Genomic DNA, 57,671 nt, shown 5'->3' with positions numbered 1-57,671 from the left:
TTTTGGATTATTAATGCACGTATGCCGCAATGGTTGCCAAAACGGAAAGAAACAAAATACGTTCAAACGTGGCATGGGACTCCACTGAAAAAATTAGCATTAGACATGGATACTTTTGGTATGCCTGGGTCGAGTTTAGAAAATTACAAAAAGAATTTCTTAGCCGAAACTCAAAAATGGGATTATCTGGTGGCACCAAATCAATATTCTAAAGAAATCTTTAAATCTTGTTTCGCTTTTGAAAAAACGTTTATTGAAAGTGGATACCCTCGAAATGATGTTTTATACCAAAAGAATAACCCCGAAGATATTAGAGCCATCAAAGAGCGTTTAGGATTACCATTAGATAAAAAAGTTATTCTTTATGCACCAACTTGGCGCGATGATTACTATATTTCTAAAGGTAAGTATAAATTTCATGTTCCATTTGATATGAACCAGTTGATTGATGTGCTCGGCGATGATGCTGTTTTCATATTTAGAGCGCACTATCTAGTGGCTGAAAGCTTAGATGAGCTTTCGACTCATCCTAACGTATTTAATTTTTCAACGAATGTAGACATCAGTGATTTATATTTAGTTTCAGACTTACTGGTTACTGATTATTCATCGGTATTTTTTGATTACGCTAATCTTAAGAGACCGATGTTGTTCTATGCTTATGATTATGAGCATTATCGTGATAATCTAAGAGGATTCTATTTTGATTTAGAACAAGATGCACCAGGACCGTTTGTTACAGAAGAAAAAAAGTTTCTTAAAAAAATATCCACCTATATTATAGAGGAGATTTTCATAGAGACATTAGAAAAACAAGAAAAATTTTATGAAAAATTTTGTGAATGGGAAAATGGACATGCTGCCAAAAAGATAATAGATACAATTAAATGAAAATATCTTAATAGATTTTATAATGAAGTAAACCATTATCAATCAAAATGTTAAAATCAAAATTGTAAGGTACATGACTATTCAAAGTTTTGTAGTTATGATGTGAACGAGTGGAGAACAGCCGAAATTAATTGATTCGTTTTTTATTTCCTAAAAGGCGAGTAAATGATTGCTATAAACAAAGCTCAAGGCCTAGGAACTTGATAATGGACTAATGATTATCCTAGAATAATCTTAAATAATCAAGCGCCACATGACTCTATTGTTATAGTCCTTTAAAAGAAGAGAGGCTGTGGTTGTTTGGTTCACATAACATTGACAATAGGACTGCATGTCATCAGTCAATAATTAAGTGATGAAGTGCAAAAATAAGTTAACTACAAGCAGCTAAATGGACTTGAAGGTTTCGAAAAATTATTTTTATAATACTCTTAAAAATAATTTAAGATTAAATACGAGTATAGGAGGATAATTTTGAATAGTACAAAAATAAAAAAAATATTAAAAAGAAAAGTTAATTTTGTAAGACAACCGATTCAAAATGTTATTACTAAACCTGCGTATAATAGAAATGACAAATACGCAAAAATGTACCAAAATCTTGAAATAGAAGACAATACGATTCTATATGAAAGTAGAGACGGCAAAAGCATGACAGATAATCCGTATGCTATTTTCAAGTATTTAATTGGTTCTCCAGAGTATAAGGAATACAAGCATATTTGGTCCATACAAAATTTTGAAGAGATGAATCCAGTTATCAATCAATATAAAGAGTACGATAATGTTTGTTTTGTAAAACGGAATAGTACGGATTATTTAAAAGCTTTATCTACATCAAAATATTTGATTAACAACTCAACTTTCCAATCATATGTTATTCCGAAAGAAGAACAAATCTACATTAATACATGGCATGGAACACCTTTGAAAAAAATGGGATATGAAATTCCAGGTAATCCAGCTGGCTCCAGAAATGTAGTGCGTAACTTTTTAAGCGCTAATTATTTGATAAGTCCGAATGCGCATACTACTAATATGTATAAAAGTAGTTTTAAGTTAGATGGAATATATTCTGGTAAAATAATTGAAGATGGGTACCCTAGAATCGATTTAACATTAAATAGCAAACCTGAAGTGATAAAACAAAAATTAATAAGTTATGGTATGAACATTGATAAAAGCAAAAAAATTATATTGTATGCTCCAACTTGGAAAGGTACTACAATAAGTCAAGCCCAAAATGATATGCAGCAAATAATAGCAGATATGAATCAATTACAAAAAGGTATAGGTGAAGACTACAAATTACTATTAAAAGTTCATCCTTTTCTTTACACTCAAGCCAAACAGTATCAAGAAATTAATAACATTTTAGTACCTGATATTGTAGATACAAATGAATTATTGAGTATAGTTGATGTTCTAATTACTGATTATTCCAGTATATTTTTTGATTATATAGTAACTGGAAGACCTATACTATTTTATATGTGGGATGCTGAAAGCTATTCTAAAGATAGAGGGAGTTATTTTGATTTTAGCGAATTACCAGGACCTATTTTATATAATATTTTTGAATTGAAAGAAGAAATTAACAAGATTAATGAAAGTCAAAATAAACATCGAGATAAGTATGAAAGATTTAAAAAACAATTTTTAAATTACGATGATGGAAATGTAACTGAAAGATTAATAAATCAACTATTTAACAAAAACAAAAATAGAAATAAAATTAAAATTATTGATGATCTTGATAAAAAAAAGAAAAAGATTTTAATGTATCCTGGAGGGTTAATGAATAACGGTATAACTTCTTCCTGCATTAACTTATTAGATAATATTGACTATGATAAGTATGAAGTGGTTTGCTTTATGGGAATACCTAAAAAAGCTGAAGTTATTAATAATATTAATAAAGTAGATAAAAGAGTGCATTTTTTATTTAGAGATGGAATTCCAGTTTTTACATTAAATGAAATTTACAATGATAAGATGATACACAATAGAGGCGCAAGTAGTCCTAGGTTGGAGAAAATATATCCAGCTACTGCTTATCAAAGAGAGTTTAGGAGACTATTTGGAAATACAAAATTTGATATTGCTATTGATTTTAGTGGCTATAGTCTATATTGGACCAAATATTTATTAGCTTCCAATGCTTCTAAAAAAATTTGCTATCTTCATAGTGACATGTTAGCTGATAGTGAAAGAACAGTTAATGGAAAAAGACCACATCGTGTTAATTTACGAGGTATTTTTTCAGTATATAAACGTTATGACAAGTTAGTTAGTGTATCTGAAGGGACAATGGAAGTTAATAAAGTGAAATTAAGCCAGTATGCCCCCGAAGAGAAATTTGATTTTGTAATGAACTCTCTAAACGTAAATAAAATTTTAGGCAATGAATCTATAGATACTAATAATTCATCGAGGGTTGAATTAGAAAAAAACTATGTGAACAATAGTTACATGCGACACGCTGTTATAAGTGCACCAGTAGACTTAAAAGTATGGAATAAGCCTATAAAAGATGACTTTTTAAAAGTAGTGGCAAATGCAGATGAATTTCTTAATAAAGAAGTCCAAATTTCCTGGGAATACGAAACAGAGGAAGGGTCCTTTTATAAATTTAGCATTGATCATACTATTGTTGGTTGGTTAGACAAAAGAGCTTTTACCTTACTTCCTGATAAAATTTTAGCAAAAGAAAAGGTAGAAAAGTTATCTATAATTACAAATCCTAAAGGAAAACCAATATGGAATAAGCCTTATAATGTATATAATACATCTCGGGTATCTTTTAGTAGTCAGTATAAAGGTATGAGTGTTTCAGTCGATAGTGAAGCTCGGACGTTAAGAGGCATATATAGTCATATATCTATAAATAATACTCCTCTCGGATGGATTCATAGTGGAGCACTGAGAACAATCGCAGATCGTAATGAAATCGGTTCGACCGAGTTTCAAAAGAAAAAAAATAAGTTAATCAAAAAAGATCTTAAAAAATATAAAACTATTATAGATTTGTTTGAAAAGCGACCTTTGCGTTATTCTTATGTAAGTAAAACAGGTAAAATTATTAACTTAAAAGATTACTCTATATTAAGTGGTCTGCCATCTAATCCTAAATCTGAAAAAATAGAAAACGAAATAAATTTTCTAAATAAAGAAGTAGAAATAACACAGAGAGTAATCACTAAAGAAAATATATACTTTTTCCTTTATTTAGATGGAGAAAAACTTGGTTGGATTAATCGTAATGCTGTTGAAGTAGATTCTATAGATAAAGTGATTTCTGAAAAAGAGATTAATTCAAAGGCAAAAGTGAAATTAAACAATAAGCATAAGATATGGTCTTCTCCTGTGGAAACAAATCTTTTAAATCCAATAAAAGGATATGAGGTCCTTGAAAATAAAATTGTAGAACTTGATCGCGAAATGAAAACTAGCAAAGGGAGATTTTATCATATTTCTGAAAAAAATAAAGTTACTGGATGGATTAGTCATAAAGCTTTGACTAACATTACTTCAACTTTAACAACTGAAGAAGCAGATATCTTTTCTTATATTTCCTCAGATAATATAAACTTTGTTACCATGGGCAGACTCTCACCAGAAAAAGGTCAGGATAACTTAATAAAGGCATTTGCCTTATTCAATCAAACACATCCTAATAGTCGATTGTTTTTAATTGGAGAAGGTGGATTGCGTAAAGATTTAGAAGATCTAATTGATCAACTCAACTTAAAAGAAGTCGTTTTTTTGTTGGGTCAACAAGATAGACCATTTGAATTTTTACGTAAATGTGATTGTTTCATATTATCATCTCATTATGAAGGACAGTCTATGGTATTGCTAGAAGCGATGACTTTAGACATGGATATTATTGCAACAAATATTGTTGCTAATCAAGTTGTTTTGGAAAATGGGAAATATGGTCAACTTGTAAATGATAGTGTGGAAGGATTATTAGAAGGCATGAATAATTATAATAGTAACAACAAAAATAGTATGATGAGAGAAAGATTTAATTATAAAGTCTATAATGACATGGCTATGAATACATTCTACAAAGCAATTGAAGAATAAATAGTAATTTTAAAAAAAGATTAGGGGCTTTATAAAGTCCTTAATCTATTTTGTTGAAAGTTAAACACAAGCTATATTAATCAAACTATACTTTCAAATTAAGGAATACTTATTTGTATAAGTAAGAGGTACGAAAATTAAAAAGTCAAAAACAGATTGGATATGATAAAGTTGACTAAAGATTTAATTTCAATTGTTATACCTTGCTATAACGAGGAGGAAGTACTAGAGCTGTTTTATAGGGAAGTTGAAGCTGTAAAAGACAATTTAGAAAGTGCTTGTGAATGCTAAACTAGAATCAACAATTATTGCTTGATTAGTTTCGGCACTTTTTATTCAGAAAAACACCCAGTTCGATTATACTAGAATGGTATAACTTGAATTGGAGGATGAAAGGTGAACAAAACAAAAATGAACTTATACTATGAGATACACCGATTGAATCGATTAGGATTCAATAAAAGCCAGATTGAAAGAAAGGTTGGGGTTCATAGAGATACTGTCAGGAAATACTTAACTATGGATTTTGAAGACATGGTCCAGTGGACCCACTCTCTTCAAAATAGGAAAAAAAAGTTGGACCACTATGAAACGACTATTGTGGATTGGTTAAAAGAACACCCCGACTTATCTGCAGCACAAGTGGAAGACTGGTTATTAGAAGAGTATCCCAAACTGAATATTGGATCCAGTACCGTACGGTCCTTCGTAACCGACTTGAGAGACCGGTACTCTTTACCGAAACAGAAACAAGTCCGTCAATATGAGGCTATTCCTGAAGTAGAGATGGGAGAGCAAATCCAAGTGGATTGGGGCGAGATATGGCAAGAAACAGTGACTAATGAAAAAGTAAAGTTATACTTTATCTGTTTTGTGTTGGGTCATAGCCGCTACAAATATGTAGAGTGGTTAGATCGTCCATTTAAAACAACCGATGCGATCCGTTGTCATGAACAAGCTTTTCGTTTTTTTGGCGGTATAACAAAAGAAATTATGTATGATCAAGACAACATCATTGCCGTCCATGAAAATGCTGGCGATCTGTTATTAACGCATGAATTTAAGTCATACCAACAAACCCGTGGGTTTGAAGTTTACTTATGCCGAGCAGCGGATCCTGAAACAAAAGGAAAAATTGAGCGTGTAGTCGGTTATGTAAAAACGAACTTCGCAAAAAATAGACGGTACAACGGACTGGATGATTGGAACGAGAAATGTCGGGCATGGTTAGACCGAACAGGAAATCACAAAGTGCATGGAACGACAAAAAAGAGACCCGATTCAGTGTTCCTTCTGGAAAAAGCACACTTGAAACCAGTCTCTCCTCTTAAAAGCAAAGAAATTTCTTTTGATGCCAGTATAACAGCAAAAATCGGGAAAGACAATACGATTCGCTTCAAAGGAAATCGTTATTCAGTTCCTCTAGGAACCTATCAAACCGTTGGTTCTAATGAAGTTATCTTGAGTGTTCATGACCAAGAATTAGTGATTTTAAATGACCTTAGTGGAGAAGAAATTACTAGACACTCGATTTCGTTGGAGAAAGGGAAATTGATTAAGAAAAGGAACCATGGAAGAGATCGTTCAAAGACCATCAAAAAGTATCGAGAAGCTATGATTCATTTATTTGAGGATGAGCAAAGAGCCGCTTTTTTTATTGACAAAGTCATTGCCAGTCATAAGAGATACGCTCGAGACCAGTTTCTTGTCTTGGAAAAAGCCATTCAAGACTTTCCTGAAGTACGAGAAACCACTTTAGAAAAATGTATTGTAGAAAAATTATGGAGTGCGAATGACTTCCGAGATGTCGCGGCATACATAGCTAGTCAAAAACCGCCTACTATTCGCCAAACGACACTAGAAGAGCCTCTGACTTCTCTGAATCCCTCTACTCCACCTATCACAGTTTCGACTCGCTCCATTAACGAGTACACAAAACTTTTAGGAGGTGAAACAAGATGAGCACAGGTCTCGAACCTCTTCAGCTAGCCTTTAAGCAACTTCGTTTAGCTGAAGTATCGCTAGAGCTTCCCACTCTTATGCGAGAAGCAGAACAACAGTCTTGGACGTACCATGAATTTTTAGATCATCTACTTACTTTTGAATTGACTAAACGCGAAGAGAAAAACAAAGTAAAGCGATTAAAATGGGCTAAATTCCCTTATCATAAAACACTTGAGGCTTATGAATTAAGTGAACAAACAAGCCTCACAGAGCGCCAAATGAAACAGCTAAAAGAAATGAATTGGCTTGAACAGCAATATAACCTTATCCTGCTTGGTCCCCCTGGTGTAGGAAAAACGCATTTGGCAATAGGAATGGGATTAGAAGCTATTGAAAAAGGATATCAAGTGATGTTTCTCCCAATGGGAGAACTGATGACAATACTGAAAACAAGCGAGTATACTCGAAAATCTCAATTGGCATTAGGTCGAATTAAGAAAGCTGATTTAATTATTATTGACGATTTGATGTATATGGCTATGGATCAACGAGAAGCGAACCAATTTTTTCACTTAATCAATCACTTATATGAACGAAGTTCAATTATTCTCACTTCCAACAAAAGTCCAGATCAGTGGGGAGAACTACTGGGAGATGAGGGGATTGCGACGGCTATACTAGACCGTCTCCTTCATCGCGTAGAGGTTGTTCAAATGAATGATGAGAGTTATCGAATGAAGAACCGTCAAAGCATGTTTACGTAACAAAAAAGTGCCGAAACTTATCAAGCAGAATGTGTGGAAAATTAATTAGCATAAATTGCCGATTTCTACTTGACGTCAACAGTGCTGATATTGAATATTTGTTTATTAATGATGGTTCAAAAGATAATACTTTAAATTTATTACGCAAGTTAGCAAGTATGAACGAACAAGTAAGATATACATCTTTTTCAAGAAATTTTGGGAAAGAAGCAGCTATTTTTGCAGGATTAGAAAAAGCCGCAGGAAATTATGTAGTTGTAATGGATGCCGATTTACAAGATCCACCAGATTTATTACCTAAAATGTATGACATTATTAAAACAGAAACTTATGATTGTGTAGGAACTAGAAGAGTAACTCGAAAAGGAGAACCAATTATTCGCTCATTCTTCGCAAAGCAGTTTTATAAAATTATAAATCGAATTTCTGATGTTGAAATCGTGGATGGAGCGAGAGATTATCGCTTGATGAGTAGACAAATGGTTGATGCAGTGTTAGAAATGAAAGAGTATAATCGATTTTCAAAAGGAATTTTTAGTTGGGTTGGATTCGATACAAAATATTTAGAATATGAAAATAAAAACAGAGCAGCGGGTGAAACTACATGGTCTTTTTGGGGACTAATGAAATATTCATTGGATGGAATTGTTGCTTTTTCTGATGCTCCCCTATCTCTTTCATCTCTAATTGGGTTATTTTCTTTTGTGGCATCAATTGTCATAGCGGTTGTTGTTGCTGTAAGAACTTTGATTTTTGATGATCCGACATCTGGTTGGACCTCATTGGTAGTTATAATATTAGGTTTAGGCGGATTACAACTATTTTGTTTAGGTATACTGGGCAAATATATAGGTAAAATGTTCCTTGAGTCTAAAAATAGACCAATCTACGTTATTAAGGAAACTGAACAAGATACAGTAAAGAAAATATAAGATAAGATTTTACTTAAAGGAGAGTCCTCAGTTGATTCGAGTAATAGAAAAAACGAAAAAAATTGTTCCTTATATTGTTATAGTCATATTAACGTTCATTATTTCTTTGACATTGGTGTCTAATCCTTTTTCTGAAGTATTAGCTAGACACGATTCAAGCATGTTTACGTATTTTGGTTACGCAATGAATAACGGAAAGATTATGTATACTGAAATATTTGATCATAAAGGTCCGATTATCTTTATATTAAATTATATAGGAGTTTTATTGTCAACTGCTAATTTTACTGGTGTATATATGATTGAGTTTCTGAGTTTGTTTTTATTTTTTGTATTCACTTATTGGTTAAGTAAACTTTGGTTGCAGAACTACGAGTCTCTAATACCTCTAATAGTTGAAGCAATAGTCCTTGTTTTTTTTCTAGAAGGTGGAAATTTAACAGAAGAGTATGCTTTGCCTTTTATTGCATATAGTCTATACGTGTTTATAAAATTTTACAAGTTTAATAAAAAGATTGTCTGGTACGAAATTCTTTTTTTAGGAATATCTTTTTCAATAGTATTTTTATTAAGAGCAAACATTGTTTCTTTGTGGGTAGTGTTCTGTTTAATAATATTAATTGATTTTGTACAAAATAAAGAATATAAGGATTTGTTAAAAGTAACGTTGCTATTTTTAAGTGGCGTATTAGCAGTAATAATACCTATTAGTCTATATTTATATAGTAAAGGAGCTTTAGAGGCCGGTGTTTTTCAATCATTAGTCTTTAATTTTATGTATCTAGATAGTTCTGCAGAAAAGAATGAAGCCATCCGTGTTTTGTATACAACAATATCTAGTCACCATATAATAGCGCTGTTTTCTGTACTTCTTGCTCTCACTGTATATAATTGGAAAAATTATACTAAAAATGAAAAGATATTTTCTATAGGAGCTATTCTATTTACGATGCTCTCTTTTTATACTAGTGTGATGTCTGGTAGAGACTATAAACATTATTTGATGGCGATGATACCAACGATGTCTTTACCAATTATTTTTATTCTGAAAGAATTGAAAAAGAATATGTCGCAATTAAAAATAATTTTTTTGTTTATAATTATTTTGCCTGTAATGTACGTTTATCAGTTAAATGATATTTATGAAATGATATACACTACCAATATAGCTACAGTTAATCATAAAGATGGTATAAATGAAAAAGAACAAAATATTTTAAACAATAAAAATAAAAATGAAGCATCTTTAGAGTTGGCAAAAGTAATAAAAGAAAATACAAAGAATGATGATAAAATTTATATTCATCGTAAAGGTGGTCAACTATACTTATTAAGCGACCGGTTATCATCAACTAAATATTTTAATCTTCCAGCTATAGATTTAAATAAAAATCAGTTAATAGGCCAAGATTTTATTGCAGAGATTACTAATGCGGATACTAAGTTAATAGTTTTAGATTCGAACTTTAATAATAAAGATAAAAAAGATGTAGAATTGAAGTTTTATAAGTATGTTATAAATAACTATAAATTAATATTTAGCAATGAGGATTATTTTATTTACAAAAAAAAATAAGTTTTTAGTTTTCCTTTAGTTATTTTTTTTACAAAGTTAGTATTTTGAACACTTTCTATGATTGCTTAATGCAACCCCATAGAAAGTGTATTTTTTTACTTTTTGTTTTATCTAATATTGAAAGGTAACAGGATATATCTTTATGCTTTAAAACTATAAAATAATAATTTTAAATATTTACATTCTTCTAGAACATTCTTATATATTTGGAAACAAATTCATCATTACTTGAAAAGTTAAATGGAAAAAGTTTGATTTTATAAACACCAAAGCTACCTAAATTTATTAAAAGTTACTATTGTATTTTGCAAGACTTTTCTACACAACAGGAGGTGCGGATGTTTTTTTGGACTTTTTCAAGCAATTAAACCTAGTTTCTTTCTGTAATCAATCGGACTGAGACCGCCTAGAGACAATTTTATTCTTTTGTTATTGTACCAATGCAGGTAATCATCAAGTAGTTCAATGAATGCGTCAATTGAAATATTGTCCCATTTAAAGCCATAGAAGAACTCATTTTTAAGTCTACCGAAAAACCCTTCGCAAGCCGAGTTATCCGGTGAACATCCTTTTTTAGACATGGACTGTGTCAAACCGTTGGTTTTAATCCTTTCAATCCAACCTGGCCATCTGTAGTGAGCTCCGCGATCAGAGTGTATGATTGGCTTTGAATTATCAGCGAGTGTATCAAGTGCCTGATCAAACATACTATTAACGAGCTCCGCATTTGGTTGTGTACTGATAGTCCAACTAACTAAGGCCCCGTCAAAACAATCGATAATGGGCGATAGATAGACTTTTCCGGCGGGAATACGAAATTCTGTAATGTCTGTCAACCACTTTTTGTCAGGTGCTTCAGCTTTGAAATTTCGTTGAATAAGGTTAGGTGTCGCGGGAGTAATTTCACCTGCATATGAACTATATTTCTTTTTAGTTACTGAATGAACAATGAGTTTTTCTTCCTTCATAAGCCGTCTAACAACTTTCTCGGAAACAACAATATTTTGCTTTTTTAGAACGTCATGCATACGACGATAGCCATACGTACGACGACTTTCAATAAAAATATCTTTAAGCATTACCCTTAGATCAGCATATTTATCCGGAAGCTTAGCCTGACTTCTGTGGTAATAATAACTACTCTTAACTAAATCCAAATTCTCTAGTAAAAGTGCCAATGGATAAAAGGTTTTTAATGCATCAATCACTCTTGTTTTTTCCTTGTTGGAGAAATGTTTTGGATTGATGCCCCATTCTTTTTTACAAGTTCGGCAGACTTTTCCAAGATATCTTTTTCCATTCGTAGTCGATAAACTTCTTGTTTTAAAACATCAACTTCATTTTTCAACCCTTCTAGTTGAGGGCTATCAGGCATATTCGTCATATTAGGTGGAAGCTCCTCTCCGATGAGCTCCTCTTTCCAATCATAGAGCGTTTTACGGGTGACCTGCAGGCGCTCAGCAATTTTGTGGACAGAGGTTTCTCGGCTCACAAGATGGATAACGGCCTCTTTTTTCTGCTCTTGAGAATAGTTTAACTTACTTCGCCTGATTTTACGAGCTTCAGGTGCAAGTTCTTTACACCAATCGCTAAGAATGTTTCTATCTGGATAACCCAACATGCGAACAGTTCTAGAATAATTGCGACCGTATTCGATATAGTGATTAACAGCAAACTGCTTTTCTTCTTGCGTAAATTCACGTTTTCTTTTTGAAGTCTTAGAAAGATCACCATTCTCTTCATATTCCTTAAACCATTTGTATAAAGCTTTTGAAGAAGGATAGCCTAATTCATGAATGACTGACGCCAAAGAGTGTTCGTATTTGATGTAAAGTTTTACAGCTTTCATTCTTTCTTCGTAAGAGTACATGGACATTCTCCTGACTTATAGTTGTCCAAGATTATGTCCGCACCTCCTCTTATGTATTTTTATCTTGCCATAAACAACTATAGCGTTGTATTTTATTTATTGCGTTTTTAAGACGGTTTTTATATAAATGACAAATTCTGTCTATAGAATTGCTTATATATTTAAGCTATACTAAAATAGTCCAAGAAAACTTAGGAGGAATAATTAATTGAAAGTGTCAAGAAAAATTGTTAAAAAGGTTGTAGCTGTAATAATGGTTTCAAGTTTATTGAATCCATTGGTTGGTTCACTTACTGTTGTTGCTTCTGAATACGAAGCTTTAAATATTGATAACAACATCGAAGAACATCAAAATAAGGAATTAAAGGATTCTGTTGAACCAGCTATTGAAGATGAACAAGAAGAATCAGTACATATCGATGAGGAAAATGACAGAGAAGACGCTCCTGCACAAATACAAACTGAGAATAAAGCAGGAGATTCTTCAGAAACAGAATTTGAAAATAATGAAGAGGTCTTTTCTGCTGAAGATGTAAGAGAAAAAGCAATTCAAATGATGGAAACTGAAAAAAATAATGCGACAACGTTTATTATAAGAGCTAGATCATTGTCAAAAACAGAAGCATTTATAAACGCAGTATCTTCATACGCTATTACTATAGCGAATGAATACAATTTATATCCATCTGTGATGATTGCTCAAGCCGCTTTAGAAAGTGCTTGGGGAACCAGCATACTCGCGTATACACCTAACCATAATTTGTTTGGTATAAAAGGACAATATAATGGACAATATTTTTCTAAATATACTAAAGAGTATGATCAAAAAAAGGTTGGATTACGATTAAAGCGGATTTTAAAAAGTATCCTAGTTATAAAGAAGCTTTTGTTGATAACGCTAAGAAATTACGCTATGGGACCGATTGGAACAAAACTTATTATAATGGTACTTGGAAAGAAAATACAAAATCTTATAAAGATTCAACAAATTGGTTGACTGGACGTTACGCGACAGACCCCACTTATGGACAGAAATTAAACCTAATAATTGACACATATGACTTAACTCAATTCGATGATAAGGAAGTTAATGGTAAAGATGATTTAGAAAAAATTAAAAATCTTTCATACGATGAAATTATTTCGACAACAAATATTAAAGACTATAACGCATATATTAATGGAGTTACTGATGGAATTTACACTGCACCTAAGGGAACAAAAAATTCTAGTGTAGTTGCATCATCTGCTGAATACTTTAATAAGGATGTTGTTGCTACTCAAGAAAGCAGAACAAAGAATGGTTCAACTTGGATAATGCTCTATTTAAATGGTGAGCAATTAGGTTGGATAGAAGAAAACGGGTTAAGCATTTATGATGAGATTAGTTCCTCGAAAGTAACTAATTATAAAGCTTTGATTAGTCGTTCTGGAGATACATTAAATACATCGCCATGGGGAACTAAAGGATACCAAACAGTAGATAGATCAGATAATTATATTGGGAAAGAAGTATCAGTATTAAAAGAGGCCGTTACAAGAAGAGCGACCTGGGCTTTAATAAGGTTACCAAATGGCAAACAATTGTGGATTGACAAAGCGGCTTTAGACGTAGAAAAAATTGAATCATCTAAAGCAATAAATTATAAAGCTTTAATTAGTCGATCTGGAGATACATTAAACACAGCACCATGGGGTACAGAAGGTTATCAAACAGTTGGTAAGTCTGATAAGTATGTTGGAAAAGAAGTAACAATTGTTAAAGAGGCCGTTACAAGAAGAGCAACTTGGGCTTTAGTGGATTTACCAGACGGTAAACAGTTATGGATTGATAAAAAAGGATTAAATATAGAAAAGATAGTATCCACAAAAGATGTCAAGTACAAGGGTATATTAAATAGAGCGGGTGATACCATAAATACAGTACCATGGGGTACAGAAGGTTATCAAACGGTCGCTAAATCCGATGATTACTTGGGACAAGAGGTTAATGTATTAAAAGAGGCAACAACAAGAAGAGCTGAATGGCTATTAATTTCTTTAAACGGAAGAAATTTGGGATGGATTGATGCAAAAGCTTTGAAAGTTTATGATTCTATTGACTTTACAAAAAATGTTAGTTATAAAGCTTTGATTAGTCGATCTGGAGATACATTAAATACAGAGCCATGGGGAACAAAAAATTTTAAAACTATTGGTAGATCGGAACAGTATTTGAATCAAGAAGTAACAGTATTAAGAGAAGCTGTTACTTATCGGGCAACCTGGGCTTTAGTGAAGTTGCCAAATGATAAACAAGTTTGGATAGACAAAGCAGCTTTAAATGTAGAAAAAATTGAATCCTCTAAATCTGTAAGCTATAAAGCTTTGTTTTCTCGGTCTGGAGATACATTAAACACAGCACCATGGGGAACTGAAGGATATGAAACAGTAGGTAGATCAGACGATTACCTAGGGAAAGAAATAACAGTGATAAAAGAAGCTGTTACAAGAAGAGCAACTTGGGCTTTAGTGAAATTGCCGAATGGTAGCCAAGTATGGGTTGATAAAAAAGGTTTAGATATTGAAAAAATAGAGTCCTCTAAGTCTACAAACTATAAAGCTGTATTTTCTCGGTCTGGAGATACATTAAACACAGCACCATGGGGAACTGAAGGATATAAAACAGTAGGTAGATCAGACGATTACATAGGGAAAGAAATAACAGTAATAAAAGAAGCTATTACAAGAAGAGCAACTTGGGTATTAGTGAAATTGCCGAATGGTAGCCAAGTATGGGTTGATAAAAAAGGTTTAGATATTGAAAAAATCATTTCAACTACTGCAGTTAACTATAAAGCTAGAATAGTAAGAGCTACTGATAGTATAAACACAGCGCCGTGGGGAACCGAAGGATACAAAACTACTGATTACTCTAACAAGTATTTTGGTGCTGAAGTAACAGTAAAAAAAGAAGCTAAAACTCGACGTGCAACATGGGCATTGATTGCTTTCAATGGTAAAGAACTAGGTTGGATCGATGAAGCTGCATTGAAAAAATTAGACCCAAATAAAAAGGTCGTTGTAATTGATGCAGGACATGGTGGATCAGATCCTGGAGCTCAAAGAGTTGGCGTTAGAGAAAAAGATCTTAATTTATCCGTTGCGAAAAAAGTTCAAAGCAAACTAAAAGCAGCTGGGTACGAAGTTATTATGACAAGAACTAATGATACTTTTATTGCCGTATCTGAAAGAGCAAGAATCGCAAACATATCGAATGCTGATATCTTTGTAAGTATTCATACTAATTCATTTAATGGAATTACTAGTGGTATTGAAACTTTCTCTTATGACTTAAAAGGAAATGCAAAAAATCCTTTAGTTGCGAATGATCGAAATAGAATGTTGAAGAGCAATACTTTATCAAGCAGCATTCAAAATTCACTGATTAGTAATACAGCAGCAAAAAGTAGAGGTGCTAAAAAGGCTAATTTCCATGTACTTCGGGAAACTGGTATGCCGGCAGTATTGACAGAGATTGGTTTTATTGACAACACTACTGAACGAAATAAATTAGTAACAAACAGTTACCAAGAAAAATTAGCAAATGGTATTACGAATGGGATCAAAGAGTATTTCAGATTAGTCAAATAAAGTAATCTTAAGAAGAAACAATAAGGTTTAATCTTATTGTTTCTTCTTTTTTTGTTAAGCCCAAACTATTTGTATGGTAAAATAGGGTTTGCTAGAAGAATATACTTCTCAATTGATTTAGTAAATGAAAGCGAGTAGATAAATTTGCGTAAAATAAAAGTGATGTCCATATTTGGGACGAGACCGGAAGCTATCAAGATGGCTCCGATTGTATTAGCATTGGAAAATCAATCCGATAAGTTCGAGTCTGTTGTCACAGTAACAGCTCAACATCGTGAAATGTTGGATCAAGTGTTATCTTTGTTTGACATCAAACCGGATTACGATTTGAATATCATGAAGAAACAACAATCGCTATCTGAAATTACAGCTAATGTATTATTGGGACTAGACCAAGTCATGAAAGAAGCAAAGCCAGATATCGTCTTGGTGCATGGAGATACAACAACAACTTTGGCAGCTGGGATGTCAGCTTTTTACAACCAAATAATGATTGGACACGTTGAGGCAGGATTACGTACGTGGAATAAAATGTCTCCATATCCAGAAGAAATGAATAGACAAGTGACAGATATCATGGCTGACCTTTACTTTGCTCCAACGGAACAAAGTAAAGAAAACTTATTAAAAGAAAACCAACCTTCAGATAAAATTTTTATTACAGGAAATACGGCTATTGATGCTCTTAAAGAAACTGTGAAAGAAGACTATACACACGAAGTATTAAGCAGGATCAAAAAAGACAGCCGCTTAATCTTAATGACTATGCATAGAAGAGAAAATCAAGGCGAACCTATGGCACGAGTTTTTAAAGCTATTCGAAAAGTAGTCGAAGAAGATGAAAGTATTGAGGTAGTCTATCCTGTTCATTTGAATCCAGTTGTTCAGGAGTTGGCTACTGAACTGTTAGGCAATCATAATCGTATCCATTTGATTGAACCGCTTGGTGTGATCGATTTTCACAATATAGCTGCTCGAAGCTACTTGATCATGACAGATTCAGGCGGTGTTCAGGAAGAAGCTCCTTCTCTAGGTGTACCTGTTTTAGTATTGCGTGATACGACAGAACGTCCTGAAGGTGTGGATGCAGGTACTTTGAGGTTGATAGGAACTGACGGAGCAGATGTTGAGCGCGCGTTAAGAGAGCTTTTAACGAATGAAGAAGTGTACCAATCTATGAGTTTGGCAAGTAATCCGTATGGAGACGGCGAGTCAGCTGAACGAATCCTTGAGGCAATAGCTTATTCGTTTGAACAAATAGAAGAGCGACCGCAAGATTTCTTAATCTGAAAGACAGGTAATTTGTTGTAAAATAGTCACAAATTTGTATAGATTACTTTTAAATAACATAGTATGATAGAAAAGAATTAGTTTTTATTTAAAAACGTCCAGACGTTGAAAGTAGGAGAAAAATGGATAACAATACACGTAGTCAAAGAAGACAACCTTCTCAAAAGAAAAAACCTTCCTTCATGAAAAAACTAGGATGCGGAATCGGAATCATCTTTATGATTTTATTACTAGCTGTCGGTGTTTTTGTGTTTAAAGTCTATAGCGATGTAACAAGTACAACAGATGAAATCTATCAAGATGTTGATAAAGAGGAACGACGTGAAGATCCAATCGAAGTAAAAAATAAAGAACCCTTTTCTGTCTTATTGCTAGGAGTAGATACGGGAGATTTAGGTCGTACGGAACAAGGAAGATCGGATACCATGATGGTCTTAACGGTCAACCCGAATACAAATCAAACGTCTATCGTAAGTATTCCAAGAGATACTTACACAGAAATCATTGGTCGAGGAACGATGGATAAAATCAATCACGCTTATGCATTTGGTGGAGCGTCTATGTCTGTCAATACTGTTCAAAATCTATTGGACATTCCAATCGATTACTATGTTGAAGTGAATATGCAAGGGGTCAAAGATATCGTGGATGCATTAGACGGAGTACAAGTTACACCGGCATTATCATTCAGTTATGATGGATACTCATTTGCAGAAGGACAGACTACTACTTTAGATGGTAATGCGGCTTTGGCTTACTCACGTATGCGTTACGATGATCCTAATGGAGACTACGGTCGTCAAGCTCGCCAAAGACAAATCATTATGGCATCTATGAACAAAGTGGCTTCTTTATCTTCCATTATGAACTACCAAGGTATTTTAGGAACGTTAGAAAATAATATGCAAACGAATCTTACTTTTGATAACATGCTCTCTATCTTTAATAACTATAGAGGAGCAGTATCAAATGTAGAGCAAATTCAATTAGAAGGTGCTGGAACGAAAATTGACGGTATCTACTACGCTATTGTGGATGATAGTGAATTAGCTGCAGTTTCGGGAGCTTTAAAAGAACAACTTGAAATCGAATAAATAATAAAAAATCTCATGATTGAATTCATGGGATTTTTTTGTGTTCTCTATTTCCTTTTGCTAGTATTGGTTTATCAGGTTGTCTAAGACAGGAGTGGATAAAATGGAACAAAAATGGGTAGTTTTTTATGTGTCTTCTCATGGTTTTGGGCATATGACGAGAAGTTTGGCGGTTATTGAAGAAATCATGAAACAAACATCTGACTATGTTTATTTAGTTTCTGGTGCGTACCAAAATGAGTTTGCCCGAAATTATTTAAAGAAATTTGCTGATCGTATGCAGTATAAAGATCTAAAAACAGATATCGGACTAGTAACTGTTCAAAATGGGTTAACGGTTGATGTGGAAGAAACCGAACAGCAATTGACTCCATTTGTAGCTAGTTGGGAAAATATTGTGGCAGAAGAAGTGGTGCAGTTAAAAGACATGTCTATCAAATGTGTTCTGACCGACATCACACCTATAGGAGCTTTAGTGGGAGAGAGATTGAAATTGAGAACCATAGGGTTGTCTAATTTCACTTGGGTAGAACAATATGAGTTTTTTCATATCCAACAGGAGATTATTGAGGCTTTTAAACAAGCTTATTCTCATTTAGATTTGTTTGGTGAGTATGCGTTGGCTTTATCCATGGAATCTGTTAATTGTCCTAGAAAGTCTATTGGATTTTTGTCTCGAGAATTGGATTGGAGTAAAATAAGTGATTTGAAACAACAGTATGGTCATAGTCTATTTATTTCTTGCGGCAAAGCGGTAAAGATAGATCATGTTCATGTTGAGAATTATTATGGGACTGTATTTACCACAAGCGGTATAACGGTTACTGGAAGTGATCGAATCATTGAGTTGCCAACAGATACGCAAGATACGCACAATTACCTTGCAGCGAGCGATCTAGTGATTACCAAAGCAGGTTGGGGAACAATTTCTGAGGCAATTACTTCAAGTAGAAAACTGGTATTGATTGAACGGGAAAGTGTTTTAGAAGACACTCACAATATTCAACAATTAAAAGAGGAACATTTGGCTATCTCAATAAAAGAAAGTGAGCTGGCTGCTTTGGATATTCCTCGGTTAGAAACACGAGCTGACCGGGATATTTCATTAGAGCGACTAAATCAGTATAGCAATCAACAAGATAAAGTCGTCGAGTTGCTGGGATTGAAGTAAACTTTTACTTGTCTCTGACTTCGTATAATTGTATCTTTTTCAGCAAAAACGTTATAGTAAGAGCATATTAAAGTGAAAAGGGGTCTTGATAATGGCACATTCTATAGACTATTCTTCAAAAGAGTATTTGGATAAGGTGGATGCTTGGTGGCGAGCGGCCAACTACCTTTCTGTAGGGCAGTTGTATTTGAAAGACAACCCGCTCTTACGAACACCTCTAAAAGCGAGTGATTTAAAATTCAACCCTATCGGACACTGGGGAACGATCCCGGGACAAAATATGATTTATGCTCATTTAAATAGAGTCATCAATAAATATGATCTCAATATGTTTTTTATTGAGGGACCTGGTCATGGTGGACAAGTAATGGTTTCCAATTCTTATTTAGATGGCAGTTATAGCGAAATTTATCCTAAAATCACTCAAGACGAAGCTGGTATGCAGAAACTGTTTAAACAATTTTCATTTCCAGGCGGAATCGGTTCTCATGCGGCACCTGAAACGCCAGGATCTATTCATGAAGGAGGAGAACTGGGGTATTCGTTGTCTCATGGAGTAGGAGCAATCTTAGATTATCCTGATGTGATTGCTGCTGTTACGATCGGGGATGGAGAAGCTGAAACTGGGGCTTTAGCCACTGCTTGGTTTTCAAATGTTTTTATCAACCCGGTGACTGATGGGGCAGTGCTTCCGATTTTGCATTTGAATGAATACAAAATTGCTAATCCTACTATTCTGTCTAGAAAGACAAATGAAGAATTGACGCAATATTTCAAAGGATTAGGGTGGGACCCGATTTTTGTAGAAGGATCTGATCCAGAAAAAGTGCATCCATTGATGGCTGAAAAAATGGATACAGCGATTGAAAAAATTCATTCAATACAAGAACAAGCACGGAAAAAAGACGCTGCGGAAGCAGAAATAGGTGTGTGGCCTGTATTGATCGTGCGTACGCCAAAAGGATGGACAGGACCAGAAGAATGGGAAACTGAACCAGTAGAAGGATCTTTCCGTTCGCACCAAGTTCCAATACCGGTAGATGCAGAACATACAGAGCATCTAGATGCACTAGTAAACTGGTTGCAATCGTATCGACCAGAAGAATTGTTTGATGCTAATGGCACAGTGCTGGATGACATCAAAGAGCTGGCTCCAAAAGGCAATCAACGAATGGCAGCCAACCCGATCACTAATGGGGGAATCGATCCTAAGCCATTAACGTTGCCTAATTGGAGAAATTATGCCATAGATATCAAAGTTCCTGGACAAGAGGATGCTCAAGACATGACTGAATTCGGAGGTTATGTACGAGACATCATTACAGCCAATCCAACTCATTTTCGGGCATTTAGTACAGATGAATTAAAATCTAATCGTTTGAATCGAGTATTCGAGGTAACCAATCGGCAATGGTTAGAAACAGTCAATGAACCGGAAGATGAATTCCAAGCCGCCAGCGGACGAGTGATTGATTCTCAGTTGTCAGAAAACCAAGCTGAAGGTTGGCTGGAAGGTTATACGTTGACTGGAAGACATGGTTTCTTTGTCAGCTATGAAGGCTTTTTGCGAGTTATCGATTCGATGTTGACCCAACATTTCAAATGGCTGCGTAAAGCGGATGAATTAAAATGGCGGAAAAAATATCCGTCTTTAAACATCATAGCTTCTTCGACCGTATTCCAACAAGATCATAATGGATATACTCACCAAGATCCTGGAATATTGACTCACTTAGCAGAGAAAAAAATGGAATACATTCGAGAATATTTGCCAGCAGATGCCAATACACTACTAGCAGTAATGGACAAAGCTTTTCAATCATCACAAAAAATCAATTTGATCGTATCCAGTAAGCATCCCAGACCTCAATTTTACAGCAAAGAAGAAGCAGAAGAATTGGTTGAGAAGGGATTGAAAATCATCGACTGGGCAAGTAATGATGATGGAGAACCAGACGTTGTCGTCGCTACCGCAGGAACGGAACCGAATTTAGAAGGGTTGGCTGCGGTGTCGATTTTAAGAGAACACTTTCCAGAATTGAAGATCCGCTTTATCAATGTTGTGGATTTATTGGTGTTGCGCAGTCAGAAAAAATCACCGCATGGATTAAGCGATAAAGCTTTTGATGAATACTTTACTAAGGACACACCGATTGTATTTGCTTTCCATGGTTATGAAGGGTTGATCCGCAATATGTTCTTTGACCATAACAATCGAAATCTGACGGTTCACGGCTATAGAGAAAATGGCGATGTGACGACTCCGTTTGATATGCGAGTCGTCAATAAGATGGACCGCTTTAATTTAGCCAAATCGATCGCTTCAGTTGGTTTGGGATGGAAGTCTGACGGATTCACGAAAGAGATGGATGATTTGCTGCAAAAACACTATGATTACATTCGCGAAGAAGGAAGAGATATCCCTGAAGTGACGGAATGGAAATGGAGTAATCAGTAAACAGCTAGTATCTATCCAGCACCAAGGAAAGCTCACAAATATCGTGAGCTTTTTTTGATGGACCGTTAAATTCTTCTTTACAGACTAGCTACTGAAGGATAAGTTCGATATAATAAACTGAAAAGCAAAGGTATCTGAGAGAACATGAAGGAGTGTTAGAAGAATGATTGATCTGCATTGCCATATTTTGCCAGGTGTTGATGATGGCGCTAAAACGATCGAAGATTCAATGGACATGGCCAGAACAGCTGTGGAAGAAGGAATCACCCATATATTGGCAACCCCTCATTATAAAAATGGACATTGGGATATTGAAAAAAAAGACCTTTTACCTTTAGTAGAAGAGGTGCAAGACGAATTAGATGCTAGAGGAATCCCCTTGACGGTTTTTCCTGGACAAGAAGTTCGAATCAATGGAGAACTTATGGAAGACATTGAGTTGGAAAAAGTTCAATTTATCGACGAAGGACAACAGTATGTGTTGATTGAATTTCCAACGCCATCTATACCGGCATATACGGAATCTTTATTTTTTAAATTGCAGCGTTCAGGCGTTACCCCGGTAATCGTTCATCCGGAACGGAATCATACAGTTTTGAAAGATCCGAATGTCCTGCTGCCGTTTATTGAACGTGGTGCGTTAGCTCAATTGACAGCGGCCAGTTATACAGGCGGCTTTGGAAAAGAGATTCAACAAGTCAGCAAAAAATTGATTGAAGCGAACTTGGTTCATTTCATTGCATCAGATGCACATAGTGTTTCTAAACGTTCGTTCCATATGAAAGCAGCTTTTGAAAAGTTAGAAAAAGAGTACGGTGCTCGTAAAGTAGAAGAGTATCATCAAGTAACAAAAGACTTGATTAATGGAGACGTAATCGTGCCTCCGACACCTACAAAAATCAAACGCAGCAAATTGTTTGGATTATTTTAATGATACAAAAAAGTAGAGGCGCATAATATGCCTCTATTTTTTTGTTTAATCTATTGTTACGCTCAGTGCGATACCTTTAGCGAAATCTTGTTTTTTAAGCAACTGTTTTGCATAGTCAGCAGCTTGGGTTTCATTTAAAGAAGTAGTGTCAAAGTGCAATTGGATGCCTTGTTTTTTAATGTATGTATAAGATGGATCTTCATTCTTCTCTAAAAGAGTGATGATTTCTTTTTGCATGAACGGACTAGTGACTTTTATCATTGTAAAACCTCCCTTTTATACGCTATTATTTTAACCGTTTACATTTTCGAAATCAATCTATTTTCAAAAATGGATTTTCCAGCAATTGTTATAGGATGCAACTTAAATGATAGAGAACACCCTATATGTTTTCTGACTAGGAAAAAAAGGCTAAATTTAGTATACTGAAGGAGTGCATAAGAAATACGGATAAATGATAAAGAAAATTTATTACTACTTAGGAGGAACGAAATGAAAAAAGTTAGAAAAGCGATCATACCAGCGGCAGGGTTGGGAACACGATTTTTACCTGCAACAAAAGCGATGGCAAAAGAAATGCTGCCAATCGTTGACAAACCGACTATCCAATTTATTGTAGAGGAAGCAATGGCTTCTGGAATCGAAGAAATCTTAGTGGTGACAGGTAAGAGCAAACGTTCTATCGAAGACCATTTTGATTCCAATATCGAATTGGAAGAAAATTTGAAAGAAAAAAACAAACTAGAATTATTGAAGTTAGTAGAAGAAACAACCAAAATCAAATTGCACTTTATCCGCCAGTCTTATCCCAAAGGTCTTGGAGATGCGGTCTTGCACGCGAAAGCTTTTGTAGGAGACGAGCCTTTTGTGGTCATGCTTGGGGATGACTTGATGGAAGATGACGTACCATTGACGAAACAATTGATTGATGAGTACAACAAGAACAAAGCTTCAAATATTGCCGTTATGGAAGTACCAAAAGAAGAAACATCTAAATACGGAATCATCAATCCTGAAAGACAAGTGGGCAAAAAATTATACAATGTCCGCAACTTTGTTGAAAAACCTAAACCAGAAGAAGCTCCAAGTAATTTAGCGATCATTGGTCGTTACTTATTGACACCGGAAATTTTCAATATACTAGAAACTCAAAAACCCGGTGCCGGAAATGAAATTCAATTAACGGATGCTATTGATAAACTAAATACGACTCAACGTGTGTTTGCTCGCGTCTTTACCGGTAAACGTTACGATGTAGGAGACAAATTCGGCTTTATGCAAACTAGTATCCAATACGGATTAACACATCCTGAAATAAAAGATTCTTTAAGTCAATACATTATCGATCTAGGAAAAGAACTAGAAGGCAAACCCAATAAAAGTAAATAACATATGAAAAAACAGCTGCTCTCATTATACTTTGAGCAGCTGTTTTTTTCATATTATTGTCGCACTTAGAAGGTTGCAGCTATGATATACTGCACGTAAGTTAAAGGACTAGGGTGTGGTAAAAATGAAAATAAAAGGGCGAGTCAAAATGATTTTACTCAGTGTAGGCTCAGTGCTATTCATCAGTGGGATTTTTCTATTTGTTGAAATGAGAAATAATCAAAAACAAGCCCGGTTGACGACTGAGTATATGACTTCAGATGTCTATCAACGCGAAAGCATCCGAGACCGTGCTGAATTTGTCACTCAAAGAGATGGAGAAATGGACATTGTAGTTTTAGGCAGCAGTGTAACGAAGGGGTTGGGTGCTACTGAAAGCCAACCGGTTTGGGGAGAGTTACTGGAGCGTCATTTGAACGCTCATAATAACATTCAAGTCTCTGTTCACAATTATGGATACAGTGGGTACAGTACGTCGGATTTGATTGAAAAGAATAAAATTTGGCCTGTGGTAGAAGCTGAACCGGATTTGATTATTTTTGAGTTGTGTTTAATCAACAATAATCGATACCCACAGAATCCATTGGTGCAGACTACAGCAGATATCCAGTGGATCATGGAGACCTTTACTAGAGAACTTCCGGATACGTTAGTCATCTTCACTACTGCGAATCCTACCATTTTTAATGATGTGTTACTGGCTGATGGAAAATTGACTTATGATCAGTACAATAAAGCTGTCAGTGCATTCATTGAAGAACAAAACTGGCCGTTAATTGACATTTATGAATTAATGATGCAGGAATTGAACAATCAGCATAAATCTGTTGAAGAGATTCTAACAGATCATGTCCATCCTAATGGAGATGGGTATCAGTTGTGGTACGATGTGATGCAAGAAAAATTATTTGTTCCTGTGAGCGGATTGTAGGAAAAAGTCATCAAGCGTATGTGTAAAATAGTTCTCGAGAGCCAATAATTTTACTGGAAAAAAGAAAGAAGGCACTTTATCATAAATGTATGCTTTGCAGGGCAAATACATAAATGAAAGAGGCCTTCTTATGGATAAGATTATATCAAAGGTTTATCAAATAATAAAGGATTCAAGCAACTTAATAGAAACAGAAGAAGCGATTCAAGGCTATATGTATGATGTGTTCGCTCAGTTAATGGGTCAGATTTTGTCGAACTTCAACGAAGTGATCAAAGAGGAAAAACAACGTGAAGGTTGGAAAGTAAAACGAGCAGATTGGAAAACGGTTCAATTTATTTTCGGTCCCGTTCGGTACCGGCGTACGCTAATGGTGGATACTAATAATCAGAACCATTATCCACTAGATGAATGGTTAGGCATTCGAAAATATCAACGCCATAGCCCACTAGTAGAAGTAAAAGTGTCAGAGTTGGTGAGTAAAGCTACTTATCGAGATACCGCAGCTATTCTAAACGAATGGACGGCCATTACGCTGAGTCATCAAACAGTCGGCAGTCTTCTTAAACGCGTTGGAGCAGCACAATCACGTGAGGATGAAGAAAATGTATTGGAACTAGAAGAAGCCACGGAGTTGCCCGAAGGAAAAAAGGTGGACTATTTTTACGCCGAAGCGGATGGGGTTTTTGTACGTGGGACAGAAAAGAAAAAAAGCTTAGAAGTTCGTCATGCCATCCTTTACGAAGGCTGGGAGAAAAACGGAAAGCGCGTTTCTTTAAAAGAACCTAAAGCCATCATGACGACTAAAAAAACCGCTGGTTTTTGGGCAGAAGTCCAAGCTTTTACAGCGAATCATTATGCCTTACAGCAAGCTCAAATCATTACCAATAGTGACGGTGGACAAGGGTATACCGCAGACAAATTCCAAGAAGCTTTTTCTCAATCGAACTATCCTGTTTTAAATCAACTAGACTCTTATCATGTCTTCCAAGGCTTAAACCGCGCGTTTGGATCGCAAACTAACGTTTTTAAACAGCATGTCCGTCAAGCATTAAAAACGCATGATTTAGATGAATTAACTATTTGGTTGGATACGTATGAAAGTACATTAGACGAGACACCGGCAGTGGAAAAATTGAATACGTTCAGAACATACGTATTACGGAATTGGGATCGGATTTTCGACTGGCGTGAAAAAGCAGAACAAGTGCCGAAGGACGCAAGAGGTTTAGGCGCAATGGAGTCGAATCAACGGCATATTTCTTTTCGAATGAAAAAACGTGGGATGCATTGGAGCGCAGAAGGCTGTGAAGCTATGGTAAAAGTAAAACAAGGCATGTTCAATCACACCTTACGCGAAGCCTATCTTCATCAGCAAAATAGAAGTACTCGGCAACAACGCAAGTTGAAACAAACGGTTCGTTTATCGTCGTTATTGCATGAGAAAACACGGCAATCAGTTGGTGCAAAGAATGGGACGATTCCATTATATGCCTCTCATTCATCGGCAATAGGACAATTAATCAAAAGTTTTCGTTAATTCCTGTCTTTTGGGAGAAGGTTCCTGGTTTTAGGAACGTTCTTCCAAAAGATGGGCCAGCAAGCGGCGGAGCCGTGCGGTAGCTGACAAGTGTACAAAAATAGAGTGCCTAAACTAGCGGAGTAATAGGACGCTCGAGAAAAACTTGACACAAACTCATCAAGCATATAAGTTGCGATTTCGACCGAATTTTTTTATTCTATTAATGTAGTAAAAATAGTGGACTAAAAAACTTTTAGGAGGCTAATGATGAATCAAAAATTTGATGAATTGAAACAGAAGCTTAAAAGTGTTGATAAAGCGCAGATTGGTGACTTAATGAAAGATTTTGAACGAGCTAAAGAGGACGGCAAGATCAACGAAAAAGAGCGCCAAGAACTGATGGATGCAGCAAAAAACGCAATAGGTGAAAAAGATCATTCTAAAGGTTTTGGCCTCTAAATTGAATAAAAAACAAAACTTAGATTTGTCTGAATTCAGGCCCGTCTAAGTTTTTTTATGGTTGAAAATAAAATAATGTCTGCTCAGGGCGTTATTGTTTAGCAAACGAAAAGAATAACGTATAATATAATTAGGATAAAAATTATCATATTATAGAAAAGAGGAATTAGTATGACAAAAATTGGTTCATTTCTTAAAGGTGCTTTAATCGGTGCTGCAATAGGATTGTTATATGCTCCAAAATCAGGGAAAGAATTACGCGTAGAATTGATGCAAAAGAAAGAAGATGCAAGAGACAGAGCTATGGATTACACAAACATGGCAAAAGAAAAAGGCTCTGATTTGCAGCAGGTTGCAAAAGATACTTCAGACGACATCAAAGTAACGTTAAAAGCCGGCTTTGAAGATGTAAAAGGTCAAGTTCAAGAAACTGCTGGACAAGTGAAAAACGATGCTAGTACTGTAGTGGATACTGCAAAAGAAACAGCGGAAGAAGTAAAAGTAAAAGTTGAAGAAGGTAAAGTCGAAGCTGATCAAACAGCAGAAGTGGAAAAACCTTAAGTTTAACGGTTAGAAAATATTAGGGGTTTGAATGTCGAATAGAGGAATGAATGAGGGGAGGAAGTAAAGTGGGTCTTGCTATAGGAATCGTGTTGGTTCTCTTGGCTGCCGGTTTGATTTTTTTGAATTTAGATTCGATGGTAATGCTGAATTTAGGTTTCACAGAATTCAATCCGCCGTTATGGGCCATCATGACAGGTTTGTTAGTAGCTGGTTTGATTGCTGGTTGGTTGATCATGCTTTCAAAAGAAAAGAAGAGTAAAGAAAAATTGCATGAAAAAAATGAGAAGCTGAGAGATCACGAAGACAAAATTCGGATTGCTGATAAAACTAAAGAAGAAGCTGTTGATCAAACGAAAAAAGAAACACAATCAGAGTTGATCAGAAAAAATGCTGAAATTGAAGGATTAAAACAACAAGTTCATACTCTAGAACAAGAGCTGAACAAACAGTTTCCGAACAATACTGCTGAACTTTCAACTACATCATCAAAAACTTCGAAAACTCCTGTTACACAAACTGAAAAACATGTAAGAGAAGTACAAGTTGAGCCAGAAAACAAAAAAAACTAGATAGGTTTTTTCCAATGAGTACTTTAGTTCATAGACAAAAAGACAAAATAAAAAAGTGAGGCATATGCCTCACTTTTTTATTTGCCGTTATTTCTAAGGTCTGTTGGTTAAATCATCATCATTGTCTACAGTAACGTCACCTTGAGTATCCACATCTAAAACTTCTTTTCGTACAGTTTCTGAAACTTCTTTGGTTTCTTCTTTGGTTTCCTTATTAATGACAACTTCATCTGTCACAACAGGACGTTTGGTGACTTCAATTTGTTCTTCAGTGATTGGAATAGAGATTTCTTCATCGCCGATAGTTCCGTCAGCAGGTTCGTTTCCTGAAACAGGGCGTTTTTCAATCGTTACTTCTTCATGTCGAACAGGTACTTCTACTGTTTTCGTTTCTTCTGTGACATTTTTCTTAACATGTACTTCACCTGTTTGGACTTCATTGGTGTCTACATCTAATCTTTCTTCTTGAAGAGTAATTTTTTCTTCATCTGTTACAGAACGGTCAGTTGTTGGAACGGGATCAATCGTATGATCCACATCATTGTTTAAAGTGTCATCTGTTCCAAGATCTGGGGCAGGATCTACTATTCCATCACCTGGTAATGGAGAAATTCCTTCTCCTGGAACCGGAGTAGGATCTACGATTGGAGGAACTGCACTAGGGTTAGAAGTGTCTAACGTATCTCCTTCACTATAGGTAGTATCCACTGTAGTTCTATCAATATTAGGATTGTCTTCTACTAACACCACAATGTTCCCGTTGTTGATATCCTCTTTGTAGTTGTATAGAACATCTTCATCTCGATTATAGTCAGGAGAATCGTAGGATGACTCATCATAAGAGTCTACTGTAAAGACATCTTTTATTTTGTCCCACATCGACTTGTCGTCATTGCCAGTATCTCCATTAGACGTTTCATCATAATCTGTTGTAACCTCTACATCAGTATCGAGAGAAAGAGAATCTTTCACCGATTGATTGGTCACTAAAGTAATGTCATTTTCAGAATACCCTTGCGAAACTAGGACGTCAATTGCTTTCTGTGCTTCTTCTATAGATAGATAACTTCCTTCTACAAACTTGCTCAAAATGAATTTCCTCCTTTTATTTTGCTTGGTTTCTTGATACAAATTCATTGTACAAACTTTTGTCATATTTGGCTAATGATATGTTTATAGAGTAATTGAGTCAATTACGGAGATAGAGTAAGCCTTATCATACCAACAAATTAAACCAGTTTAGAAAAAATGAAGACAAATTATTTTTCACTATATGAAAATATTTCCTTAATTTAAATATTGACGAAAACATTTTCATGCAGTAGGATGAAATCAAGAAATGTATAAAAGCACTTACAAAATGGAGGGGTAAGAAATGAAAAACAAGTTTTTTGAACGGGCACAGCAATTTGGGAAATCTTTTATGTTGCCAATCGCTATTTTGCCTGCAGCAGGTTTATTGTTAGGTATTGGGGGAGCTTTATCTAATCCAAATACGATAGGGGCATATCCTATATTGGATGTAGCTTGGTTACAAAGTATTTTCACGATTATGAGCAGTGCAGGGAATATTGTGTTTGCCAACTTGCCGGTTATCTTTGCAGTCGGTCTAGCAATTGGTATGGCAAAATCTGATAAAGGTACTGCAGCATTAGCTTCATTGATTGGTTACTTGGTAATGAATGCTACAATGAATGCGATATTGGTGTTAACAGGTGATTTGGCTGCAGATAATTTGGCAGCTGCGGGACAAGGGATGACATTAGGGATTCAAACTTTAGAGTCTGGTGTTTTCGGTGGTATCGTAGTTGGTATTCTTGCAAGCTGGTTGCACAATCGTTACAATAAGATCGAATTGCCGCAATACTTAGGGTTCTTCGGTGGTTCTCGTTTTGTACCGATCGTGACTTCGTTTGCAGCTATTTTATTAGGTGTAGTCATGTACTTTGTATGGCCGCTATTCCAAAATGTGATTGCTGGAGTAGGAGATGTTGTCAATGCAACTGGTTATGTAGGAACGCTATTATATGGATTTATTTTACGCATGCTTGGACCACTTGGTTTGCACCACACTTTCTATCTGCCATTTTGGCAAACAGCTGTCGGCGGATCATTAGAAGTTGGTGGAGAAATTGTTCAAGGAACTCAAAACATTTTCTTTGCTCAATTAGGTGACCCAAGTACGACAGAATTTTTTGCAGGAACATCACGCTTTATGTCAGGTCGTTTCATTACCATGATGTTTGGATTGGTAGGGGCTGCATTTGCGATTTATAAAACAGCAAAACCCGAGAATAAAAAAGTTGTGGGTGGATTGATGTTGTCAGCAGCTTTAACTTCTTTCTTAACTGGGATCACTGAACCACTGGAATTCTCATTCCTGTTTGTAGCTCCAGTATTGTACGTTGTTCATGCTGCATTTGATGGCTTTGCTTTTATGTTTGCACATATTTTTGACATTACGATTGGACAAACGTTCTCTGGCGGTTTCATTGACTTTATTTTATTCGGAGTATTGCAAGGTAATGCTCGCACGAACTGGTTGTTAGTTCTTCCAATCGGAATAGCTTGGTTCTTCTTGTATTACTTTACATTCACATGCTTGATTCGCAAATTTAATTTCAAGACGCCAGGTAGAGAAGAGAAGTTAGCAGCAACACCTACAGGAAATACTGTAAAAGAAGGAAGAGCTGTAAATATCATTGAAGCATTAGGCAGAAAAGATAATTTAGTAGACGTAGATAACTGCGCCACTCGTTTACGTGTGACTGTAAAAGATGGTTCTTTAGTTAACAAAGAATCATTGAAAGCTACAGGCAGCAGTGGAGTGTTGGTAAAAGGAAATGGGATCCAAGTTGTGTACGGACCGCAAGTTTCTGTTATTAAAAATGAAGTGGAAGAAGTATTGGAGGAATATGAAGGATGAAAATGATTGATCAAGTAAAAGGTGGTTTGATCGTTTCTTGTCAAGCCTTGCCAGACGAACCATTGCACAGTTCTTACATTATGGGGCGTATGGCAGTAGCCGCTGAACAAGGCGGGGCAGTAGGGATTCGTGCTAATACAAGAGAAGATATTATTGAAATCAAGAAAAATACAGAGTTGCCGGTCATTGGAATCGTTAAACGCGACTATGACGATTCTCCAGTTTTCATCACAGCCACAATGAAAGAAATCGATGAGTTGATGGAATCTGGTTGTGAGATGATTGCTTTAGATGCAACCGATCGCATTCGTCCAAATGGGCAAACATTGCAAGAGTTCGTCTCTACAATACGTGAAAAGTATGGAGATATCCAATTGATGGCTGACTGTTCAACTGTTGAAGAAGTGTTTGAAGCTGAGAGACTGGGCTTTGATGTAGTTTCAACTACCTTAATGGGGTATACAGAAGCATCTAAAGGACACGACATTGCTGAAAATGATTTTGCACGACTAAAAGAAGTTTTAGCTCATGTAAAAGCACCCGTTATCGCAGAAGGAAATGTCAATACTCCTGCAAAAGCTAAACGTTGCTTAGAGTTAGGGGTAACTTCAGTGGTAGTCGGAAGTGCCATAACAAGACCACAACTTATCACAAAGACATTTGTAGAAGGTATGAAATAAAAAATGATTTAAATGTGAGCTCTCACTCTTGTGGGAGCTCTATTTTTTTGTGAGAGGAAATCTATTAGTCAAGTAATTCAGTGAGTCAGGTTCACTTGACTAATAGATCTATAAATTCAATTAAATAGAGTTTTTCACTGTTCATTCACTCAATAAAAGAAGTTCACCTATTTTGGGTGAACTTCTTTTATGTATTATTTTAATTTTAGTGCTTGAAGTGTTTTGTTTCTGTTGTCTAAGTAAACAGGATTCTTTAACAAAGAGTAACAAAGAATATCTAAAATAAAGATGATGGAGATCTGGCTATTAATGAAACGTTCATCTGTAATGTATTGATTTTCAGAAGTAAACAACACGCCATCCGAAATTTCTGTAAGAGGGGTATGGTTACGATTCGTTATCGTAAAGACGGGAGCTCCAACTTGATTTGCTGCCTTTCCGGCTTCAATGACCGACTGAGAAGTTCCTGAATTGGAGATGCCGATAAAGAGATCATTCTGATCTAGTAAAGAAGCGCTCATCAGCATTTTATGGGGATCTAAAGCTACGTCGGCATTCAACCCCATCCGGATCAATCGGCTTTTTAATTCCTCAGCGCTCAACCCGGAACTGCCTAGCCCGCAAATTAAAATTTTGTTAGCTTGATCAATGGTATTGACCAAAGCTCTTAATTGATGGATATCCATCAGTTCAGTAGAAGATTGGATCAATTGATTATAATAAGAAGCAATCGTTTCAGGAACTTCCAACTTTTCATTTTGCTCCGTATTTAATTCTTGAGCGACGAAAGTTTTGAACTCAGCAAAACTAGTGTAGCCGACCTTATGACAAAATCGAGAAATAGTCGAAATTGAGGAATCCGTTAATTTTGCGAGGTCTTTGATATTCCAATGCGTGATTTCTGGCAAATGTTTGGAAATAAATTCTGCTATATTGCGTTCTTTCTTAGACAGCAAAGAATAGTTTTGTGATATTCGATTGGAAAAGTTTAGATTCTGCATAAGTCATCCTCCAAAAAGTATAAATGTCTTTACTAATAGTATACCACTCTAAAAAGAAAAAATAAGTGATTCTTTACCAAAGCAAGTACTAGCTAAGAACTCTTTATATTTTGGGGACAAAGAAGCCAGGTAAGAAATAATTCTTACCTGGCTTTTCATTGAGTCGATTATTCTACTGTAACACTTTTAGCTAAGTTTCTTGGTTTATCCACGTCATTGCCGCGGTGTAAACTAGTATAGTAAGCAATCAATTGAGTCGGGATGACACTCACTAACGGAGTTAACAATTCATGAACTTTTGGCAATACATACGCATCTTCTGGCTGGTTTAATCCATCCATCGAAATGATCATGCTGTGTGCTCCGCGAGAAATAACTTCGTGCGCATTTCCACGAGTATGTCCCGCTGTTTTTTTGTCTGTGATGATAGAGATGACTGGAGTATTGTCTTCAATCAAAGCAATGGTTCCGTGTTTCAATTCTCCAGCAGCGAAACCTTCCGTTTGAACGTAAGAAACTTCTTTCAATTTCAATGAAGCTTCCATCACTAAGTAGTAGTCGATTCCGCGTCCAATGTAGAATGCATTACGGCTAGTGCTTAAATGAGTCAACGACAATTGTTCAAAGATTTCTTTGTCATCGATGACTGATTCAATAGCTGAAGCTATGATAGCTAATTCATGAGCAACATCCATTTCTACAGGTAAACCTTTTGCTTTTGCAGTCAATTCAGCTAAGATAGACATGACAGCGATTTGAGCTGTGTAAGCTTTTGTTGATGCTACAGCGATTTCCGGACCAGCATACAGTAATAATGTAAATTGAGCTTCACGAGAAAGAGTAGAGCCTGGCACATTTGTCAGTGTAAGAGACGGATAACCCATTTCATTTACTTGAACCAACACTTGACGGCTGTCGGCAGTTTCTCCACTTTGTGATAAGAAAATGAAGAATGGTTTTTCCGTCAATAATGGCATATTGTAACCAAATTCGCTTGATAAATGAACTTCAGTTGGGATATTGGTAGTTTTTTCAAGCAATTGTTTTCCAACCCAACCAGCATTGTAGCTTGTACCACAAGCAACGATATAAATGCGGTCGCTAGCTAGAATAGATTCTAAAATTTCTGGATCCATTTCTAGTTCGCCTTGTTCATTTTGGTAGTTTTGGATGATTTTACGCATAACAGCAGGCTGCTCATCAATTTCTTTAGCCATATAGTATGGGTAAGTACCTTTTCCTAAATCGTTTGCATCTAAGTGAGCTGTATAAGGAGCGCGGTCGATAATATCGCCAGCCAAGGTTTCGATTTGAATGCCTTCTTGTGATAATGTAGCTACTTCACCGTCCATCAGCTCGATGAATTGATTTGTTTCTCTAATCATAGCCATTGCATCACTACAAATAACATTGAACCCATCACCTGTACCTAACAATAGAGGACTCTTGTTTTTTGCTGCATAAATCACATCAGGATTTTCATTGTCCACTAAAGCAAGAGCGTAAGAACCTTTCAAAGCAACGATAGCCTTTTTGAAAGCATCCATCGTGTCTAATTCTTCAGACTCCGCAAACCAAGCAATCAATTGAACAATGATTTCAGTATCTGTATCACTGTGCAGTTCAACATCTTGCAAATAAGCGTCGCGAACTTCTGCAAAATTTTCAATTACTCCGTTGTGGACAATCGAAAAACGACCGCTGTTTGATTGATGAGGATGAGCATTGTCTACACTAGGTGCTCCATGAGTCGCCCAACGTGTATGGCCGATTCCTGAAAAAGCAGCAACTGATTGATCGACTTTATCGCGTAAAGCAGCGATACGTCCTTTTTCTTTGAATAAATGACCAGTTTGACTGTCATCCATTACATAGATTCCAGCTGAGTCATAACCACGATATTCTAAAGTATCTAAACCATGTAATAAAATTTCTTTTGCATCTTTATTTCCGATATACCCAACGATTCCGCACATTTGCTGTTCCAACTTTCTTTTTATGATTTTTTTTTATGAACTTTTCTAATGTAGTAGTTGTCAGACCTGTATCTAACCAAATACAATACTACGATAAATTGGTATAGACAATAAATTGGAGGCGAAACAACGAGAACAGTTACATAATACAGCACCAAAAAAGAGAAGTCAATCATTTATTTCTTTTTTATTTTAAATTGGTATAGACGTTTAATCGGAGAGGGGGAGTATTGTGCTTCTAGAGAGGGAATGTCTATCAGAATAACTAAAAAGTCCCTTGTTGATTTAACCTGAGTCAACGAGGGACTTTTTTGTTTTGTCAAAAAAACGACACATTTAGAGGGAGAAAAAAAGGCGAAAAAGGTTATCATTTTTCTCCTTTTTGAAAACGTGCTATACTCTATGCAAATTAAAAAACACACCTTTTTGATTTTACTCCAGTTTTAACCTCAGATTTTACCGCTTTTTCTCATCTAGATGGATCCAACATAAGTATCTTTTTCTATTAGTTCGTTTGTTTTGTTTTTTGGTGCACTATTATTTTGTAAGAAAATACAGCAGTTTATTTGAGTTTGCCAAATCACAAAGAAAAGAGGTCTAATGCATGAAAGAAACGAGAAAAAGAATTGTCACAGAGATGCCTGAAAAGCAGGTCGCGGATGTTTATTTTGATGGACGTTACGGAGCATTGTACGAGGAAAAAGAACAAGCTTCGTTAGAAGCTTGTTCTTTTTCCTCGTACAATGCTCCGTAACGTCCATCAAAATAAACATCCGCGACCTGCTTTTCAGGCATCTCTGTGACAATTCTTTTTCTCGTTTCTTTCATGCATTAGACCTCTTTTCTTTGTGATTTGGCAAACTCAAATAAACTGCTGTATTTTCTTACAAAATAATAGTGCACCAAAAAAACAAAACAAACGAACTAATAGAAAAAGATACTTATGTTGGATCCATCTAGATGAGAAAAAGCGGTAAAATCTGAGGTTAAAACTGGAGTAAAATCAAAAAGGTGTGTTTTTTAATTTGCATAGAGTATAGCACGTTTTCAAAAAGGAGAAAAATGATAACCTTTTTCGCCTTTTTTTCTCCCTCTAAATGTGTCGTTTTTTTGACAAAACAAAAAAGTCCCTCGTTGACTCAGGTTAAATCAACAAGGGACTTTTTAGTTATTCTGATAGACATTCCCTCTCTAGAAGCACAATACTCCCCCTCTCCGATTAAACGTCTATACCAATTTAAAATAAAAAAGAAATAAATGATTGACTTCTCTTTTTTGGTGCTGTATTATGTAACTGTTCTCGTTGTTTCGCCTCCAATTTATTGTCTATACCAATTTATCGTAGTATTGTATTTGGTTAGATACAGGTCTGACAACTACTACATTAGAAAAGTTCATAAAAAAAAATCATAAAAAGAAAGTTGGAACAGCAAATGTGCGGAATCGTTGGGTATATCGGAAATAAAGATGCAAAAGAAATTTTATTACATGGTTTAGATACTTTAGAATATCGTGGTTATGACTCAGCTGGAATCTATGTAATGGATGACAGTCAAACTGGTCATTTATTCAAAGAAAAAGGACGTATCGCTGCTTTACGCGATAAAGTCGATCAATCAGTTGCTGCTTTTTCAGGAATCGGCCATACACGTTGGGCGACTCATGGAGCACCTAGTGTAGACAATGCTCATCCTCATCAATCAAACAGCGGTCGTTTTTCGATTGTCCACAACGGAGTAATTGAAAATTTTGCAGAAGTTCGCGACGCTTATTTGCAAGATGTTGAACTGCACAGTGATACAGATACTGAAATCATTGTTCAATTGATTGCTTGGTTTGCGGAGTCTGAAGAATTAGACACGATGGATGCTTTCAAAAAGGCTATCGTTGCTTTGAAAGGTTCTTACGCTCTTGCTTTAGTGGACAATGAAAATCCTGATGTGATTTATGCAGCAAAAAACAAGAGTCCTCTATTGTTAGGTACAGGTGATGGGTTCAATGTTATTTGTAGTGATGCAATGGCTATGATTAGAGAAACAAATCAATTCATCGAGCTGATGGACGGTGAAGTAGCTACATTATCACAAGAAGGCATTCAAATCGAAACCTTGGCTGGCGATATTATCGACCGCGCTCCTTATACAGCTCACTTAGATGCAAACGATTTAGGAAAAGGTACTTACCCATACTATATGGCTAAAGAAATTGATGAGCAGCCTGCTGTTATGCGTAAAATCATCCAAAACTACCAAAATGAACAAGGCGAACTAGAAATGGATCCAGAAATTTTAGAATCTATTCTAGCTAGCGACCGCATTTATATCGTTGCTTGTGGTACAAGCTACAATGCTGGTTGGGTTGGAAAACAATTGCTTGAAAAAACTACCAATATCCCAACTGAAGTTCATTTATCAAGCGAATTTGGTTACAATATGCCATTATTGACGGAAAAACCATTCTTCATTTTCTTATCACAAAGTGGAGAAACTGCCGACAGCCGTCAAGTGTTGGTTCAAGTAAATGAAATGGGTTATCCGTCTCTTACACTGACAAATGTGCCAGGCTCTACTCTTTCTCGTGAAGCTCAATTTACATTATTACTGTATGCTGGTCCGGAAATCGCTGTAGCATCAACAAAAGCTTACACAGCTCAAATCGCTGTCATGTCTATCTTAGCTGAATTGACTGCAAAAGCAAAAGGTTTACCTGTAGAAATGGATGTTGCTCATGAATTAGCTATCATAGCTTCAGCTATTGAATCAGTCATCGATGACAAAGAAATCTTTGAACAATTGTCGTTGACTCATTTAAGCACTAGCCGTAATGCATTCTACATTGGACGCGGAATCGACTACTACTTAGTGATGGAAGCTTCATTGAAATTGAAAGAAGTTTCTTACGTTCAAACGGAAGGTTTCGCTGCTGGAGAATTGAAACACGGAACCATTGCTTTGATTGAAGACAATACTCCAGTCATCTCTATCATCACAGACAAAAAAACAGCGGGACATACTCGTGGAAATGCGCACGAAGTTATTTCTCGCGGAGCACACAGCATGATCATTTCGATGGATGGATTAAACCAGCCAGAAGATGCGTATGTATTGCCAAAAGTTCATGAATTGTTAACTCCGTTAGTGAGTGTCATCCCGACTCAATTGATTGCTTACTATACTAGTTTACACCGCGGCAATGACGTGGATAAACCAAGAAACTTAGCTAAAAGTGTTACAGTAGAATAATCGACTCAATGAAAAGCCAGGTAAGAATTATTTCTTACCTGGCTTCTTTGTCCCCAAAATATAAAGAGTTCTTAGCTAGTACTTGCTTTGGTAAAGAATCACTTATTTTTTCTTTTTAGAGTGGTATACTATTAGTAAAGACATTTATACTTTTTGGAGGATGACTTATGCAGAATCTAAACTTTTCCAATCGAATATCACAAAACTATTCTTTGCTGTCTAAGAAAGAACGCAATATAGCAGAATTTATTTCCAAACATTTGCCAGAAATCACGCATTGGAATATCAAAGACCTCGCAAAATTAACGGATTCCTCAATTTCGACTATTTCTCGATTTTGTCATAAGGTCGGCTACACTAGTTTTGCTGAGTTCAAAACTTTCGTCGCTCAAGAATTAAATACGGAGCAAAATGAAAAGTTGGAAGTTCCTGAAACGATTGCTTCTTATTATAATCAATTGATCCAATCTTCTACTGAACTGATGGATATCCATCAATTAAGAGCTTTGGTCAATACCATTGATCAAGCTAACAAAATTTTAATTTGCGGGCTAGGCAGTTCCGGGTTGAGCGCTGAGGAATTAAAAAGCCGATTGATCCGGATGGGGTTGAATGCCGACGTAGCTTTAGATCCCCATAAAATGCTGATGAGCGCTTCTTTACTAGATCAGAATGATCTCTTTATCGGCATCTCCAATTCAGGAACTTCTCAGTCGGTCATTGAAGCCGGAAAGGCAGCAAATCAAGTTGGAGCTCCCGTCTTTACGATAACGAATCGTAACCATACCCCTCTTACAGAAATTTCGGATGGCGTGTTGTTTACTTCTGAAAATCAATACATTACAGATGAACGTTTCATTAATAGCCAGATCTCCATCATCTTTATTTTAGATATTCTTTGTTACTCTTTGTTAAAGAATCCTGTTTACTTAGACAACAGAAACAAAACACTTCAAGCACTAAAATTAAAATAATACATAAAAGAAGTTCACCCAAAATAGGTGAACTTCTTTTATTGAGTGAATGAACAGTGAAAAACTCTATTTAATTGAATTTATAGATCTATTAGTCAAGTGAACCTGACTCACTGAATTACTTGACTAATAGATTTCCTCTCACAAAAAAATAGAGCTCCCACAAGAGTGAGAGCTCACATTTAAATCATTTTTTATTTCATACCTTCTACAAATGTCTTTGTGATAAGTTGTGGTCTTGTTATGGCACTTCCGACTACCACTGAAGTTACCCCTAACTCTAAGCAACGTTTAGCTTTTGCAGGAGTATTGACATTTCCTTCTGCGATAACGGGTGCTTTTACATGAGCTAAAACTTCTTTTAGTCGTGCAAAATCATTTTCAGCAATGTCGTGTCCTTTAGATGCTTCTGTATACCCCATTAAGGTAGTTGAAACTACATCAAAGCCCAGTCTCTCAGCTTCAAACACTTCTTCAACAGTTGAACAGTCAGCCATCAATTGGATATCTCCATACTTTTCACGTATTGTAGAGACGAACTCTTGCAATGTTTGCCCATTTGGACGAATGCGATCGGTTGCATCTAAAGCAATCATCTCACAACCAGATTCCATCAACTCATCGATTTCTTTCATTGTGGCTGTGATGAAAACTGGAGAATCGTCATAGTCGCGTTTAACGATTCCAATGACCGGCAACTCTGTATTTTTCTTGATTTCAATAATATCTTCTCTTGTATTAGCACGAATCCCTACTGCCCCGCCTTGTTCAGCGGCTACTGCCATACGCCCCATAATGTAAGAACTGTGCAATGGTTCGTCTGGCAAGGCTTGACAAGAAACGATCAAACCACCTTTTACTTGATCAATCATTTTCATCCTTCATATTCCTCCAATACTTCTTCCACTTCATTTTTAATAACAGAAACTTGCGGTCCGTACACAACTTGGATCCCATTTCCTTTTACCAACACTCCACTGCTGCCTGTAGCTTTCAATGATTCTTTGTTAACTAAAGAACCATCTTTTACAGTCACACGTAAACGAGTGGCGCAGTTATCTACGTCTACTAAATTATCTTTTCTGCCTAATGCTTCAATGATATTTACAGCTCTTCCTTCTTTTACAGTATTTCCTGTAGGTGTTGCTGCTAACTTCTCTTCTCTACCTGGCGTCTTGAAATTAAATTTGCGAATCAAGCATGTGAATGTAAAGTAATACAAGAAGAACCAAGCTATTCCGATTGGAAGAACTAACAACCAGTTCGTGCGAGCATTACCTTGCAATACTCCGAATAAAATAAAGTCAATGAAACCGCCAGAGAACGTTTGTCCAATCGTAATGTCAAAAATATGTGCAAACATAAAAGCAAAGCCATCAAATGCAGCATGAACAACGTACAATACTGGAGCTACAAACAGGAATGAGAATTCCAGTGGTTCAGTGATCCCAGTTAAGAAAGAAGTTAAAGCTGCTGACAACATCAATCCACCCACAACTTTTTTATTCTCGGGTTTTGCTGTTTTATAAATCGCAAATGCAGCCCCTACCAATCCAAACATCATGGTAATGAAACGACCTGACATAAAGCGTGATGTTCCTGCAAAAAATTCTGTCGTACTTGGGTCACCTAATTGAGCAAAGAAAATGTTTTGAGTTCCTTGAACAATTTCTCCACCAACTTCTAATGATCCGCCGACAGCTGTTTGCCAAAATGGCAGATAGAAAGTGTGGTGCAAACCAAGTGGTCCAAGCATGCGTAAAATAAATCCATATAATAGCGTTCCTACATAACCAGTTGCATTGACAACATCTCCTACTCCAGCAATCACATTTTGGAATAGCGGCCATACAAAGTACATGACTACACCTAATAAAATAGCTGCAAACGAAGTCACGATCGGTACAAAACGAGAACCACCGAAGAACCCTAAGTATTGCGGCAATTCGATCTTATTGTAACGATTGTGCAACCAGCTTGCAAGAATACCAACTACGATACCACCGAAAACACCAGACTCTAAAGTTTGAATCCCTAATGTCATCCCTTGTCCCGCAGCTGCCAAATTATCTGCAGCCAAATCACCTGTTAACACCAATATCGCATTCATTGTAGCATTCATTACCAAGTAACCAATCAATGAAGCTAATGCTGCAGTACCTTTATCAGATTTTGCCATACCAATTGCTAGACCGACTGCAAAGATAACCGGCAAGTTGGCAAACACAATATTCCCTGCACTGCTCATAATCGTGAAAATACTTTGTAACCAAGCTACATCCAATATAGGATATGCCCCTATCGTATTTGGATTAGATAAAGCTCCCCCAATACCTAACAATAAACCTGCTGCAGGCAAAATAGCGATTGGCAACATAAAAGATTTCCCAAATTGCTGTGCCCGTTCAAAAAACTTGTTTTTCATTTCTTACCCCTCCATTTTGTAAGTGCTTTTATACATTTCTTGATTTCATCCTACTGCATGAAAATGTTTTCGTCAATATTTAAATTAAGGAAATATTTTCATATAGTGAAAAATAATTTGTCTTCATTTTTTCTAAACTGGTTTAATTTGTTGGTATGATAAGGCTTACTCTATCTCCGTAATTGACTCAATTACTCTATAAACATATCATTAGCCAAATATGACAAAAGTTTGTACAATGAATTTGTATCAAGAAACCAAGCAAAATAAAAGGAGGAAATTCATTTTGAGCAAGTTTGTAGAAGGAAGTTATCTATCTATAGAAGAAGCACAGAAAGCAATTGACGTCCTAGTTTCGCAAGGGTATTCTGAAAATGACATTACTTTAGTGACCAATCAATCGGTGAAAGATTCTCTTTCTCTCGATACTGATGTAGAGGTTACAACAGATTATGATGAAACGTCTAATGGAGATACTGGCAATGACGACAAGTCGATGTGGGACAAAATAAAAGATGTCTTTACAGTAGACTCTTATGATGAGTCATCCTACGATTCTCCTGACTATAATCGAGATGAAGATGTTCTATACAACTACAAAGAGGATATCAACAACGGGAACATTGTGGTGTTAGTAGAAGACAATCCTAATATTGATAGAACTACAGTGGATACTACCTATAGTGAAGGAGATACGTTAGACACTTCTAACCCTAGTGCAGTTCCTCCAATCGTAGATCCTACTCCGGTTCCAGGAGAAGGAATTTCTCCATTACCAGGTGATGGAATAGTAGATCCTGCCCCAGATCTTGGAACAGATGACACTTTAAACAATGATGTGGATCATACGATTGATCCCGTTCCAACAACTGACCGTTCTGTAACAGATGAAGAAAAAATTACTCTTCAAGAAGAAAGATTAGATGTAGACACCAATGAAGTCCAAACAGGTGAAGTACATGTTAAGAAAAATGTCACAGAAGAAACGAAAACAGTAGAAGTACCTGTTCGACATGAAGAAGTAACGATTGAAAAACGCCCTGTTTCAGGAAACGAACCTGCTGACGGAACTATCGGCGATGAAGAAATCTCTATTCCAATCACTGAAGAACAAATTGAAGTCACCAAACGTCCTGTTGTGACAGATGAAGTTGTCATTAATAAGGAAACCAAAGAAGAAACCAAAGAAGTTTCAGAAACTGTACGAAAAGAAGTTTTAGATGTGGATACTCAAGGTGACGTTACTGTAGACAATGATGATGATTTAACCAACAGACCTTAGAAATAACGGCAAATAAAAAAGTGAGGCATATGCCTCACTTTTTTATTTTGTCTTTTTGTCTATGAACTAAAGTACTCATTGGAAAAAACCTATCTAGTTTTTTTTGTTTTCTGGCTCAACTTGTACTTCTCTTACATGTTTTTCAGTTTGTGTAACAGGAGTTTTCGAAGTTTTTGATGATGTAGTTGAAAGTTCAGCAGTATTGTTCGGAAACTGTTTGTTCAGCTCTTGTTCTAGAGTATGAACTTGTTGTTTTAATCCTTCAATTTCAGCATTTTTTCTGATCAACTCTGATTGTGTTTCTTTTTTCGTTTGATCAACAGCTTCTTCTTTAGTTTTATCAGCAATCCGAATTTTGTCTTCGTGATCTCTCAGCTTCTCATTTTTTTCATGCAATTTTTCTTTACTCTTCTTTTCTTTTGAAAGCATGATCAACCAACCAGCAATCAAACCAGCTACTAACAAACCTGTCATGATGGCCCATAACGGCGGATTGAATTCTGTGAAACCTAAATTCAGCATTACCATCGAATCTAAATTCAAAAAAATCAAACCGGCAGCCAAGAGAACCAACACGATTCCTATAGCAAGACCCACTTTACTTCCTCCCCTCATTCATTCCTCTATTCGACATTCAAACCCCTAATATTTTCTAACCGTTAAACTTAAGGTTTTTCCACTTCTGCTGTTTGATCAGCTTCGACTTTACCTTCTTCAACTTTTACTTTTACTTCTTCCGCTGTTTCTTTTGCAGTATCCACTACAGTACTAGCATCGTTTTTCACTTGTCCAGCAGTTTCTTGAACTTGACCTTTTACATCTTCAAAGCCGGCTTTTAACGTTACTTTGATGTCGTCTGAAGTATCTTTTGCAACCTGCTGCAAATCAGAGCCTTTTTCTTTTGCCATGTTTGTGTAATCCATAGCTCTGTCTCTTGCATCTTCTTTCTTTTGCATCAATTCTACGCGTAATTCTTTCCCTGATTTTGGAGCATATAACAATCCTATTGCAGCACCGATTAAAGCACCTTTAAGAAATGAACCAATTTTTGTCATACTAATTCCTCTTTTCTATAATATGATAATTTTTATCCTAATTATATTATACGTTATTCTTTTCGTTTGCTAAACAATAACGCCCTGAGCAGACATTATTTTATTTTCAACCATAAAAAAACTTAGACGGGCCTGAATTCAGACAAATCTAAGTTTTGTTTTTTATTCAATTTAGAGGCCAAAACCTTTAGAATGATCTTTTTCACCTATTGCGTTTTTTGCTGCATCCATCAGTTCTTGGCGCTCTTTTTCGTTGATCTTGCCGTCCTCTTTAGCTCGTTCAAAATCTTTCATTAAGTCACCAATCTGCGCTTTATCAACACTTTTAAGCTTCTGTTTCAATTCATCAAATTTTTGATTCATCATTAGCCTCCTAAAAGTTTTTTTAGTCCACTATTTTTACTACATTAATAGAATAAAAAAATTCGGTCGAAATCGCAACTTATATGCTTGATGAGTTTGTGTCAAGTTTTTCTCGAGCGTCCTATTACTCCGCTAGTTTAGGCACTCTATTTTTGTACACTTGTCAGCTACCGCACGGCTCCGCCGCTTGCTGGCCCATCTTTTGGAAGAACGTTCCTAAAACCAGGAACCTTCTCCCAAAAGACAGGAATTAACGAAAACTTTTGATTAATTGTCCTATTGCCGATGAATGAGAGGCATATAATGGAATCGTCCCATTCTTTGCACCAACTGATTGCCGTGTTTTCTCATGCAATAACGACGATAAACGAACCGTTTGTTTCAACTTGCGTTGTTGCCGAGTACTTCTATTTTGCTGATGAAGATAGGCTTCGCGTAAGGTGTGATTGAACATGCCTTGTTTTACTTTTACCATAGCTTCACAGCCTTCTGCGCTCCAATGCATCCCACGTTTTTTCATTCGAAAAGAAATATGCCGTTGATTCGACTCCATTGCGCCTAAACCTCTTGCGTCCTTCGGCACTTGTTCTGCTTTTTCACGCCAGTCGAAAATCCGATCCCAATTCCGTAATACGTATGTTCTGAACGTATTCAATTTTTCCACTGCCGGTGTCTCGTCTAATGTACTTTCATACGTATCCAACCAAATAGTTAATTCATCTAAATCATGCGTTTTTAATGCTTGACGGACATGCTGTTTAAAAACGTTAGTTTGCGATCCAAACGCGCGGTTTAAGCCTTGGAAGACATGATAAGAGTCTAGTTGATTTAAAACAGGATAGTTCGATTGAGAAAAAGCTTCTTGGAATTTGTCTGCGGTATACCCTTGTCCACCGTCACTATTGGTAATGATTTGAGCTTGCTGTAAGGCATAATGATTCGCTGTAAAAGCTTGGACTTCTGCCCAAAAACCAGCGGTTTTTTTAGTCGTCATGATGGCTTTAGGTTCTTTTAAAGAAACGCGCTTTCCGTTTTTCTCCCAGCCTTCGTAAAGGATGGCATGACGAACTTCTAAGCTTTTTTTCTTTTCTGTCCCACGTACAAAAACCCCATCCGCTTCGGCGTAAAAATAGTCCACCTTTTTTCCTTCGGGCAACTCCGTGGCTTCTTCTAGTTCCAATACATTTTCTTCATCCTCACGTGATTGTGCTGCTCCAACGCGTTTAAGAAGACTGCCGACTGTTTGATGACTCAGCGTAATGGCCGTCCATTCGTTTAGAATAGCTGCGGTATCTCGATAAGTAGCTTTACTCACCAACTCTGACACTTTTACTTCTACTAGTGGGCTATGGCGTTGATATTTTCGAATGCCTAACCATTCATCTAGTGGATAATGGTTCTGATTATTAGTATCCACCATTAGCGTACGCCGGTACCGAACGGGACCGAAAATAAATTGAACCGTTTTCCAATCTGCTCGTTTTACTTTCCAACCTTCACGTTGTTTTTCCTCTTTGATCACTTCGTTGAAGTTCGACAAAATCTGACCCATTAACTGAGCGAACACATCATACATATAGCCTTGAATCGCTTCTTCTGTTTCTATTAAGTTGCTTGAATCCTTTATTATTTGATAAACCTTTGATATAATCTTATCCATAAGAAGGCCTCTTTCATTTATGTATTTGCCCTGCAAAGCATACATTTATGATAAAGTGCCTTCTTTCTTTTTTCCAGTAAAATTATTGGCTCTCGAGAACTATTTTACACATACGCTTGATGACTTTTTCCTACAATCCGCTCACAGGAACAAATAATTTTTCTTGCATCACATCGTACCACAACTGATACCCATCTCCATTAGGATGGACATGATCTGTTAGAATCTCTTCAACAGATTTATGCTGATTGTTCAATTCCTGCATCATTAATTCATAAATGTCAATTAACGGCCAGTTTTGTTCTTCAATGAATGCACTGACAGCTTTATTGTACTGATCATAAGTCAATTTTCCATCAGCCAGTAACACATCATTAAAAATGGTAGGATTCGCAGTAGTGAAGATGACTAACGTATCCGGAAGTTCTCTAGTAAAGGTCTCCATGATCCACTGGATATCTGCTGTAGTCTGCACCAATGGATTCTGTGGGTATCGATTATTGTTGATTAAACACAACTCAAAAATAATCAAATCCGGTTCAGCTTCTACCACAGGCCAAATTTTATTCTTTTCAATCAAATCCGACGTACTGTACCCACTGTATCCATAATTGTGAACAGAGACTTGAATGTTATTATGAGCGTTCAAATGACGCTCCAGTAACTCTCCCCAAACCGGTTGGCTTTCAGTAGCACCCAACCCCTTCGTTACACTGCTGCCTAAAACTACAATGTCCATTTCTCCATCTCTTTGAGTGACAAATTCAGCACGGTCTCGGATGCTTTCGCGTTGATAGACATCTGAAGTCATATACTCAGTCGTCAACCGGGCTTGTTTTTGATTATTTCTCATTTCAACAAATAGAAAAATCCCACTGATGAATAGCACTGAGCCTACACTGAGTAAAATCATTTTGACTCGCCCTTTTATTTTCATTTTTACCACACCCTAGTCCTTTAACTTACGTGCAGTATATCATAGCTGCAACCTTCTAAGTGCGACAATAATATGAAAAAAACAGCTGCTCAAAGTATAATGAGAGCAGCTGTTTTTTCATATGTTATTTACTTTTATTGGGTTTGCCTTCTAGTTCTTTTCCTAGATCGATAATGTATTGACTTAAAGAATCTTTTATTTCAGGATGTGTTAATCCGTATTGGATACTAGTTTGCATAAAGCCGAATTTGTCTCCTACATCGTAACGTTTACCGGTAAAGACGCGAGCAAACACACGTTGAGTCGTATTTAGTTTATCAATAGCATCCGTTAATTGAATTTCATTTCCGGCACCGGGTTTTTGAGTTTCTAGTATATTGAAAATTTCCGGTGTCAATAAGTAACGACCAATGATCGCTAAATTACTTGGAGCTTCTTCTGGTTTAGGTTTTTCAACAAAGTTGCGGACATTGTATAATTTTTTGCCCACTTGTCTTTCAGGATTGATGATTCCGTATTTAGATGTTTCTTCTTTTGGTACTTCCATAACGGCAATATTTGAAGCTTTGTTCTTGTTGTACTCATCAATCAATTGTTTCGTCAATGGTACGTCATCTTCCATCAAGTCATCCCCAAGCATGACCACAAAAGGCTCGTCTCCTACAAAAGCTTTCGCGTGCAAGACCGCATCTCCAAGACCTTTGGGATAAGACTGGCGGATAAAGTGCAATTTGATTTTGGTTGTTTCTTCTACTAACTTCAATAATTCTAGTTTGTTTTTTTCTTTCAAATTTTCTTCCAATTCGATATTGGAATCAAAATGGTCTTCGATAGAACGTTTGCTCTTACCTGTCACCACTAAGATTTCTTCGATTCCAGAAGCCATTGCTTCCTCTACAATAAATTGGATAGTCGGTTTGTCAACGATTGGCAGCATTTCTTTTGCCATCGCTTTTGTTGCAGGTAAAAATCGTGTTCCCAACCCTGCCGCTGGTATGATCGCTTTTCTAACTTTTTTCATTTCGTTCCTCCTAAGTAGTAATAAATTTTCTTTATCATTTATCCGTATTTCTTATGCACTCCTTCAGTATACTAAATTTAGCCTTTTTTTCCTAGTCAGAAAACATATAGGGTGTTCTCTATCATTTAAGTTGCATCCTATAACAATTGCTGGAAAATCCATTTTTGAAAATAGATTGATTTCGAAAATGTAAACGGTTAAAATAATAGCGTATAAAAGGGAGGTTTTACAATGATAAAAGTCACTAGTCCGTTCATGCAAAAAGAAATCATCACTCTTTTAGAGAAGAATGAAGATCCATCTTATACATACATTAAAAAACAAGGCATCCAATTGCACTTTGACACTACTTCTTTAAATGAAACCCAAGCTGCTGACTATGCAAAACAGTTGCTTAAAAAACAAGATTTCGCTAAAGGTATCGCACTGAGCGTAACAATAGATTAAACAAAAAAATAGAGGCATATTATGCGCCTCTACTTTTTTGTATCATTAAAATAATCCAAACAATTTGCTGCGTTTGATTTTTGTAGGTGTCGGAGGCACGATTACGTCTCCATTAATCAAGTCTTTTGTTACTTGATGATACTCTTCTACTTTACGAGCACCGTACTCTTTTTCTAACTTTTCAAAAGCTGCTTTCATATGGAACGAACGTTTAGAAACACTATGTGCATCTGATGCAATGAAATGAACCAAGTTCGCTTCAATCAATTTTTTGCTGACTTGTTGAATCTCTTTTCCAAAGCCGCCTGTATAACTGGCCGCTGTCAATTGAGCTAACGCACCACGTTCAATAAACGGCAGCAGGACATTCGGATCTTTCAAAACTGTATGATTCCGTTCCGGATGAACGATTACCGGGGTAACGCCTGAACGCTGCAATTTAAAAAATAAAGATTCCGTATATGCCGGTATAGATGGCGTTGGAAATTCAATCAACACATACTGTTGTCCTTCGTCGATAAATTGAACTTTTTCCAACTCAATGTCTTCCATAAGTTCTCCATTGATTCGAACTTCTTGTCCAGGAAAAACCGTCAAGGGGATTCCTCTAGCATCTAATTCGTCTTGCACCTCTTCTACTAAAGGTAAAAGGTCTTTTTTTTCAATATCCCAATGTCCATTTTTATAATGAGGGGTTGCCAATATATGGGTGATTCCTTCTTCCACAGCTGTTCTGGCCATGTCCATTGAATCTTCGATCGTTTTAGCGCCATCATCAACACCTGGCAAAATATGGCAATGCAGATCAATCATTCTTCTAACACTCCTTCATGTTCTCTCAGATACCTTTGCTTTTCAGTTTATTATATCGAACTTATCCTTCAGTAGCTAGTCTGTAAAGAAGAATTTAACGGTCCATCAAAAAAAGCTCACGATATTTGTGAGCTTTCCTTGGTGCTGGATAGATACTAGCTGTTTACTGATTACTCCATTTCCATTCCGTCACTTCAGGGATATCTCTTCCTTCTTCGCGAATGTAATCATAGTGTTTTTGCAGCAAATCATCCATCTCTTTCGTGAATCCGTCAGACTTCCATCCCAAACCAACTGAAGCGATCGATTTGGCTAAATTAAAGCGGTCCATCTTATTGACGACTCGCATATCAAACGGAGTCGTCACATCGCCATTTTCTCTATAGCCGTGAACCGTCAGATTTCGATTGTTATGGTCAAAGAACATATTGCGGATCAACCCTTCATAACCATGGAAAGCAAATACAATCGGTGTGTCCTTAGTAAAGTATTCATCAAAAGCTTTATCGCTTAATCCATGCGGTGATTTTTTCTGACTGCGCAACACCAATAAATCCACAACATTGATAAAGCGGATCTTCAATTCTGGAAAGTGTTCTCTTAAAATCGACACCGCAGCCAACCCTTCTAAATTCGGTTCCGTTCCTGCGGTAGCGACGACAACGTCTGGTTCTCCATCATCATTACTTGCCCAGTCGATGATTTTCAATCCCTTCTCAACCAATTCTTCTGCTTCTTCTTTGCTGTAAAATTGAGGTCTGGGATGCTTACTGGATACGATCAAATTGATTTTTTGTGATGATTGAAAAGCTTTGTCCATTACTGCTAGTAGTGTATTGGCATCTGCTGGCAAATATTCTCGAATGTATTCCATTTTTTTCTCTGCTAAGTGAGTCAATATTCCAGGATCTTGGTGAGTATATCCATTATGATCTTGTTGGAATACGGTCGAAGAAGCTATGATGTTTAAAGACGGATATTTTTTCCGCCATTTTAATTCATCCGCTTTACGCAGCCATTTGAAATGTTGGGTCAACATCGAATCGATAACTCGCAAAAAGCCTTCATAGCTGACAAAGAAACCATGTCTTCCAGTCAACGTATAACCTTCCAGCCAACCTTCAGCTTGGTTTTCTGACAACTGAGAATCAATCACTCGTCCGCTGGCGGCTTGGAATTCATCTTCCGGTTCATTGACTGTTTCTAACCATTGCCGATTGGTTACCTCGAATACTCGATTCAAACGATTAGATTTTAATTCATCTGTACTAAATGCCCGAAAATGAGTTGGATTGGCTGTAATGATGTCTCGTACATAACCTCCGAATTCAGTCATGTCTTGAGCATCCTCTTGTCCAGGAACTTTGATATCTATGGCATAATTTCTCCAATTAGGCAACGTTAATGGCTTAGGATCGATTCCCCCATTAGTGATCGGGTTGGCTGCCATTCGTTGATTGCCTTTTGGAGCCAGCTCTTTGATGTCATCCAGCACTGTGCCATTAGCATCAAACAATTCTTCTGGTCGATACGATTGCAACCAGTTTACTAGTGCATCTAGATGCTCTGTATGTTCTGCATCTACCGGTATTGGAACTTGGTGCGAACGGAAAGATCCTTCTACTGGTTCAGTTTCCCATTCTTCTGGTCCTGTCCATCCTTTTGGCGTACGCACGATCAATACAGGCCACACACCTATTTCTGCTTCCGCAGCGTCTTTTTTCCGTGCTTGTTCTTGTATTGAATGAATTTTTTCAATCGCTGTATCCATTTTTTCAGCCATCAATGGATGCACTTTTTCTGGATCAGATCCTTCTACAAAAATCGGGTCCCACCCTAATCCTTTGAAATATTGCGTCAATTCTTCATTTGTCTTTCTAGACAGAATAGTAGGATTAGCAATTTTGTATTCATTCAAATGCAAAATCGGAAGCACTGCCCCATCAGTCACCGGGTTGATAAAAACATTTGAAAACCAAGCAGTGGCTAAAGCCCCAGTTTCAGCTTCTCCATCCCCGATCGTAACAGCAGCAATCACATCAGGATAATCTAAGATTGCTCCTACTCCATGAGACAACGAATACCCCAGTTCTCCTCCTTCATGAATAGATCCTGGCGTTTCAGGTGCCGCATGAGAACCGATTCCGCCTGGAAATGAAAATTGTTTAAACAGTTTCTGCATACCAGCTTCGTCTTGAGTGATTTTAGGATAAATTTCGCTATAACTGCCATCTAAATAAGAATTGGAAACCATTACTTGTCCACCATGACCAGGTCCCTCAATAAAAAACATATTGAGATCATATTTATTGATGACTCTATTTAAATGAGCATAAATCATATTTTGTCCCGGGATCGTTCCCCAGTGTCCGATAGGGTTGAATTTTAAATCACTCGCTTTTAGAGGTGTTCGTAAGAGCGGGTTGTCTTTCAAATACAACTGCCCTACAGAAAGGTAGTTGGCCGCTCGCCACCAAGCATCCACCTTATCCAAATACTCTTTTGAAGAATAGTCTATAGAATGTGCCATTATCAAGACCCCTTTTCACTTTAATATGCTCTTACTATAACGTTTTTGCTGAAAAAGATACAATTATACGAAGTCAGAGACAAGTAAAAGTTTACTTCAATCCCAGCAACTCGACGACTTTATCTTGTTGATTGCTATACTGATTTAGTCGCTCTAATGAAATATCCCGGTCAGCTCGTGTTTCTAACCGAGGAATATCCAAAGCAGCCAGCTCACTTTCTTTTATTGAGATAGCCAAATGTTCCTCTTTTAATTGTTGAATATTGTGAGTGTCTTCTAAAACACTTTCCCGTTCAATCAATACCAGTTTTCTACTTGAAGTAATTGCCTCAGAAATTGTTCCCCAACCTGCTTTGGTAATCACTAGATCGCTCGCTGCAAGGTAATTGTGCGTATCTTGCGTATCTGTTGGCAACTCAATGATTCGATCACTTCCAGTAACCGTTATACCGCTTGTGGTAAATACAGTCCCATAATAATTCTCAACATGAACATGATCTATCTTTACCGCTTTGCCGCAAGAAATAAATAGACTATGACCATACTGTTGTTTCAAATCACTTATTTTACTCCAATCCAATTCTCGAGACAAAAATCCAATAGACTTTCTAGGACAATTAACAGATTCCATGGATAAAGCCAACGCATACTCACCAAACAAATCTAAATGAGAATAAGCTTGTTTAAAAGCCTCAATAATCTCCTGTTGGATATGAAAAAACTCATATTGTTCTACCCAAGTGAAATTAGACAACCCTATGGTTCTCAATTTCAATCTCTCTCCCACTAAAGCTCCTATAGGTGTGATGTCGGTCAGAACACATTTGATAGACATGTCTTTTAACTGCACCACTTCTTCTGCCACAATATTTTCCCAACTAGCTACAAATGGAGTCAATTGCTGTTCGGTTTCTTCCACATCAACCGTTAACCCATTTTGAACAGTTACTAGTCCGATATCTGTTTTTAGATCTTTATACTGCATACGATCAGCAAATTTCTTTAAATAATTTCGGGCAAACTCATTTTGGTACGCACCAGAAACTAAATAAACATAGTCAGATGTTTGTTTCATGATTTCTTCAATAACCGCCAAACTTCTCGTCATATGCCCAAAACCATGAGAAGACACATAAAAAACTACCCATTTTTGTTCCATTTTATCCACTCCTGTCTTAGACAACCTGATAAACCAATACTAGCAAAAGGAAATAGAGAACACAAAAAAATCCCATGAATTCAATCATGAGATTTTTTATTATTTATTCGATTTCAAGTTGTTCTTTTAAAGCTCCCGAAACTGCAGCTAATTCACTATCATCCACAATAGCGTAGTAGATACCGTCAATTTTCGTTCCAGCACCTTCTAATTGAATTTGCTCTACATTTGATACTGCTCCTCTATAGTTATTAAAGATAGAGAGCATGTTATCAAAAGTAAGATTCGTTTGCATATTATTTTCTAACGTTCCTAAAATACCTTGGTAGTTCATAATGGAAGATAAAGAAGCCACTTTGTTCATAGATGCCATAATGATTTGTCTTTGGCGAGCTTGACGACCGTAGTCTCCATTAGGATCATCGTAACGCATACGTGAGTAAGCCAAAGCCGCATTACCATCTAAAGTAGTAGTCTGTCCTTCTGCAAATGAGTATCCATCATAACTGAATGATAATGCCGGTGTAACTTGTACTCCGTCTAATGCATCCACGATATCTTTGACCCCTTGCATATTCACTTCAACATAGTAATCGATTGGAATGTCCAATAGATTTTGAACAGTATTGACAGACATAGACGCTCCACCAAATGCATAAGCGTGATTGATTTTATCCATCGTTCCTCGACCAATGATTTCTGTGTAAGTATCTCTTGGAATACTTACGATAGACGTTTGATTTGTATTCGGGTTGACCGTTAAGACCATCATGGTATCCGATCTTCCTTGTTCCGTACGACCTAAATCTCCCGTATCTACTCCTAGCAATAAGACAGAAAAGGGTTCTTTATTTTTTACTTCGATTGGATCTTCACGTCGTTCCTCTTTATCAACATCTTGATAGATTTCATCTGTTGTACTTGTTACATCGCTATAGACTTTAAACACAAAAACACCGACAGCTAGTAATAAAATCATAAAGATGATTCCGATTCCGCATCCTAGTTTTTTCATGAAGGAAGGTTTTTTCTTTTGAGAAGGTTGTCTTCTTTGACTACGTGTATTGTTATCCATTTTTCTCCTACTTTCAACGTCTGGACGTTTTTAAATAAAAACTAATTCTTTTCTATCATACTATGTTATTTAAAAGTAATCTATACAAATTTGTGACTATTTTACAACAAATTACCTGTCTTTCAGATTAAGAAATCTTGCGGTCGCTCTTCTATTTGTTCAAACGAATAAGCTATTGCCTCAAGGATTCGTTCAGCTGACTCGCCGTCTCCATACGGATTACTTGCCAAACTCATAGATTGGTACACTTCTTCATTCGTTAAAAGCTCTCTTAACGCGCGCTCAACATCTGCTCCGTCAGTTCCTATCAACCTCAAAGTACCTGCATCCACACCTTCAGGACGTTCTGTCGTATCACGCAATACTAAAACAGGTACACCTAGAGAAGGAGCTTCTTCCTGAACACCGCCTGAATCTGTCATGATCAAGTAGCTTCGAGCAGCTATATTGTGAAAATCGATCACACCAAGCGGTTCAATCAAATGGATACGATTATGATTGCCTAACAGTTCAGTAGCCAACTCCTGAACAACTGGATTCAAATGAACAGGATAGACTACCTCAATACTTTCATCTTCTTCGACTACTTTTCGAATAGCTTTAAAAACTCGTGCCATAGGTTCGCCTTGATTTTCTCTTCTATGCATAGTCATTAAGATTAAGCGGCTGTCTTTTTTGATCCTGCTTAATACTTCGTGTGTATAGTCTTCTTTCACAGTTTCTTTAAGAGCATCAATAGCCGTATTTCCTGTAATAAAAATTTTATCTGAAGGTTGGTTTTCTTTTAATAAGTTTTCTTTACTTTGTTCCGTTGGAGCAAAGTAAAGGTCAGCCATGATATCTGTCACTTGTCTATTCATTTCTTCTGGATATGGAGACATTTTATTCCACGTACGTAATCCTGCCTCAACGTGTCCAATCATTATTTGGTTGTAAAAAGCTGACATCCCAGCTGCCAAAGTTGTTGTTGTATCTCCATGCACCAAGACGATATCTGGCTTTGCTTCTTTCATGACTTGGTCTAGTCCCAATAATACATTAGCTGTAATTTCAGATAGCGATTGTTGTTTCTTCATGATATTCAAATCGTAATCCGGTTTGATGTCAAACAAAGATAACACTTGATCCAACATTTCACGATGTTGAGCTGTTACTGTGACAACAGACTCGAACTTATCGGATTGATTTTCCAATGCTAATACAATCGGAGCCATCTTGATAGCTTCCGGTCTCGTCCCAAATATGGACATCACTTTTATTTTACGCAAATTTATCTACTCGCTTTCATTTACTAAATCAATTGAGAAGTATATTCTTCTAGCAAACCCTATTTTACCATACAAATAGTTTGGGCTTAACAAAAAAAGAAGAAACAATAAGATTAAACCTTATTGTTTCTTCTTAAGATTACTTTATTTGACTAATCTGAAATACTCTTTGATCCCATTCGTAATACCATTTGCTAATTTTTCTTGGTAACTGTTTGTTACTAATTTATTTCGTTCAGTAGTGTTGTCAATAAAACCAATCTCTGTCAATACTGCCGGCATACCAGTTTCCCGAAGTACATGGAAATTAGCCTTTTTAGCACCTCTACTTTTTGCTGCTGTATTACTAATCAGTGAATTTTGAATGCTGCTTGATAAAGTATTGCTCTTCAACATTCTATTTCGATCATTCGCAACTAAAGGATTTTTTGCATTTCCTTTTAAGTCATAAGAGAAAGTTTCAATACCACTAGTAATTCCATTAAATGAATTAGTATGAATACTTACAAAGATATCAGCATTCGATATGTTTGCGATTCTTGCTCTTTCAGATACGGCAATAAAAGTATCATTAGTTCTTGTCATAATAACTTCGTACCCAGCTGCTTTTAGTTTGCTTTGAACTTTTTTCGCAACGGATAAATTAAGATCTTTTTCTCTAACGCCAACTCTTTGAGCTCCAGGATCTGATCCACCATGTCCTGCATCAATTACAACGACCTTTTTATTTGGGTCTAATTTTTTCAATGCAGCTTCATCGATCCAACCTAGTTCTTTACCATTGAAAGCAATCAATGCCCATGTTGCACGTCGAGTTTTAGCTTCTTTTTTTACTGTTACTTCAGCACCAAAATACTTGTTAGAGTAATCAGTAGTTTTGTATCCTTCGGTTCCCCACGGCGCTGTGTTTATACTATCAGTAGCTCTTACTATTCTAGCTTTATAGTTAACTGCAGTAGTTGAAATGATTTTTTCAATATCTAAACCTTTTTTATCAACCCATACTTGGCTACCATTCGGCAATTTCACTAATACCCAAGTTGCTCTTCTTGTAATAGCTTCTTTTATTACTGTTATTTCTTTCCCTATGTAATCGTCTGATCTACCTACTGTTTTATATCCTTCAGTTCCCCATGGTGCTGTGTTTAATGTATCTCCAGACCGAGAAAATACAGCTTTATAGTTTGTAGACTTAGAGGACTCTATTTTTTCAATATCTAAACCTTTTTTATCAACCCATACTTGGCTACCATTCGGCAATTTCACTAAAGCCCAAGTTGCTCTTCTTGTAACAGCTTCTTTTATCACTGTTATTTCTTTCCCTAGGTAATCGTCTGATCTACCTACTGTTTCATATCCTTCAGTTCCCCATGGTGCTGTGTTTAATGTATCTCCAGACCGAGAAAACAAAGCTTTATAGCTTACAGATTTAGAGGATTCAATTTTTTCTACATTTAAAGCTGCTTTGTCTATCCAAACTTGTTTATCATTTGGCAACTTCACTAAAGCCCAGGTTGCCCGATAAGTAACAGCTTCTCTTAATACTGTTACTTCTTGATTCAAATACTGTTCCGATCTACCAATAGTTTTAAAATTTTTTGTTCCCCATGGCTCTGTATTTAATGTATCTCCAGATCGACTAATCAAAGCTTTATAACTAACATTTTTTGTAAAGTCAATAGAATCATAAACTTTCAAAGCTTTTGCATCAATCCATCCCAAATTTCTTCCGTTTAAAGAAATTAATAGCCATTCAGCTCTTCTTGTTGTTGCCTCTTTTAATACATTAACCTCTTGTCCCAAGTAATCATCGGATTTAGCGACCGTTTGATAACCTTCTGTACCCCATGGTACTGTATTTATGGTATCACCCGCTCTATTTAATATACCCTTGTACTTGACATCTTTTGTGGATACTATCTTTTCTATATTTAATCCTTTTTTATCAATCCATAACTGTTTACCGTCTGGTAAATCCACTAAAGCCCAAGTTGCTCTTCTTGTAACGGCCTCTTTAACAATTGTTACTTCTTTTCCAACATACTTATCAGACTTACCAACTGTTTGATAACCTTCTGTACCCCATGGTGCTGTGTTTAATGTATCTCCAGATCGACTAATTAAAGCTTTATAATTTATTGCTTTAGATGATTCAATTTTTTCTACGTCTAAAGCCGCTTTGTCAATCCACAATTGTTTGCCATTTGGTAACCTTATTAAAGCCCAGGTCGCTCTTCTTGTAACGGCCTCTTTTAATACTGATACTTCTTTCCCAATATAATTATCTGATCTATCTACTGTTTGGTATCCTTTAGTTCCCCATGGCGATGTATTTAATGTATCTCCAGAACGACTAATCAAAGCTTTATAATTAGTTACTTTCGAGGAACTAATCTCATCATAAATGCTTAACCCGTTTTCTTCTATCCAACCTAATTGCTCACCATTTAAATAGAGCATTATCCAAGTTGAACCATTCTTTGTTCTGCTTTCTTGAGTAGCAACAACATCCTTATTAAAGTATTCAGCAGATGATGCAACTACACTAGAATTTTTTGTTCCCTTAGGTGCAGTGTAAATTCCATCAGTAACTCCATTAATATATGCGTTATAGTCTTTAATATTTGTTGTCGAAATAATTTCATCGTATGAAAGATTTTTAATTTTTTCTAAATCATCTTTACCATTAACTTCCTTATCATCGAATTGAGTTAAGTCATATGTGTCAATTATTAGGTTTAATTTCTGTCCATAAGT

Annotated in this window: 45 protein-coding genes and 1 pseudogene (1 of these 46 running past the window's edge); 26 read left to right on the top strand and 20 right to left on the bottom strand. The window is 36.3% G+C overall.

Translation table 11 applies throughout. From position 1 onward, the window contains the following. From LMF32_RS00635 to LMF32_RS00610, 6 genes are all read left to right on the top strand, one after another. Positions 1-891, top strand: partial view of a CDP-glycerol glycerophosphotransferase family protein gene (locus LMF32_RS00635; protein WP_230523478.1) — the 3' portion only. The gene continues 279 nt to the left of window position 1, outside the view; 891 of the gene's 1,170 nt are visible here — the last part of the coding sequence; the start codon falls outside the window, past its left edge; the stop codon is at positions 889-891. 474 nt (positions 892-1,365) lie between these two features. Continuing rightward, on the top strand, positions 1,366-4,983 hold the full coding sequence (locus LMF32_RS00630) for a CDP-glycerol glycerophosphotransferase family protein (protein ID WP_230523477.1): 3,618 nt from the start codon (positions 1,366-1,368) through the stop codon (positions 4,981-4,983). Between the two features lie 411 nt (positions 4,984-5,394). Then, positions 5,395-6,945 (top strand): IS21 family transposase, encoded by a 1,551-nt coding sequence (istA, locus tag LMF32_RS00625; RefSeq protein WP_242597301.1) that lies wholly within the window; start codon positions 5,395-5,397, stop codon positions 6,943-6,945. Continuing rightward, positions 6,942-7,691 carry an IS21-like element helper ATPase IstB gene (gene istB, locus LMF32_RS00620; protein WP_230523475.1) on the top strand — a complete coding sequence of 250 codons (750 nt, stop codon included), beginning with the start codon at positions 6,942-6,944 and terminating at the stop codon, positions 7,689-7,691. Before istA ends, istB begins: the two co-directional genes overlap by 4 nt. Positions 7,692-7,720: 29 nt before the next feature. Next, the gene (locus LMF32_RS00615) at positions 7,721-8,623 is read left to right on the top strand and encodes a glycosyltransferase family 2 protein (protein ID WP_230523474.1); all 903 of its coding nucleotides are present in this window, start codon (positions 7,721-7,723) and stop codon (positions 8,621-8,623) included. A gap of 31 nt (positions 8,624-8,654) precedes the next feature. After that, the gene (locus tag LMF32_RS00610; RefSeq protein WP_230523473.1) at positions 8,655-10,199 is read left to right on the top strand and encodes a hypothetical protein; all 1,545 of its coding nucleotides are present in this window, start codon (positions 8,655-8,657) and stop codon (positions 10,197-10,199) included. Between the two features lie 356 nt (positions 10,200-10,555). Here LMF32_RS00610 and LMF32_RS00605 read toward each other — a convergent pair. Next, a protein-coding gene (locus tag LMF32_RS00605) for an IS3 family transposase (protein ID WP_230523472.1) occupies positions 10,556-12,069 on the bottom strand; the annotation gives its coding sequence in 2 pieces (ribosomal slippage) (positions 10,556-11,451 and positions 11,451-12,069; 1,515 coding nt in all). A gap of 253 nt (positions 12,070-12,322) precedes the next feature. Here LMF32_RS00605 and LMF32_RS00600 point away from each other — a divergent pair. From LMF32_RS00600 to LMF32_RS00570, 8 genes and pseudogenes are all read left to right on the top strand, one after another. Further along, complete coding sequence (locus LMF32_RS00600) at positions 12,323-13,066, top strand: glucosaminidase domain-containing protein (RefSeq protein ID WP_347401920.1); 744 nt, start codon at positions 12,323-12,325, stop codon at positions 13,064-13,066. Further along, a pseudogene (locus tag LMF32_RS13655) lies at positions 12,970-13,665 on the top strand (GW dipeptide domain-containing protein); the annotation flags it as partial. The gene LMF32_RS00600 and the pseudogene LMF32_RS13655, both read left to right, overlap by 97 nt. Further along, positions 13,654-15,702, top strand: coding sequence for a GW dipeptide domain-containing protein (locus LMF32_RS00595; RefSeq protein ID WP_347401919.1), 2,049 nt, complete (start codon positions 13,654-13,656; stop codon positions 15,700-15,702). The pseudogene LMF32_RS13655 and the gene LMF32_RS00595, both read left to right, overlap by 12 nt. Positions 15,703-15,846: 144 nt before the next feature. Further along, entirely contained in the window at positions 15,847-16,992 is a 1,146-nt protein-coding gene (wecB, locus tag LMF32_RS00590) for a UDP-N-acetylglucosamine 2-epimerase (non-hydrolyzing) (protein ID WP_278046241.1), read from the top strand. 122 nt (positions 16,993-17,114) lie between these two features. Then, positions 17,115-18,086 (top strand): LCP family protein, encoded by a 972-nt coding sequence (locus LMF32_RS00585; RefSeq protein WP_230523457.1) that lies wholly within the window; start codon positions 17,115-17,117, stop codon positions 18,084-18,086. Between the two features lie 103 nt (positions 18,087-18,189). Then, positions 18,190-19,257 carry a glycosyltransferase gene (locus LMF32_RS00580; protein WP_230523458.1) on the top strand — a complete coding sequence of 356 codons (1,068 nt, stop codon included), beginning with the start codon at positions 18,190-18,192 and terminating at the stop codon, positions 19,255-19,257. Between the two features lie 103 nt (positions 19,258-19,360). Beyond that, positions 19,361-21,715 carry a phosphoketolase family protein gene (locus LMF32_RS00575; protein WP_230525052.1) on the top strand — a complete coding sequence of 785 codons (2,355 nt, stop codon included), beginning with the start codon at positions 19,361-19,363 and terminating at the stop codon, positions 21,713-21,715. A gap of 163 nt (positions 21,716-21,878) precedes the next feature. After that, positions 21,879-22,646 (top strand): CpsB/CapC family capsule biosynthesis tyrosine phosphatase, encoded by a 768-nt coding sequence (locus LMF32_RS00570; protein ID WP_230523459.1) that lies wholly within the window; start codon positions 21,879-21,881, stop codon positions 22,644-22,646. Between the two features lie 45 nt (positions 22,647-22,691). On the opposite strand, the gene LMF32_RS00565 is transcribed toward LMF32_RS00570, so the two are convergent. Next, positions 22,692-22,907, bottom strand: a complete 216-nt coding sequence (locus tag LMF32_RS00565; RefSeq protein ID WP_188204438.1) for a hypothetical protein — start codon at positions 22,905-22,907, stop codon at positions 22,692-22,694. Positions 22,908-23,138: 231 nt separating this feature from the next. On the opposite strand from LMF32_RS00565, the gene galU (LMF32_RS00560) reads away from it, so the two are divergent. The 6 genes from galU (LMF32_RS00560) to LMF32_RS00535 all read left to right on the top strand — a co-directional run bounded on the left by galU (LMF32_RS00560) (position 23,139) and on the right by LMF32_RS00535 (position 28,080). After that, on the top strand, positions 23,139-24,035 hold the full coding sequence (gene galU, locus LMF32_RS00560; RefSeq protein WP_230523460.1) for a UTP--glucose-1-phosphate uridylyltransferase GalU: 897 nt from the start codon (positions 23,139-23,141) through the stop codon (positions 24,033-24,035). 124 nt (positions 24,036-24,159) lie between these two features. Next, positions 24,160-24,966 (top strand): SGNH/GDSL hydrolase family protein, encoded by an 807-nt coding sequence (locus tag LMF32_RS00555; RefSeq protein WP_230523461.1) that lies wholly within the window; start codon positions 24,160-24,162, stop codon positions 24,964-24,966. Positions 24,967-25,096: 130 nt separating this feature from the next. Beyond that, complete coding sequence (locus tag LMF32_RS00550; protein WP_230523462.1) at positions 25,097-26,506, top strand: ISLre2 family transposase; 1,410 nt, start codon at positions 25,097-25,099, stop codon at positions 26,504-26,506. Positions 26,507-26,755: 249 nt separating this feature from the next. Continuing rightward, positions 26,756-26,947 carry a hypothetical protein gene (locus LMF32_RS00545; protein WP_230523463.1) on the top strand — a complete coding sequence of 64 codons (192 nt, stop codon included), beginning with the start codon at positions 26,756-26,758 and terminating at the stop codon, positions 26,945-26,947. Positions 26,948-27,118: 171 nt separating this feature from the next. Next, a complete protein-coding gene (locus tag LMF32_RS00540) occupies positions 27,119-27,508 on the top strand; it encodes a YtxH domain-containing protein (RefSeq protein ID WP_230523464.1) in 390 nt (129 codons plus the stop codon). Between the two features lie 68 nt (positions 27,509-27,576). After that, positions 27,577-28,080, top strand: a complete 504-nt coding sequence (locus tag LMF32_RS00535) for a lipopolysaccharide assembly protein LapA domain-containing protein (RefSeq protein ID WP_230523465.1) — start codon at positions 27,577-27,579, stop codon at positions 28,078-28,080. Positions 28,081-28,173: 93 nt separating this feature from the next. On the opposite strand, the gene LMF32_RS00530 is transcribed toward LMF32_RS00535, so the two are convergent. Continuing rightward, a complete protein-coding gene (locus tag LMF32_RS00530; RefSeq protein WP_230523466.1) occupies positions 28,174-29,169 on the bottom strand; it encodes a YsnF/AvaK domain-containing protein in 996 nt (331 codons plus the stop codon). Positions 29,170-29,455: 286 nt separating this feature from the next. On the opposite strand from LMF32_RS00530, the gene ptsG (LMF32_RS00525) reads away from it, so the two are divergent. Both ptsG (LMF32_RS00525) and LMF32_RS00520 read left to right on the top strand, forming a co-directional pair. Further along, complete coding sequence (ptsG, locus tag LMF32_RS00525; RefSeq protein WP_230523467.1) at positions 29,456-31,006, top strand: glucose-specific PTS transporter subunit IIBC; 1,551 nt, start codon at positions 29,456-29,458, stop codon at positions 31,004-31,006. 2 nt (positions 31,007-31,008) lie between these two features. Beyond that, positions 31,009-31,686 carry an N-acetylmannosamine-6-phosphate 2-epimerase gene (locus LMF32_RS00520; protein WP_218147491.1) on the top strand — a complete coding sequence of 226 codons (678 nt, stop codon included), beginning with the start codon at positions 31,009-31,011 and terminating at the stop codon, positions 31,684-31,686. Between the two features lie 194 nt (positions 31,687-31,880). On the opposite strand, the gene LMF32_RS00515 is transcribed toward LMF32_RS00520, so the two are convergent. The 3 genes from LMF32_RS00515 to LMF32_RS00505 form a co-directional block, all read right to left on the bottom strand. Beyond that, positions 31,881-32,687, bottom strand: a complete 807-nt coding sequence (locus LMF32_RS00515) for a MurR/RpiR family transcriptional regulator (protein WP_230523468.1) — start codon at positions 32,685-32,687, stop codon at positions 31,881-31,883. 167 nt (positions 32,688-32,854) lie between these two features. Next, positions 32,855-34,663, bottom strand: a complete 1,809-nt coding sequence (gene glmS, locus LMF32_RS00510; RefSeq protein ID WP_230523469.1) for a glutamine--fructose-6-phosphate transaminase (isomerizing) — start codon at positions 34,661-34,663, stop codon at positions 32,855-32,857. 678 nt (positions 34,664-35,341) lie between these two features. Beyond that, a complete protein-coding gene (locus tag LMF32_RS00505) occupies positions 35,342-35,491 on the bottom strand; it encodes a hypothetical protein (RefSeq protein WP_230523470.1) in 150 nt (49 codons plus the stop codon). 605 nt (positions 35,492-36,096) lie between these two features. Here LMF32_RS00505 and glmS (LMF32_RS00500) point away from each other — a divergent pair. Then, the gene (gene glmS / locus LMF32_RS00500) at positions 36,097-37,905 is read left to right on the top strand and encodes a glutamine--fructose-6-phosphate transaminase (isomerizing) (RefSeq protein WP_230523469.1); all 1,809 of its coding nucleotides are present in this window, start codon (positions 36,097-36,099) and stop codon (positions 37,903-37,905) included. Between the two features lie 167 nt (positions 37,906-38,072). Continuing rightward, complete coding sequence (locus tag LMF32_RS00495) at positions 38,073-38,879, top strand: MurR/RpiR family transcriptional regulator (protein WP_230523468.1); 807 nt, start codon at positions 38,073-38,075, stop codon at positions 38,877-38,879. A gap of 194 nt (positions 38,880-39,073) precedes the next feature. Here the strand turns inward: LMF32_RS00495 and LMF32_RS00490 are convergent, their stop codons facing one another. Further along, positions 39,074-39,751, bottom strand: coding sequence for an N-acetylmannosamine-6-phosphate 2-epimerase (locus LMF32_RS00490; RefSeq protein WP_218147491.1), 678 nt, complete (start codon positions 39,749-39,751; stop codon positions 39,074-39,076). Positions 39,752-39,753: 2 nt separating this feature from the next. Beyond that, on the bottom strand, positions 39,754-41,304 hold the full coding sequence (gene ptsG, locus LMF32_RS00485) for a glucose-specific PTS transporter subunit IIBC (RefSeq protein WP_230523467.1): 1,551 nt from the start codon (positions 41,302-41,304) through the stop codon (positions 39,754-39,756). A 286-nt stretch (positions 41,305-41,590) separates the two neighbouring features. Between ptsG (LMF32_RS00485) and LMF32_RS00480 the strand changes: the two genes are divergently transcribed. Continuing rightward, positions 41,591-42,586: a YsnF/AvaK domain-containing protein gene (locus LMF32_RS00480; RefSeq protein ID WP_230523466.1), complete on the top strand. Its 996-nt coding sequence runs from the start codon at positions 41,591-41,593 to the stop codon at positions 42,584-42,586. A gap of 93 nt (positions 42,587-42,679) precedes the next feature. On the opposite strand, the gene LMF32_RS00475 is transcribed toward LMF32_RS00480, so the two are convergent. The 6 genes from LMF32_RS00475 to galU (LMF32_RS00450) all read right to left on the bottom strand — a co-directional run bounded on the left by LMF32_RS00475 (position 42,680) and on the right by galU (LMF32_RS00450) (position 47,622). Beyond that, entirely contained in the window at positions 42,680-43,183 is a 504-nt protein-coding gene (locus LMF32_RS00475) for a lipopolysaccharide assembly protein LapA domain-containing protein (RefSeq protein WP_230523465.1), read from the bottom strand. Positions 43,184-43,251: 68 nt separating this feature from the next. Beyond that, positions 43,252-43,641 carry a YtxH domain-containing protein gene (locus tag LMF32_RS00470; protein WP_230523464.1) on the bottom strand — a complete coding sequence of 130 codons (390 nt, stop codon included), beginning with the start codon at positions 43,639-43,641 and terminating at the stop codon, positions 43,252-43,254. Positions 43,642-43,812: 171 nt separating this feature from the next. Further along, entirely contained in the window at positions 43,813-44,004 is a 192-nt protein-coding gene (locus LMF32_RS00465; RefSeq protein ID WP_230523463.1) for a hypothetical protein, read from the bottom strand. Positions 44,005-44,254: 250 nt separating this feature from the next. Further along, positions 44,255-45,664: an ISLre2 family transposase gene (locus LMF32_RS00460; protein ID WP_230523462.1), complete on the bottom strand. Its 1,410-nt coding sequence runs from the start codon at positions 45,662-45,664 to the stop codon at positions 44,255-44,257. Between the two features lie 130 nt (positions 45,665-45,794). Further along, positions 45,795-46,601, bottom strand: a complete 807-nt coding sequence (locus tag LMF32_RS00455) for an SGNH/GDSL hydrolase family protein (RefSeq protein ID WP_230523461.1) — start codon at positions 46,599-46,601, stop codon at positions 45,795-45,797. Between the two features lie 124 nt (positions 46,602-46,725). Then, a complete protein-coding gene (gene galU / locus LMF32_RS00450; RefSeq protein WP_230523460.1) occupies positions 46,726-47,622 on the bottom strand; it encodes a UTP--glucose-1-phosphate uridylyltransferase GalU in 897 nt (298 codons plus the stop codon). Between the two features lie 231 nt (positions 47,623-47,853). Here galU (LMF32_RS00450) and LMF32_RS00445 point away from each other — a divergent pair, with 231 nt between their 5' ends. Next, positions 47,854-48,069: a hypothetical protein gene (locus LMF32_RS00445; RefSeq protein ID WP_188204438.1), complete on the top strand. Its 216-nt coding sequence runs from the start codon at positions 47,854-47,856 to the stop codon at positions 48,067-48,069. 45 nt (positions 48,070-48,114) lie between these two features. Here the strand turns inward: LMF32_RS00445 and LMF32_RS00440 are convergent, their stop codons facing one another. From LMF32_RS00440 to LMF32_RS00415, 6 genes are all read right to left on the bottom strand, one after another. Further along, positions 48,115-48,882, bottom strand: a complete 768-nt coding sequence (locus tag LMF32_RS00440) for a CpsB/CapC family capsule biosynthesis tyrosine phosphatase (RefSeq protein ID WP_230523459.1) — start codon at positions 48,880-48,882, stop codon at positions 48,115-48,117. 163 nt (positions 48,883-49,045) lie between these two features. After that, entirely contained in the window at positions 49,046-51,400 is a 2,355-nt protein-coding gene (locus tag LMF32_RS00435) for a phosphoketolase family protein (protein WP_230525052.1), read from the bottom strand. A 103-nt stretch (positions 51,401-51,503) separates the two neighbouring features. Further along, positions 51,504-52,571 (bottom strand): glycosyltransferase, encoded by a 1,068-nt coding sequence (locus tag LMF32_RS00430; protein ID WP_230523458.1) that lies wholly within the window; start codon positions 52,569-52,571, stop codon positions 51,504-51,506. Positions 52,572-52,674: 103 nt separating this feature from the next. Further along, entirely contained in the window at positions 52,675-53,646 is a 972-nt protein-coding gene (locus tag LMF32_RS00425) for an LCP family protein (RefSeq protein ID WP_230523457.1), read from the bottom strand. Between the two features lie 122 nt (positions 53,647-53,768). Continuing rightward, positions 53,769-54,914 carry a UDP-N-acetylglucosamine 2-epimerase (non-hydrolyzing) gene (wecB, locus tag LMF32_RS00420; RefSeq protein ID WP_278046241.1) on the bottom strand — a complete coding sequence of 382 codons (1,146 nt, stop codon included), beginning with the start codon at positions 54,912-54,914 and terminating at the stop codon, positions 53,769-53,771. Positions 54,915-55,058: 144 nt separating this feature from the next. Beyond that, positions 55,059-57,671: GW dipeptide domain-containing protein (locus LMF32_RS00415; protein WP_230523456.1), on the bottom strand; the 2,613-nt coding region annotated here is incomplete at its 5' end.

It is taken from the genome of Desemzia sp. C1 (genome assembly GCF_020882875.1).
GTDB lineage: Bacteria > Bacillota > Bacilli > Lactobacillales > Carnobacteriaceae > Desemzia > Desemzia incerta.
This window is presented reverse-complemented; position numbering and strand designations above follow the sequence as displayed.

What these genes read in the sequence shown, in the direction of transcription:
- istA (WP_242597301.1), top strand. Translation starts at nt 5,395, where the DNA reads ATGAACTTATACTATGAGATACACCGATTGAATCGATTAGGATTCAAT.
- istB (WP_230523475.1), top strand. Translation starts at nt 6,942, where the DNA reads ATGAGCACAGGTCTCGAACCTCTTCAGCTAGCCTTTAAGCAACTTCGT.
- LMF32_RS00615 (WP_230523474.1), top strand. Translation starts at nt 7,721, where the DNA reads ATGTGTGGAAAATTAATTAGCATAAATTGCCGATTTCTACTTGACGTC.
- LMF32_RS00600 (WP_347401920.1), top strand. Translation starts at nt 12,323, where the DNA reads ATGGTTTCAAGTTTATTGAATCCATTGGTTGGTTCACTTACTGTTGTT.
- LMF32_RS00585 (WP_230523457.1), top strand. Translation starts at nt 17,115, where the DNA reads ATGGATAACAATACACGTAGTCAAAGAAGACAACCTTCTCAAAAGAAA.
- LMF32_RS00580 (WP_230523458.1), top strand. Translation starts at nt 18,190, where the DNA reads ATGGAACAAAAATGGGTAGTTTTTTATGTGTCTTCTCATGGTTTTGGG.
- LMF32_RS00570 (WP_230523459.1), top strand. Translation starts at nt 21,879, where the DNA reads ATGATTGATCTGCATTGCCATATTTTGCCAGGTGTTGATGATGGCGCT.
- LMF32_RS00565 (WP_188204438.1), bottom strand. Translation starts at nt 22,907, where the DNA reads ATGATAAAAGTCACTAGTCCGTTCATGCAAAAAGAAATCATCACTCTT.
- galU (WP_230523460.1), top strand. Translation starts at nt 23,139, where the DNA reads ATGAAAAAAGTTAGAAAAGCGATCATACCAGCGGCAGGGTTGGGAACA.
- LMF32_RS00555 (WP_230523461.1), top strand. Translation starts at nt 24,160, where the DNA reads ATGAAAATAAAAGGGCGAGTCAAAATGATTTTACTCAGTGTAGGCTCA.
- LMF32_RS00550 (WP_230523462.1), top strand. Translation starts at nt 25,097, where the DNA reads ATGGATAAGATTATATCAAAGGTTTATCAAATAATAAAGGATTCAAGC.
- LMF32_RS00545 (WP_230523463.1), top strand. Translation starts at nt 26,756, where the DNA reads ATGAATCAAAAATTTGATGAATTGAAACAGAAGCTTAAAAGTGTTGAT.
- LMF32_RS00540 (WP_230523464.1), top strand. Translation starts at nt 27,119, where the DNA reads ATGACAAAAATTGGTTCATTTCTTAAAGGTGCTTTAATCGGTGCTGCA.
- ptsG (WP_230523467.1), top strand. Translation starts at nt 29,456, where the DNA reads ATGAAAAACAAGTTTTTTGAACGGGCACAGCAATTTGGGAAATCTTTT.
- LMF32_RS00520 (WP_218147491.1), top strand. Translation starts at nt 31,009, where the DNA reads ATGATTGATCAAGTAAAAGGTGGTTTGATCGTTTCTTGTCAAGCCTTG.
- LMF32_RS00515 (WP_230523468.1), bottom strand. Translation starts at nt 32,687, where the DNA reads ATGCAGAATCTAAACTTTTCCAATCGAATATCACAAAACTATTCTTTG.
- glmS (WP_230523469.1), bottom strand. Translation starts at nt 34,663, where the DNA reads ATGTGCGGAATCGTTGGGTATATCGGAAATAAAGATGCAAAAGAAATT.
- LMF32_RS00505 (WP_230523470.1), bottom strand. Translation starts at nt 35,491, where the DNA reads ATGAAAGAAACGAGAAAAAGAATTGTCACAGAGATGCCTGAAAAGCAG.
- glmS (WP_230523469.1), top strand. Translation starts at nt 36,097, where the DNA reads ATGTGCGGAATCGTTGGGTATATCGGAAATAAAGATGCAAAAGAAATT.
- LMF32_RS00495 (WP_230523468.1), top strand. Translation starts at nt 38,073, where the DNA reads ATGCAGAATCTAAACTTTTCCAATCGAATATCACAAAACTATTCTTTG.
- LMF32_RS00490 (WP_218147491.1), bottom strand. Translation starts at nt 39,751, where the DNA reads ATGATTGATCAAGTAAAAGGTGGTTTGATCGTTTCTTGTCAAGCCTTG.
- ptsG (WP_230523467.1), bottom strand. Translation starts at nt 41,304, where the DNA reads ATGAAAAACAAGTTTTTTGAACGGGCACAGCAATTTGGGAAATCTTTT.
- LMF32_RS00470 (WP_230523464.1), bottom strand. Translation starts at nt 43,641, where the DNA reads ATGACAAAAATTGGTTCATTTCTTAAAGGTGCTTTAATCGGTGCTGCA.
- LMF32_RS00465 (WP_230523463.1), bottom strand. Translation starts at nt 44,004, where the DNA reads ATGAATCAAAAATTTGATGAATTGAAACAGAAGCTTAAAAGTGTTGAT.
- LMF32_RS00460 (WP_230523462.1), bottom strand. Translation starts at nt 45,664, where the DNA reads ATGGATAAGATTATATCAAAGGTTTATCAAATAATAAAGGATTCAAGC.
- LMF32_RS00455 (WP_230523461.1), bottom strand. Translation starts at nt 46,601, where the DNA reads ATGAAAATAAAAGGGCGAGTCAAAATGATTTTACTCAGTGTAGGCTCA.
- galU (WP_230523460.1), bottom strand. Translation starts at nt 47,622, where the DNA reads ATGAAAAAAGTTAGAAAAGCGATCATACCAGCGGCAGGGTTGGGAACA.
- LMF32_RS00445 (WP_188204438.1), top strand. Translation starts at nt 47,854, where the DNA reads ATGATAAAAGTCACTAGTCCGTTCATGCAAAAAGAAATCATCACTCTT.
- LMF32_RS00440 (WP_230523459.1), bottom strand. Translation starts at nt 48,882, where the DNA reads ATGATTGATCTGCATTGCCATATTTTGCCAGGTGTTGATGATGGCGCT.
- LMF32_RS00430 (WP_230523458.1), bottom strand. Translation starts at nt 52,571, where the DNA reads ATGGAACAAAAATGGGTAGTTTTTTATGTGTCTTCTCATGGTTTTGGG.
- LMF32_RS00425 (WP_230523457.1), bottom strand. Translation starts at nt 53,646, where the DNA reads ATGGATAACAATACACGTAGTCAAAGAAGACAACCTTCTCAAAAGAAA.